Here is a 57671-nt window from a genome sequence, read left to right on the forward strand (position 1 = left end):
CGCGACGGTCGCGGTGGCGGGTCTGATTTCGTGCGTGGCGCTGCTGATCAAGCAGGCCGCGCGGCCGCATGTGGCGAATGCGGCTGGCGCGAAAACGGAGTCGTTTGGGCATTGAGTTAGGCCTTGATGCCGTCTGCCCGCGTTGCGCACGGATAAACAGGATCGTCGGCATAATGACGCTCTCCTAAGCCAACCAGGGCAACCGAAAATGACCGAGCTTTCAATGATGAAAGGACGTCGCAGTGCGTTCCGGAGGTTGGCGACCTTACTGGTATCGGGTGCTATCTTGACTCTCTCTGCTTCTACGCCAGGGTTCGCGCAAAACGGCGGCGACAACGCTTCGATGGCGAAGGTGTTCGCGCCGGGCGGCACGTTGCGCGCATCGATCAATCTCGGCAATCCGGTACTCGCCAATCTCGATCCGGCGACGGGCATACCGGTCGGTGTGTCCGTCGATCTCGCCACGGAATTCGCCAAACGGCTTGGCGTGCCACTGCAACTGGTCGCGGTGAAGTCGGCGGGCGACTCGGTTGAGAACGTCAACCAGGACAAGGCGGACATCGGCTTCTTCGCCGTCGATCCGAAGCGCGGAGAAGAGATTGCTTTCACCAGGCCCTATGTGCTCATTGAAGGCTTTTATCTCGTGCGCAATGGCTCGCCGATCACTACCAACGAGGCTGTCGATCAACCCGGCGTGACGGTCGCGGTCGGCAAGGGGAGCGCCTACGATCTGTTTCTGACACGTGAACTGCATCGCGCAACACTCGTGCGGATTCCGACTTCGCCGGCGGTGGTGCAAGGCTTTCTGGACCAACATCTCGACGTGGCCGCAGGCGTCAAGCAACAACTCGAAAAAGATGCCGCCAACGCAGGCGGATTGCGGCTACTGGATCAGCGTTTCATGGTGATCCGTCAGGCGATGGGCGTGCCCAAAGCTAAAGGCGATGGCGCGGCCGCTTATCTGGCGAGCTTTGTCGAAGACATGAAGGCGTCTGGCTTCGTCGCGGCGTCGCTGGCGCGGCATCACATTGCAGGCGCGGAAGTCGCGCACGGCAACGATTAACGCGGCCCGCCTGCGCGACATACGTGCCAATGAACGATGTGGCCTTCGACGCCAGCGCTCATGCCGACCCGTGACGCTCGACGCAGCGTCGCTCGACACCGGTGGCACGAGTGTGGCGCGAGTGAAAGATGCGGGCAAGCGCTGGCCTGCCGGCGTGCGACCAAGTGAGTAGAAATCATGACCAACAGAAACATCAACTCAACCGGCAGGGATAACGGCGCGCGCCGTGGAAACCTCGTTACGGGTCTCGTCTATGTGTTCGAACAGGTCATGCCGGACCCGTTCGTCCTTGCAATCGGCTTGACCCTGGTGGTGGCCCTGCTGGCGGTGGTCTTCGCGCCGCATGCTTCGCTGCCGGTCATCCTGGCTTCCTGGTACGGCGGCACGTTCAACATTCTCGGCTTCGCGCTGCAGATGATCCTGATTCTTGCGACGGGCTACGCGATCGCCGACGCACCGCTCGTTCAGCGCGGCTTGCGGGCAATGGCTGCCGGCGTGCACACGCCGACCCGCGCCGCGCTGCTGGTGTTCCCGATCGTCGCGGTGGCCGCGTGGCTCAACTGGGGACTTGGCCTGGTGGTCGGCGCACTGCTGTCGCGCGAAATCGCCAAGCGCGTGAAGGTGGATTTCGCATGGCTCGTCGCAGGCAGCTACTCGGCGTGGTCGGTGTGCAATAGCGGTTTGTCCAGTTCGATCGCGTTGTCGCAGGCCTCGCATGGCAACGCGTTAAACCTCGTTGAGAAAGCCACCGGCCAGGTGATTCCGCTGAGTCAGACCGTGTTCGCCCCGTTCGTCTTCATCCCGACCGTGCTGGTTGTGGTCGTCATGACGGCGATCTTCATCTGGATGCATCCGAAGCAGGAAGATGTGGTCGCTTTCAATGAAACGCAGCCCGAGCTTGCCGCAAGTGGCGAGGCCGATCCGCATGCGCGGGACGCGAAGGCTTCATCTTTCGCTGCCCGTGCAGAACGCTCGATGCTCGGCACACTGCTCGTGCTGGCGCTGGGTGTCGGCTATCTCGCGATGACGTGGTACACCAAGGGCTTCGAGCTGGACATCAACACCACGATCCTGATTTTTCTGCTGGTCGGGCTGGCGCTGCAGCGCACCCCGATCGCTTATGCCGACGCGATTCGCCGCGCCGCGCGGCAGACCGGCTCGATGCTGCTTCAATATCCGATGTACGGCGGCATCATGGGCATCATGACCGGCACTGGGTTGGCGTCGACGATCGCCAAAACGTTCGTGGCTATTGCAACACCGGTGACGCTGCCCGTTTTGAGTTACTTCAGTTCGCTTATCATTACGCTGCTCATTCCTAGCGCAGGCGGACATTGGGCCGTGCAGGGGCCTTTCGTTCTGCCCGCCGCGCTAAGTCTGCATGCTTCAGTTCCGCGCACCGCCATGGGTGTCGCCATGGCTGAAAACGTCTCGAACATGCTGCAACCTTTCTGGGCCGTACCCGTGGTTGCGATCGCGGGCATTCGTATTCAACGTGTCATGGGCTACACGGCGATTACGTTTGCTGTATCGCTGGTTATCTATGCAGCGGCGCTTTGGCTGATTCCGTGATCCGGATGGAGAGCAGGTGGTAAGCGAATCAGGTGCGCGTCGGTGACGGCGCGCATATCGACAGGATTGGATAATGAAACGTGTAGTCGTATCAGCAGTACTCGCAGTGTGCCTCGCGCAGCCGGCCGTTCAAGCCGTGGCACAAACCGTCGACGAACAATGTTTTGCGATTGGCGATATTGCCGCCCAGGTGACATCCTGGCGCGCGCACAAGAAGACCAAAGCGCAAGCACTGGCTCAAGCGGCCAAGTACTACAAAGGTGAGTCCGACCGCCAGGCAGTCGGCGTCGTCATCGAAAAGATCTACAGTCCCAACGCACCGCACATGACGCCGGATCAGGCCAGCATGGCGTTCACCTCCGACTGTGCAAACCAGCGGAAACAGCAGACGCCCGCGCAGTAGGGCCGGCTATCCGCAAGGATGTTTCGCCGCGCCGGCGGCGTTCACCCGGCCGGCAACCGGGATAACTCGCGCGCCGTGAATCTGCCGGGCGAATCCGGCGATCCGGACAGCCCGCACTATCGCGACCTTGCGCAAATGTGGCTCGACGCCCAGTACTTCCCGCTGCTTTATTCGCGCGCGGCCGTCGAGGCCGCTACGGGGAAGCGCATTCATCTCGTGCCTCGCGCACAGACGAACTGACATGCTCCACCGCTGCCACAGCAATAAAAACTGTGGCAGCCTCAAAAAACGCTTCGCGCACCGCGCGTAGACGTCAGCCCCCCTCCACGCCGTCTCCCTCCCTCGTCATGCACCTCATTCATGACGCCCATTTTTGTCCCTAATTTGACCGGGTTTTCTCGCGGCTCTATGGTTTGGCCATGCCTGCCGGACTCGTATCGCCGCTTCCGCCGATCTGCATGACTGGGACGCGGAACCCTCAACATCGTGACCTTTCACATGCCATGAACTCTGACGCGACCGCCGCTCTCACTCCCCTGCCCGCTGTTCGGCCAACCAGCAAGGTCCGTCGCGCAGTGACGACCGCGGTGCTCGGCCAGATTCTCGAGTGGTATGACTTTTTTCTCTATGGCACCGCCGCCGCGCTGGTGTTCGGCAAGCTGTTCTTTCCGGTCGGCAGCGATCCGCTGACGGGTACGATCGCGGCATTCGGCGGCTTTACGGTGGGCTTCATCGCGCGGCCCATCGGTGGCGTTCTGTGCGGCCATATCGGCGACCGCTACGGCCGCAAGACCGTCATGATGTTGACGCTGCTGGTCATGGGCACCGCAACCGTCTGCATGGGTCTTCTGCCGACCTACCAGCAGATCGGCATCGGAGCGCCCATCCTGCTGGTGCTGCTGCGCATCCTGCAAGGCCTCGCGGCAGGCGGCGAATGGAGCAGCAGCATTCTGCTGATTCACGAGAGCGCGCCCGCCTCGAAGCGCGGTGGGCTGGCGGCGTGGAGTCCGTGCGGCGCGGCGTTCGGCTTCGTACTGTCGACCGCTGCATTCCTGCTCGTGCAGACGCTCTCGCCTTCCGACTTCCACAGCTGGGGCTGGCGTGTGCCGTTCCTGTGCAGCGCCGTGCTGGTCGCGCTCGGCCTATGGATGCGCCGCTCCGTCGACGAAAGCGCGGAGTTCGCCGAAGTGAAGGCCACGCGCCGCGACAGCCGCATGCCGATCGTCGAGGTGCTGCGTCAATGTCCGCGCGAAGTGCTGACGGTGTTCGGCCTGCGCTTCGGCGAAGGCGCCGCGTCATACATCTTCTTCGCGTTCTCGATCGCCTATAGCCAGTTCATCGGTATCAAATCAAGCTGGGTGTTGGGCGGTCTGACCTTGTCGATGCTGCTGATGATCCCCGTTTCGCTGTTGATGGGACGCCTCACCGACAAAGTCGGCCGCAAACCGGTCTATCTCGCCGGCGCGATCGCGATGGTGCTGGTCGCGTATCCGTACTTCACGTTGCTCGGTTCCGGCGTGCTGTGGAAAGTCATCGCGGCGCTCGTGCTCGCCAACAGCATCACGCTCGGCATTCTCGAAGGCGCACAACCCGCTTTCATCAGCGAATTGCTGCCTGTCCATCTGCGCTTCTCGGGCCTGGGCATTGGCCGCGAGATTTCGTCGGTACTCGGCGGCGGACTCTCGCCGATGGTGGCGACCGCCTTGCTCGCCCATTACCGCAGCGCCGCGCCAGTCGCCATTTACCTCGTGGTGCTTGGCTTGATCACCGTGCTCGCGACGTGCCTCGCGCCCGAGACCTTCCCCAAAGCGCTGCGACTTCAGGCGCAACGCAAAGAGCAGGACAACGCCTGACGTCGCGCCGACGGCGCGTCATCAACCCTCATTCATTTCCCTACGTTGGCATCATGCAAAGCCTTCAAAGCAGCACTCTTTCGACGTACGCCTACGAACCTCGCGCGATCGCTCACGCGGATTCCTATCCCGAGTACGCAGGTCCGATTACGCTCGACGCGCTGATCGGCGAGATCGAGCGTCGCCGGGACGAATTCGATCAGGTGTCGCATGTTCCGCGCGACATGGTTGCGAAGATGAAACGCGCGGGGATTTTCCGCGCGAGTACGCCCCAGCGTTTCGGCGGAGACGCGCTGCCGCCGCCGCAATTCCTGCGCATCCTCGAGCGCATTGCGATCGCCGACGGCTCGACCGCCTGGGTCGCCGCGTTCGGCTCGGCGAACACGTATCTCGCCGCGCTGCCGATCGAAACGCAGCAGCACATTTACGCCACCGGCCCGGACCAGGTCTTCTCCGGCGGACTCTATCCGTTGCAACCGGCCACGAAGGTAGCGGGCGGCTTCACGGTCAGCGGCCAATGGCGCTTTGCCAGCGGCTGCAAGGGCGCGGACTGGATCGGTGTCGGGATCGGCGGCACGCCTGCCAATTCGGGCGATGCGGGCGCCGGCAAGCCGTTCACCGCGGTATTTCCCGCGCATGAGGTCGAGATTGTCGAGAACTGGAATGTGGTCGGTATGCAGGGCACCGGCAGCCACGACTTGCGATTGCACGACAAATTCGTCGATGCGCAATGGACTTTCGTACGCGGCGGACAGCCCTTGATCGATGAACCGCTCTACCGCTATCCCGCCGTCGCCTATCAGGCGCAAGTGCACGCCGCCGTCAATATCGGCCTCGCGCGCGCGGCGCTCGATCTGCTGACGGGCATGTCCGGCTCGACCAAAACCACCACCGGCGCGCCGCGTCTCGCGGATCGCGGTTATTACCGCTCGGGCCTCGCGAAAGCCGAGGCCAACTGGCGCAGCGCCCGGGCGTTCTTCTACGAGTCCGCCGAAGCAGCATGGCAGACCCTGGTGGCCGGCGATCCCGTCACACAGGAGCAGGCCAATTTGCTGCGCCTGAGTGCGACGCATGCCGCGCAGCTCGGTGCCGAGGTCGTCATGCAGGCTTACCAGATGGCAGGCGTGGCAGCGATCTATCGCGAGAACCGCTTGCAGCGTCTGGTGCGGGATTCGATCGTGGTGACCCAGCACGCGTTTCTTGGCGAAGGGACTTACGACGCATCCGGCGCGCTGTTCGCCGGCGTGCCGCCAGTCACGCCTTATCCCTGATGCCCCGGACGTCCCTGAGGCCCCTGAGGCAACTCGCACTCCCCAACCACGAGGCAGACAACGTGACGATCGAAGACACCAGAAAGCGTTTCCGCGATGCCATGGCGTGCCTGCCCGCCGCCGTCAACGTCATCACCACGGATGGACCGGGCGGCCGCTGCGGCATCACCGCGAGCGCCGTGTGCTCGGTGACGGACGCGCCGCCGACCATGCTCATCTGTATCAATCAGGCCAGCTACGTCCACGACGTACTGCATCGCAACCGCAACGTGTGCATCAATGTGCTCGCCGCCGGGTACCAGGACCTCGCGCGTGATTTTGCCGGCATGACGGCGGGTTCGATGGACGAGCGCTTCGGACGACATGCATGGGCGAGCGGACAAGCCGCGGTGCCCGTCCTGTCGGATGCGATTGCGAGCCTGGAAGGCGAAATCGTCGACATCAAGACAGTCGGCTCGCACTCCGTCATGTTCGCGCAGATCCAGCACGTTGCGCTGCGATCCGACGGTGACGGGCTCATCTATTTCGGACGGCAGTTTCATTGCCTGACGCGGCCGGCAGCGGCAACGCCGTCCGTTAACGCGCATACCGCGAGGTAAACGTGGAAGTCTGTTTCTTTCTTCTCGCCCATTGCGACGACACGTACCAGGCGCGCTCGCCCATCGACCCGTCGTTGCTCGAAGCGGCATCGTTTGAAATACCAGGGCTGACGCGTTTCGTGATCCATCTCCCCGCGGAGTTGCCGGAAAGCGATCCTCTATCGAAGACCCTTGCTTCGAGCCCCTGCTTCGCATTGCAATGGTATTTCGACGATCTCGGCTTGCTCGAAACAGCACTGCAAACCAACGGTGCGATGCACAAGATCGTGGACCGCATCACGAAAGCTGCCGAAGTCAATCTCACGTTCGCACAGCAAGCCATGGCAGTCAGGCCATTCGCCATACCGAATCCACGCAAGTCCGACCCTCGCGCTGAACGATGCACCTACCTCGTCAGCTACGAAGGCGAAGCGGAAGATTTCAACGCATGGCTCACGCACTACATCACCCATCATCCGCCGCTAATGGCGCAACTGCCCGATATTCGCGAGCTGGAAATCTACACGCGGCTCGATTTCCGATCCGGCCTGAACCTTGCGCGCGCCACCGCCATGCAGCGTAACAAGGTCGTCTTCGACACGCCCGCGGCACTCGCCGCGGCGCTGGCGTCACCGATCCGTGCCCACATGAAACAGGATTTCAACGCGTTTCCGCCGTACAGCGGACCCACCCCGCATTTCCCTATGCGCAGCATTTACGGTAATCTGAATGTGACATAAACGCCTCTTATTGCCGCGATCCGAACGTCATGACAAAGTCGCACCCCGGCATTACGGATTTGAATCTGCTGCGCGTGTTTCTGGCCATCTCCGATCTGCGCAGTCTGACCGCCGCGGGTGAGCGCCTCGGACTCACACAACCGGCGGTGAGCCACGCCCTTCGCCGGCTGCGTGCATTATTCGACGACCCGCTCTTCGTTCGAACCCCCACCGGCATGCTCCCGACCGACGCCGCCTTGCGCTTGCACGCGCCCCTCACGCAGGCGTTCGGGATCATCAACATGGCGGTCCAGCAACTCGCGAAGTTCGACCCCGCCACCGCGCAACGGGTATTCCGTGTTTCCATGTCGGACATGTCGGAGTTCTATTTTCTGCCGCCCCTTCTCGCGATGCTCGACCAGAATGCACGTGGCATCCACATCGAGATCGCGAACTTCCCAGTCGACTCGGTTAGCACCGCCATGCGCAGCGGCAAGATCGATCTGGCGCTCGGCTACGTGCCGGGCCTCGATCCGGGTTGCGTGAGCAAGACCCTCTTTGTCGACGAACATGTCTGCGTGGTGCGGGCAGGCCACCCGCTACGCAAACAGAAGCCGACCAAGGAAGACCTCGCGGGCTTGCGCTACGTCTACGCAAGCACGAATGCCACCGGGCACAGGATGGTCGAGCAATGGTTGGAAGAACTGAATCTCAGCCGGGATATCGTCTTGCGTCTGCCCCATTTCGTGGTGGCGCCCGAGATCGTTCAACATACCGATCTCGCCGTCATTTTTCCCAGGAGCATCGCGCAGCGCTTTAACCGCAACAAGGCCTTTCGCATCCTGCCGTTACCGTTCTCCCTGCCGCCCATCGAAATTCAGGTCCATTCGCACTCGCAATTTTCGGCGGACCCGGGCATTGCATGGCTCCTCGAGGCGATTTACAGCATGTTCCATCAGCCGGCGGCCCGCACAGAGACGAGGCGTACATGAACCTCAGGGCGTTACAGTGCTTCGTGATTCTTGCAGAGGAGCTCAATTTCAGCCGCGCCGCCGAGCGCTTGCATATCGCGCAGCCGGCACTCAGCCAGCAGATCCGCTCGCTCGAAGAGCGGCTCGGCACGCAACTGGTCGACCGGACACGGCGCCCATTGAGTCTGACCGAAGCCGGCCACTATCTCTGCACGGAGGCGCGTCAGATCCTGGGTTCGTTGGAACAGGCGGCGTTAGCTGCCCAGGAAATCGGCGTCGGCCGGCGCGGCTGGCTCAGCATCGGCTTCACACGCTCGGCGATGTACAGCGTCCTGCCGCCCGCGCTCAAGGCGTTTCACAACGCGTTCCCGCAGGTCGAACTCAAACTCTTCGAGATGCTCACCGAGGAACAAACCGATGGCTTGCGCGACATGCGCATTCACATCGGCATCGGGCGGCAGCCGGTGGCGATCGATGGGTGCACGTCCTATCCGCTCCTGCGCGAGCGCGTGATGGTCGCGCTTGAACCGGACCATCCGCTCGCAGCGCGCAAAACCGTGCGAATTGCCGAACTCGCCGATATCCCGTTGATTCTCTATCCGAAGCACCAGAACGCACAGTTCAAGCACTCGGTGCAAACGCTCTATCGCGATGCGGGCGTGACACCGGTCGTCGCTCACCAGGCCTATGAAATTCAGACCGCGATCGCGCTGGTGGCAGCGGGTCTCGGCGTCACGTTCATCGGCGAATCGGTGGCACGGCACGGGCGCACCGACGTCGTGTTCCGCCATCTCGCCGGTCCCGGTTCGTCGTACCGATCGACGCTCGCGGCCACCTTTCGCACCGACGACACTTCACCGCATCTGCGCGCTTTCCTCGCCTGCCTCCCCGCTCCGCTTGCTGACGCCGCACTATAAGCAAAAACCTATACAAGCATAAGCAAGCGGTCTTGGACTCTTCGTCAAAGCGTTCTTATCATTGGTTTCATGCTTCAGTCCAGCGCCCTGTCCAAGAGCGCGCATGAGTGTTTCAGCGCGTATCAGCACGCGCGCTGACATCTGAAGTCCGGCCGCCAAAACGCGCGGCCAACCGGACACTGCCGGCGTTCGATCGGCAGGCCGACCATAAACACGCTGCAACGGCGCCAGCCCTCGCAGTACGTACGGAGACAGCATGACCTCATTCGACGAAACCGCCACCATGCGCAAAGTGTACGGGCGCTTAATGCCCCTGCTCTTCGCGATGATGTTCTTCAACTATCTGGACCGGATCAATATCGGATTCGCCGCGCTGGACATGAACAAGCAGCTCGGTTTCAGTCCAGCCGTGTTCGGCTTCGCGGGCAGCATCTTCTTTTTCGGCTACATGTTGCTGGAAGTGCCGAGCAACCTGTTGCTGCATCGGGTCGGCGCACGCCGCTGGATCGCACGCATTCTGCTGACGTGGGGCGCGGTCGCGGCGGCCACCGCCTTTGTCTTCGACGATTCGAGCTTCTATGTCTTGCGCTTTCTGCTGGGTGTGATGGAAGCGGGCTTTTTGCCGGGCGTGGCGGTTTATCTGACCAAATGGTTTCCGGTGCGTTACCGGGCTCGCGCAGTGGGCGGCTACATCATCGCGGGATCGTTCTCGGCGGTGCTGGGCGGTCCGATCTCGACGACCTTGATGACCTACGCGAACGGCGTGCTCGGTTTGCAGGGATGGCAATGGATGTTCATCCTCGAAGGCGTCCCGGCGATGGCGCTCGGTTTGCTGACGCTGCGCATCATGACCGAACGTCCGGCCGACGCCAATTGGCTTTCCGACGACGAGAAGCAATGGCTCGAATCGACGCTCGCCGCCGAACGCGAGGCCGTGGGCGGGAGCACCCATTTCCCGCTGCTGCGCGTGGCGAGCGACATCCGCGTATGGAGCCTCGCGTGTCTGTTCGGCTGCGCGCTGGTGGGCATTTATGGCCTGTTCCTGTGGCTGCCGCAAATCGTCAAGAGTTTCGGCCATCTCAGCAATATCGAGGTCGGCTTTCTGTCCGCCGCGCCGCCGCTGCTGGGCGTACTGGGCACCTTCCTGATCAGCCGCAGTTCCGACCGCACCGGCGACCGCAAGAAGCACCTCGCCTTCGTGTACGGCATGAGCGCGCTGGCGATTGCCGGCAGCGCGTACGCGCCGAACCCCGTGATCGCTTACGCGCTGCTGTGTCTGACGGGGTTGTTCATCTATGCAGGCAATCCGCTGTTCTGGAGCCTCGCGTCGTCGTTCAGAACCGGCGCCGCGGGCGCCGCAACCATCGCGCTGATCAACACCATTGCGCAGTTCGGCGGGCTGGTCGGCCCCTGGAGCATCGGGCTGGTGCGTAATGCGACCGGCAGCTTCAAGCTGGCCTTGCTGACGATCGCGGCGTTTCTGGTGGTCGCGACGATCATCGCGCTCGTGATGCGCGTCACGCCGAGCGAGGACGAAGTCGCCTCGCTCGCAACCGGCGATGCCGCGCCACGAGCCTGAGCACCCCGACCGACGATTAGCGAACGTACAGCGCATGCCATGTCACCGCTTAAGCACGTCAAGCACGTCAAGCACAGGTAAGCACTCACAAGGACACCCAACGGGTTTTCACACCATGATCATCGATTGCCACGGTCACTACACCACTTCGCCACCGCAGCACGAGGCCTGGCGCACGCAGCAGATCGCCGCGCTGAAGGACGGCGGTTCAGCGCCGCCGCGCCCCGTCATTACCGACGACCAGATTCGCGAGAGTATCGAAACCGGCCAGATTCGCATCCAGCGCGAACGCGGTACCGATCTCACGATCTTCTCGCCGCGCGCCGCCGGCATGGGGCATCACCTCGCCACGGCCGAAGCCAATGCGGTCTGGTCGAGCGAATCCAACGACCTGATTCACCGCGTGGTTTCGCTGTTTCCGCGCAACTTCGTTGGTGTATGCCAGTTGCCGCAGGCGCCCGGCGTGGCGCCGGCCAATTGCATCGCCGAATTGCGGCGCTGCGTCGAGGAACTGGGCTTCATCGGCTGCAATCTGAATCCGGATCCCTCCGGCGGCCACTGGTCAGGGTTGCCGCTCACGGACCGCTCGTGGTATCCGCTCTATGAAGCGATGGTGGAACTCGACGTGCCAGCGATGATTCACGTGTCGTCGTCGTGCAATCCGAATTTCCATGCGACGGGCGCGCACTACATCAACGGCGACACCTCCGCGTTCATGCAATTGCTGGAGGGCGATCTGTTCGCCGACTTCCCGACCTTGCGCTTCATCATCCCGCACGGCGGCGGCGCCGTGCCCTATCACTGGGGACGCTACCGCGGGCTCGCACAGGACATGCAGAAGCCGCTCCTCAGCGAGTATCTGCTGAATAACGTATTCTTCGATACCTGCGTCTATCACCAGCCCGGCGCCGAACTGCTCGCCAAGGTCATTCCGGTCGAGAACATTCTGTTCGCGTCGGAAACCATCGGCGCGGTTCAGGGTATCGATCCGGAAACCGGCCACTACTACGACGACACGCGGCGCTACATCGATGCGATCGAATGGCTCAGTGCCGCTGACCGTCAGCGTATTTACGAAGACAACGCCCGCGCCGTGTACCCGCGGCTGACGCACCAACTCGAGCAACAATCCACCACCCAGGGGGCAACGCTATGAATCCCGCTTCAAATCCGATCGGCTGGCGCGAATACAAATCCGCGCCTCAGGCAAACCCGGCAACGCTCGAGGTCTTGCGTGAACTGGCGGTTTCACTGCTCAGCGACAACATGGCGCGCGCGAGCGGCATGATCGGTTTGCGCCCGTACCATCAGCCCAAGCCGATGGCCGGCACCGCGGTCACGGTGCATACCCGTCCCGGCGACAACCTCGCGATTCATCGCGCGTTCGACTTTTGCCGGCCGGGCGACGTGCTCGTGATCGACGGCGCCGGAGAGCTGACGCAAGCGCTGATGGGCGACATCATGGCCAGCTTCGCCGAAAGCCTGGGCGTGCAGGGCCTTGTGATCGACGGTGCGATCCGCGACGTCGGCACGCTGCGTCAGCGCGATTTCCCGGTGTATGCGCGTGGCGTGACGCACCGTGGACCTTACAAAAACGGACCGGGCGAGATCAACGTGCCGGTCACGGTCGGCGGGATGGTGGTTCATCCCGGCGATATCATCGTCGGCGATGAAGATGGTTTGCTCGCGATCTCACCCGCCGACGTGGAAGCAGTGATCGAAGGCGCACGGCGGCAGTATGCGAAAGAAACGGCGGCGTTGAAGTCGATCGCCGAGGGATGTTTCGACCGTTCGTGGGTCGTGCCCCAGCGCGACCGGATGATGAACAACTGACTTCACGCGCGGCGCCGGAGCGTGCATGATGCGATTGGCTCGCCGCGTACCCTGAGTCGCGGCGGCATCATCGGCTCAATCCTGCAGGAATCGTGTGCCTCATGGCGGAATATCTGAACGCAGCAACCCTCCTTGAACTCGCGCAACGTGCGGAGCAGCGCGCGGCTGCGCCGTGCATGTGTACGAAAACACCACTGGAAGGCTGGCAATCGCAGCCGCTTTCCCTCGACGAAACGCAGTTCGAAGAGGTCGGCACGCTGCTGCCGGATGACGATCCGGAACCCACGTTCAGCGAGTATCTGCCGGGCAAAACGAGCTATTGGTCTGCCGACGCGCCCATCGCGCCACGCTACTTCCCGTACAACCGCTGTTCCGTCTGGCAGTGCGCATTGTGCAACCGGCTGTATCTGCGCTACACGGAAGGCGGCGGCTACTTCGTCGATCGCAGGATTCGCTCCGTACAGTCGGCGCTGATCGAGGACGTGCCTCTTTCCGTGTGACGCCCGGCAATGGGCTCCTTAATGGTGCGGCTTCAGCGCCGCATACGTCTGCGGCGTCATCCCATAGACCGCCTTGAAAAACCGGTTGCTTCACCGGACACCGTTCAAACCAGCTCTCCAGCTGGAACGTTGAAACGCCCCGAGCGCGGCGTCCACAGCGGATCTACTAAAGCGAAACACTCGTCTGCGTCAGCAGGTTTTCGCGCATCCAGTCCTCCATACCGCGGACTGCAATGCCCCGTTGGGCATTGAACGTTTGCGCCTTGTCCCACGCCCCCCGTTCCTGCCGCGAATACGGCCCGATACCTCCTGATGGCAGCGAGGTATTTAACCGGGTGACCCGTGACGTCCAAAATTCGCCGAATACGATCGATTAGCCGCAAACGGCGTCCGGAAGCAAACCTCCGGTTGTTATAATTTTCCAGCCACACATGATCTGGCCCGCTCGTCCGGCGCAACTATTTCGCCCGTCATACGTCAATCTAACTAGAAGATTCGATGTCCCAACAAATAGCTAACACGAGTCCGCCGCCCACCCTCTCCGGGCTGTTCTTTATATTCAGCCGTATCGGGCTCACCAGTTTCGGTGGCGGGCTGAGCGGGTGGCTATTGCGGGAATTCGTCCAGGATCGCGACTGGATCAGTGAAGAAGACTTTTTGAACGGCCTCGCCATTTCGCAGGCGCTGCCGGGCATCAACGTCAAAAACATGGCGATCTGGATCGGCCACCGGCTGCTCGGCTGGCGCGGCGCTTTGCTGGCGGTTGCCGGCATCATCATCCCGCCCGCCATTTTCATCATCATTCTCGGCACCGTTCTCAGCCGTTTGATGCAATTCCCGCTCGCCCACATTCTGCTTGCAGGGGCTGCCGCTTCGGCTACCGGCCTGTCGTTGTCAATGGGCGTGACCACCGCGCGCCGCGTGCCGCGCAGACTCCTGCCGCTGTTTTTTCTCGCCGGCACCTTCGTCGCGGTCGGCATATTGCGGCTGCCGCTGGTGTGGGTCGTGATAGGCGCAGGAGGCCTGAGCGTGCTTTTCGAATACCTCAAACTGCGCAAAGCCTAGCCATGTCGAATCGCATTCTTCTACAGCTTGCGGCGGTCTTCGCGCCTCTCTCTCTCGTTACCATCGGCGGTGGCCAGGCCATCATTGCCGATATTCAACGGCAGGTCGTGGACGTGCATGGGTGGATGACGCATGCCCAGTTCGGCGTCGACTTTGCCATTTCGCGCATGGCGCCCGGTCCCGGCTCGCTGCTGGCTACCTTGATAGGCTGGCAGATCGCGGGTTTCTGGGGCGCTGTCGTGGCAACCCTGGCATTGCTCGCGCCCACCGGCATTCTGATCTACGGTGTGACGCACATCTGGACACGTTATCAGGGTGCGGCGTGGCAACTGGCGTTGGAACGCGGTTTGCGGCCCGTGGCATCCGGCATGATTCTCGCCGCGGGATGGGTCCTGCTGAAGTCGCTCGACGGCGGGCTCCCGGCCGTAGCGATTGCTCTCGTTTCGGTGGCAGTGCTGCTCAGTACGCGAATCAATCCGCTGCTTCTGTTGCTTTGCGGCGCATTGCTGTTGTTTGGCATGTCCGAGCTCGGCGGCAGCCTCCCCGCGATGCTTCAGGTGCACATGGCGAGCCAGACCTAGCGCCAGCTCAAACAAGCTTTTCGACCAAGCCGCGATAACCGCCGTCCATCGACAGAACGATCAGCGCGCTGACTAGCGGCATCACCAGCCAGCCGCGCACGAGATAGCCGCCTCATTCATCAATGAGAAGGCCGATAGATGACATAATTCTTCGTCGTTGCTTGCAACGCAACCACTCCGTTCACGCCACCAACAAGGAGATTCACATGAGCAAGGGATACTGGGTAACCTCATATCGCGCAACGAAAGACCCTTCGAAACTCGCCGCATACGCACAGCTGGCACCGTCAGCCGTGGCAGCCGCCGGCGGCAAATTCCTCGTGCGCGGAGCAGCCGAGGAGGTTCGCGAGCAGGGCTTGAAGGAACGCACTGTCGTGATCGAATTCCCAACCTACGAGCAGGCCGTTGCCGCATACGAAAGCGACGCCTACAAGAAAGCGCTTGAAGCCCTGGGCGACGGGGTCGAGCGCGATCTGCGAATCGTGCGCGGTACCGACTGAGGCAGGTCAGCCGGCCGCCGCTGCCTGCACGAGCGCGCCGATGCCATCAATCGCTTTCATCAACTCTGCAGGCGCGTCATGCCGTGCCTGCAGATAACCCGTTGCGTTATACGAGAGCCACACCTGGCCGCCGTCCTCCTGCCACACCAATACCTTTAAAGGCAGGTCGAGCGCGATGGTCGGCGCGGCTTGCATCAGTGGCGTCCCCGCCTGCGGATTACCAAATATAAACAACTGCGACGGATTCATCACAAGCCCCGCGCGCGCGGCATCCGCTGCGAAATCAATGCGGGCGAACAAGATGAGGTTTTTCGCTTCAATCAGCGACGCGAGTGTCTCTGCGGCCTGCTCGACTGTGCGCTGCGTGGACACGGCGACGATGCCGTTGACAGGGAACATGGATTTCTCCAGGAAGTGACAGGATAAGGCGGGACGAAGCAGGACAACGCGAATACGCGCGCGTGTCGCTGCCATAGTGAGTCGAAGATCACGTGAATGCGAGAAGCACTGACACGCTTTTCGGCATCCATCCATTCTGAGTCCGCAGCCCAGCTTCCGCACTGCACAAAATTTGACTCCTGCTGCCCTACGGACTTACCCGAATGCAATAAAGTATTAGTTCGCGGTCTTATTTTCAGTGGCGGGGTATCCGCGACAGGACTAACTTTCTTCCATGGCGAAGCGCGATATGGACTCCGCGAACCGCCAAAAAAAGCTGAACAGGCTCAGGAGGAAGACAGATGCCCACGACGCTGGCTGCCACGGCGCGTATCGATGCGCGCCACGCCAACATCGCCCAGCCGGATCTGGAACTGGTCGCCGTGCCGCGCGACGAGTCCTTCAAGGTCTGGGCGCATGGGTATCCCTACCGCACGGTGCGCTGGCACTTCCATCCCGAATACGAAATTCAGCTGATTACGTCGACGACGGGCAAATACTTTGTCGGCGATTACATCGGCAATTTCACGCCCGGCAATCTCGTGATGGTGGGCTCGAATCTGCCGCACAACTGGGTCAGCAATGTGCCGCATGGCGAGCATGTGGATGAACGCTGTCTGATCGTGCAATTCGATGCAGCGTTCGTTACGCACGCGATCAAGGTTTTCCCGGAGTTCAAGCGCGTCGAGTCGTTACTCGAAGCATCGCGTTGGGGTGTGCTGTTCGCACCCGAAACGGGTGTGGCTGCCGAACCGATCATGCGCGAGATGCTGGGCGCAAAAGGCATGCGGCGCATCACGCTGTTTCTTGCTTTACTCGACTTGCTCGTGCAAAGCGTCGCGCCGGTGAAGCTGGCGAGCGCTGCTTATTGCGCGGACCCGGCACGCTATGCCGAGACGCGCATCAATCACGTGCTTTCTTATATTGGCAAGAACCTGTCGCAAGAGTTGCGCGAAACCGAGTTGGCCGAACTCGTGGGACAAAGCGTGAGTGCCTTCTCGCGATACTTCCGCCGGCACACTGGCGTGCCGTTCGTGCAGTACGTGAACCGGCTGCGCATCAATCTCGCGTGTCAATTACTGATGTCGGGTGAACTGAACATCACCGATATCTGCTACCGGGTCGGCTTTAACAACCTCTCGAACTTTAATCGCCAGTTCCTTTCCTTGAAGGACATGTCGCCTTCGCGATGGCGCGCCTATCAACAACTCAATGCGGCGAGTGCCACTGAACCCCCTGACGCCGCGCGTGCCTCGGAAGCGTCCGGCGTAGCGCCAGGTGGCACGGAAAACCCACAAACCGCGATCTGAACACTGCGAACCACACTAACGAACTACTAACGAATTTCAACAAGAAGCCTCACCAGCGGCCCAACCACGGCAGCACCCGCGCCGGAATTTTTCTAAAAATGGAGACATTCGATGACCAGACGTTCGAACCCACTAATCGGCGCCAGCGCCCTGAGCCTGTTGATCAGCACCGCGGCATGGGCCGCGCCCAGCGGCACGGTCGCCTTTCTGATGCCTGATCAGGCGTCGACCCGCTACGAACAGCACGACTTCCCCGGCTTCAAAGCCGAAATGGGCAAGCTCTGTCCCGACTGCAAGGTGCTCTACCAGAACGCTAATGCCGACGTCTCGACGCAGCAGCAGCAGTTCAACTCGGTGATCGCGCAAGGCGCCAAGGTGATCGTCCTGGATCCGGTCGATTCGACGGCCGCCGCGTCGCTGGTCCACATAGCGCAGAACCAGGGCATCAAGGTGATCGCGTATGACCGGCCCGTACCATCGACGCCGGCCAACTACTACGTGTCGTTCGACAACGAAGGCATCGGCAAGGCGATCGCGCAATCGCTCGTTCAGCACCTGAAAGAAACCAACGTGCCGACCAGCAAGGGGGGCGTGCTCGAGGTCAACGGTTCGCCGACCGACGCGGCAGCGGGACTGATCAAGAAAGGGATCCACGCCGGACTGCAGGGCAGCGGCTACAAGACGCTGGCCGAGTACGACACGCCGGACTGGGCGCCGCCGAAGGCGCAGCAGTGGGTCAGCGGGCAGATCACGCGCTTCAGCTCGCAGATTGTCGGTGTCGTGGCCGCTAACGACGGCACGGGCGGCGGCGCCGTCGCGGCCTTCAAGGCAGCCGGCGTCAATCCGGTGCCGCCCGTGACCGGCAACGACGCGACGACCGCGGGGTTGCAGTTGATCATCGCCGGTGACCAGTACAACACGATTCTGAAGCCGAGCGAGATCGTCGCCGCCGCAGCGGCGAAGGTGGCCGTCGGCTTCCTGTCCGGCCAGACGCCGAAGGGTGAAACAACGCTCTTCAACACGCCGGCGCAACTCTTCAAACCGGCGGTCATCACGGCGAAGAACATTAAGGCCGAGGTCGTCGACAAGGGCTTTGCGAGCGGCAAGGAGCTGTGCACCGATCGCTATGCCGAAGGATGCAAGAAGCTGGGCATCACGTACTGATCCGGCGCAACTGTGACGCGAGGCGCTGCCAATGCGGCGCGAACGCGCCGCAAACCCCGGACGGACCCGGCGCGTGCCGGGTCTCTCTACTCTCGATGAGGTATCCGTCCCATGACTGACAACTCCACAACACGGTCCAGACGTGGCGAACTGGTACTGAGCCTGCGCGGCGTCTCGAAGCACTTCGGGGCCGTGTCGGCCCTGACCGACATCGAGCTCGACGTGCACGCCGGCGAAGTCGTCGCGCTCGTGGGCGACAACGGCGCCGGCAAATCGACTCTGGTAAAGGTTCTCGCCGGCGTCCACCAACCCAGTGCGGGCACCATCACCTTCGGCGGCAAGGAAGTCACGCTGTCCAATCCTGGCGCGGCGCTCGATCTCGGCATCGCCACGGTGTTCCAGGACCTCGCGCTGTGCGAAAACCTCGACGTCGTCGCGAACATCTACCTCGGGCGTGAGCTGAATCCCGCGCGCCTCGACGAGGTCGCCATGGAAGTGAAGGCCTGGACGCTGCTGAACGAATTGTCGGCCCGCATCCCGAGTGTGCGCGACGTGGTCGCCTCGCTATCGGGTGGACAGCGCCAGACCGTGGCGATCGCGCGCTCGCTGCTGCTGGACCCGAAGCTGATCATGCTCGACGAACCGACCGCGGCACTGGGCGTGGCCCAGACCGCCGAGGTGCTGAACCTGATCGAACGGGTGCGCGATCGCGGTCACGCGGTGATCATGATCAGCCACAACATGGAGGACGTGCGCGCCGTGGCGGACCGGATCGTGGTGCTGCGCCTCGGCCGCAACAACGGCGTCTTCTATCCCGACTCCTCGAATCAGGAACTGGTGGCCGCGATCACCGGCGCCACCGAGAACGCCGTGTCGCGCCGCGCCGGCCGCCGCCAGGCCGAACAGGGCGCCTCGACCAAGGAACCATCATGAGCAACGACCTTCAAGGCGCCCCGCAGCCTGAACCGCAAGGCGCGCCGCAGCCGTCCACGCTGCTCGACCGCAGCGATAGCCGCGTCAAGCACGCCACCGGAGTGAGCGGCACCGTGGCCGCCTTCGTCGAACGGGTGCGCTCGGGCGATCTGGGATCGCTGCCGGTCGTCGCGGGCCTCGTCATCATCTGGACCGTGTTCACCAGTCTCAACCCGGTGTTCCTCTCGGCCGACAATCTGGTGAATCTGCTGTTCGACTGTTCGACGGTTGGCGTCATCTCGCTGGGTATCGTCTGCGTGCTGATGGTGGGACAGATCGATCTGTCGGTGGGTTCGATGAGCGGCTTTGCTTCCGCGCTGCTGGGCATGCTCTGGGTCAATCACGGCTGGCCGGTGTTGCTGGCGATCGTCGCGGCGCTCATTGTCGGCGCGGTGGTCGGCGCCATCTACGCGTTTTTGCTCAACCGGCTCGGCATGCCGAGCTTCGTCGCAACGCTGGCCGGGCTGCTCGCGATTCTCGGCATGCAGCTGTATGTGCTCGGCGCGACTGGGTCGATCAACCTGCCGTACGACTCGGCGATGGTGAACCTCGGACAACTCATCATCATCCCCGCTGTCGTCGCGTATCTTCTCGCGCTGGTACCGGGTGTCGTGATGCTGGTGATCGGGCTGCGCACGCGTGAGCGCCGCCGTGCGTCCAATCTCTCGGCGTCCTCGGTGGGGAGTCTTCTCGTGCGGGCGCTGGCTATCACCATCCTGTTGGAAGTGGTGGTTGCCTACCTTAATCGGGGACGCGGCGTGCCGCTGATGTTCGGCATCTTCCTTGGCCTCGCGGTCGCGATGGACTACGCGCTCAAGAGAACGCGCTGGGGCCGGTCGATGCACGCGGTCGGCGGCAATCACGAGGCCGCGAGGCGGGCCGGTATCAATGTGAGCGCGATCTATACCAGCGCGTTCGTGTTGTGCGCCAGCCTCGCCGCGCTCGGCGGCGTGCTGACCGCGGCGCGGCTCGCTTCGGCCAGTCAGCAGGCCGGTACCGGCGACGTGAACCTGAACGCTATTGCCGCGGCCGTGATTGGGGGTACCAGCTTGTTCGGCGGGCGCGGCAGTGCGTATTCGGCGGTGCTGGGCATTATCGTGATTCAGTCGATTGCCAGTGGGCTGACATTGCTGAACCTGTCGTCGTCGCTGCGCTTCATGATCACCGGGGCAGTGCTGGCGATCGCCGTGATCGTCGACTCGCTCGCCCGGCAGTCTCGTGTTTCGCATGGTCGGGCGTAGTTTTCGTTCATATAGCAATCGTCTTGTGGGGGACCGGGGTAAGCGCTGAAGCGCTAACTCTGGTTGACCGCGAAGCATGGGACCAGAGTAAGCGCTATGGGACCGGAATAGGCGCTAAAGCGCCAACTCCGGTCGACACGCTAACTCTGGTTGACCGCAAAGCATGGGACCAGAGTAAGCGCTAAAGCGCTAACTCTGGTCGACCGCGAAGCATGGGACCAGAGTAAGCGCTAAAGCGCTAACTCTGGTCGACACGGAGAACAGTCAATGAGTGAATCCATCAAGGGAAAAGTTGCGGCCATCACAGGCGCGGCATCGGGCATCGGCCTCGCGTGCGCACGCACGCTGATCGCGGAAGGCGCGAAGGTCGTTCTGATCGATCGTGCGCAGGACAAGCTCGCGCAACTGTGCGCGGAACTGGGACCGAATGCGTTTCCGCTGGTCGTGGACCTGTTGCAGCCAGCGGAGGTATCCGCGATGCTGCCGCGAATCCTTGACCTTGCCGGTGGCCTCGACATCTTCCATGCCAACGCCGGCGCCTACGTCGGCGGCGAGGTGGTGGACGGAAAGCCGGACGACTGGGACCGCGTACTGAACCTGAACGTCAATGCCGCGTTCCGCTCTGTCCACACGGTACTGCCGCACATGGTCGCGCAGAAAGCGGGCGACATCATCTTTACGAGTTCCATTGCGGGCATCGTGCCGGTCGTGTGGGAGCCGATCTACACCGCTTCCAAATTCGCGGTACAGGCCTTTGTCCACACGACGCGGCGCCAACTCGCCAGGCATGGCGTGCGGGTCGGCGCGGTGTGCCCGGGCCCGGTCGTCACAGCCCTGCTCGACGACTGGCCGAAGGCGAAGATGGACGAGGCACTCGCCTCAGGCAGTCTGATGCAAGCCCAGGAGGTCGCCGATGCAGTGCTCTTCATGCTGACGCGGCCGCGCAATGTGACCATCCGCGATCTCGTGATTCTTCCCAACAACGTCGATCTATGACCTCAGAAAACCCGACCTCCGGTGCGATACCCAGCACGCGCGATGTGCGCTATGTCATCGGTGTGGACGTCGGCACGGGCAGCGCCCGGGCCGGCATTTTCGATCTTGCCGGCCACATGGTGGCCTCGGCAAAACATGACATCACGCTGTTCCACGCGAGTGGCTCCATCGTCGAGCAGTCGAGCGGCGAGATCTGGAACGCCGTCTGCCATGCCGTGAAAGACGCGCTCTCGCAGGCCGAGGTGTCGCCCGATCAGGTCGACGGCATCGGCTTCGATGCGACCTGCTCGCTCGTCGTGCTGGGCGAAGGTGGTCAGCCCTTGCCCGTGGGTCCCTCCGAGCAAGCCGAGCGCGACATCATCGTGTGGATGGACCATCGCGCCGTGGAGCAGGCGGAGCGCATCAACGCTGCGGGCCATGAGGTGCTGAAGTTTGTCGGCGGCAAGATCTCGCCGGAAATGGAAACGCCGAAGCTGTTGTGGCTCATCGAGAACAAGCCAGACGTGTTCGCGGCGGCATGGCAGTTTTTCGATCTGACCGACTTCCTGACCTGGCGCGCGACGGGGGATTTGTCCCGATCCACCTGCACGGTCACCTGCAAATGGACCTATCTCGCGCACGAACGGCGCTGGGACGAGAGTTACTTCCGGAGCGTCGGTCTCGGCGTGCTGGCGGACGAGGGATTTGCGCGCATCGGCCAGACCGTCGTCGACCCGGGCACGCCGTTGGGCAGCGGGCTGACGGCAAACGCTGCCGAGGCGCTCGGTCTGCGCGCCGGAACGCCGGTCGCAACCGGCGTGATCGATGCCCATGCCGGAGGGATCGGCACAGTGGGCGCCAATGACGAACCCGAGTCCTGCCTCGCCTACGTCTTCGGCACCTCATCGTGCACGATGACCACGACCCGTAGTCCGGTCTTCGTGCCCGGCGTGTGGGGGCCGTACTTTTCGGCGATGGTGCCGGATGCATGGCTCAACGAGGGCGGCCAATCGGTCGCGGGCGCGGCGATCGAACGGCTGCTTTCGATGCACCCCGCCACCCCCGAAGCCCGGCGCCGCGCCGGGCACGAGGGCCAGTCCCTGCCGGTGATGCTCGCCGCCCTCGCTGTGCAGGCGGTGCAGGCGGCGCAGGTGGCGCCGGCGGCTCGGGCAACGCACGCGGCGCCGGCGGCGCAAGCGGCACAAGCGGCTCAGGCGGCTCGGACGGCACCGACGGCGCAAGCAGCGCAAGCAGCACAGGCAACGCAGACAGCGGACACCCTGTCGGCATCGGTGACACTAGCCAACGGCCTGCATGTCGTCCCGGAGTTCCTGGGGAATCGCGCCCCCTTCGCCGACCCTCACGCAAGAGCCGTGATTGCGGGCCTCGGCATGGAAGACGACCTGAACAGCCTCATCGCCCTCTACATTGCCGGCATTTGCAGTATCGGTTACGGCCTGCGCCAGATCATCGAAGCGCAGGCGAGCGCCGGTGCGCCGATCGAGCGGGTAGTGATCAGCGGCGGCGCGGGGCAACTCGATCTCGTTCGGCAACTGCTCGCCGATGCGACGGGCAAGCCCGTACTCGCCACGCAGGCGGAAGAGCCGGTCTTGCTAGGTGCTGCGATGCTGGGCGGTGTCGCGGGCGGAAGGTTCGACAACGTTCGCTCGGCGATGGCCAGGATGTCGCGGATCAGCAAAACCTACGAGCCGGCCACCGGCGACATGGCGGCGCTGCATGAGGCGCGCTTTCGTGCCTTCAAGAAATTGCAGAATGTGGCCAGAGAAATCCGCTAGGGCGAGTCTCGCAGGTGGTGTCGCTATTCTTCTTTGTGCCGCCGGGCGCTCGCCCAAGATCCGTCGACTGGTTTCTAAATCATCGTCACGCCTCCAGCGTTTTGTCTCACGCACGGCAAGTTGACAAGGCCATCCGAACAAAGCCTGATAAAACATCCCCCGTGGTTAATGACCATTTGACCGCGGTAAAATGGCTATTAGCCCACCACGCGTAACCGCGCCAATCCATGACGATCAAGAGACGCTCGACGATAAGAGAGCTTGCCGAGCTAACCGGTGTTCATGCGTCCACCGTGTCCCGAGTGATGAACCCAGCCACGCGCCATCTGATCGGCGCCGAAGTGGTCGAACGTGTGCTCAAGATCGCCCAGAAGCTCAATTACACGCCCAACCGCATCGCGGCCACGCTGCGAACCAGCCGTTCGGGCACCATCGGCGTCATCCTGCCCGACATCACCAACCCGATCTTTCCGCCCATCTGCCGCGGGATCGAAGACGAACTGGCCAAGCGGGACATGCTGCCGCTGATCGCGAACGCAGCGGGCACGATCGAGCGCAAGCGTTTCGTCGTGGACCAGATGGTGGGACGGCGCGTCGACGGGCTGATCCTGGCTACCCTCGAACGCAACGACCCGGTGCTGATGCATTGCCTCGAGGAAGGGCTACCGGTGGTGGTCGTCAACCGGAGCGACGATAGCGGCCGCGTGTCCTGCGTGGTCGGCGACAATCAGTTGGCGATGCGTCTTGCCGTCACCCATTTGAGCCAGCTCGGGCATAGCAACATCGCGCATGTGGGCGGCCCAAGCGAGCTATCCACCGGCTTCCAGCGCAAGCAGGGCTTTTTCGATGCGATCAAGGAAAACGGTCTGAAGGCGAGCTTGTGCCCTGTCACGGAATGCGACGCGTATTCGCGCGCCGCAGGCAAGGCCGCCTGCGACGCGCTCCTGGAGAAGCGCAAGAACATCACCGCGATCGTCGCCGGCAACGATCTGATTGCGCTTGGCTGCTACGACGCCCTCCAGGCTGCGGGATTGCGCTGTCCGGAGGACGTTTCAATCATTGGCCACAACGACATGCCCCTGATGGACGCCGTCGCACCGGCAATGACCACCATTCATCTGCCTTTGTATGAAATGGGTGCGCGGGCCGCCGCGCTGATTGTCGATACGCTTCAGGGAAGCAGCAAGGGGCACGTCAGCGTCGTATTGCGGCCTGAACTGGTGATCCGCAGGTCGACCGCAGCGCCTTCGTCCGAGCGCGTGTGAGGCGCGCCGGCAGCGTCGGAAGACTACTCGCCCACGTCGTCGCCGGCTGCGCGTTGGCCTGCCGGGCACAGGCCGGCTGAATCGCCGGCCATGTCGTGTGTGCGCCCAGGCGTGACTCGTTAGTGAAGGTCCGACGCCTGAATGCCGAGCGCGCTGACAATCCGGCTGCTCGTGCGCTGTAACGCTTCCATGACGGTACCCACGTCGTCGCGCAGCAGCTTGCCGTGGCGCTTGCGCCAGCTGCCGGCCACCATCACGGAGTCGATATTCGACTGATTCGCGTGCATGATCACCGCCGAAACTGGGTCGTGTACGGGCTGCATGTTCAACGAGCGCGTCGAAATCATCACGAGGTCGGCCTGCTTGCCGGGTGCCAGTGAGCCGATCTCGTCTTCCTGCCCCAGCATCCGTGCGCCTTCGATCGTGATCCAGGCGAGCGCATCGCGGGTGCGTACGCGGCTCTTGCCCGCCAGCGTGCCCGTCTGGCGTGCGGCGATGTTATCCAGCGCGCGCTGATGCGACAGCGTAATTCGCGCCGCGGTCAGCATGTCGCCGGACAGTGCCGATTCGATATCGCTTCCCAGCGACGGCCTGACACCGAGGTCCCGCAGACGTCCGACGATCGGATGCCCGTGGCCGGAGACCATTTCGCTTTCGCCCGTCACGGTAAAGCTCACGCCGGCATGGACGAAGCGGTCCAGTTGCTCGTCCGGCAGGTCGTTACCGTGGACGATGTTGATAGACTTGCCCAATAGTCCAGCGGCTTCCAGTTTCGCCCATCCGTCCGGACTCCTGGCGGGACCGCCGCCCTGGTGCATCGAAGCGACCAGACCGAATTCATGCGCGAGCGCGAAATCTTCCAGCGCCACCTCGAGGGTCGAATAGTGCGGCCCGAGAATCGCCAGACCCAGGCTCAGCAAGCCATCGTGCGGGCCGAGTTCGCTTGCGAGCCGGATCACTTCGCTGCGCGGATGCGGCACCTCCCAGAATGGCCGCTGACCCGGCACCGGATTGGGTTTGGGAGTACCGTGCATGAAGGTCGCGCGAATCCCGGCCTGCCTCAACCCTTCGATCGCCGCGTCGCTGTGAAGCGGCGTAGGATTGTTATGGCACCAGTCCGCCAGCGTCGTCGTGCCATTCTCGAGCTGGTTCAGCGCACCCGCCAACGTGGCGATCCGGATGTCCTCCGGTTCGAATTGAGTGGCAAGACCGGCATGCACCCAACGGAAGTACTCGGGCAAGGTCCAGTTCGACGCAATCGTGCGCAAACCGGCTTGCCAGGTATGCAGATGGGCATTGACGAGTCCGGGGATGACGATGCAGTCCGTCCCGTCCACAATGGTGGCGCCATGCATCTCGAGCCCTTTTCCCAAGGCCGCGATACGTATGCCGTCGATCAGCAAGTCACCATGAAAATCTTCTTGCGTCTCGTCCATGGTGACAACAAACGCATTCTTGATCAGTATGTAAGCCATATTGTCCATTCCTCCAATCTTCTGGCAATGGCGCCGCATTAACGGGCGATCCGTCTGCGGCACCATCCATTTTCTCTGCCGATTTCTGCAATACAACGCAATCGATTGCATAAATCGTACGCCTTCGGCAAAGGGGCGGAACTCAGTGTTTACCAGAAGGCCGCATTCACTACGGAAAGCACAAGAGTCTTTTCAGCATGGAATTTCTGCCCGATTTGGCGTTCAGTCGATCTGTACCTTCTGTAAGGGTCGAAAAGCCGCGTACCGCGGAGGGCACTCTTCCTGGCTTGACAAGCGTCAATTTCCGGTCCTATTATGCAATCGATTGCAATACTCAACGGAAGAGTAAATATGAACGAGACCGCTTCGCAGGGCATCATCGAAAACGCTGATTCCGTTACCGACATCGTGACAGCGGCGATGGGCAACACGACCAATCCGCGCCTGAAACAGATCCTGCTTGCGTTGGTCAGGCACAGCCACGCGTTTCTCCGGGAGGTTCGTCTTACCGACCAGGAGTTCGAACAAGGACACGCGTTCCTGAAAGAAGTCGGCCTGGCATGCAACGACTTGCATAACGAGGTGGTACTGCTCGCCGACGTCCTCGGAATCTCGACGCTGGTCACTTTGCTGAATAACTCCAACCCGCAAGAACGGACGTCCGGCGCGCTGCTCGGGCCGTTTTTCCGTGGCGGCGCGCCTCGCTATGAAAACGGCGCGAACATCGCTGCTGGGGGTTCGCCGGGCAAGCCGCTATTCGTCCGGGCAAAAGTGTTGAACGCACGACGCGAACCGGTCGCAGGCGCACAGGTAGACGTCTGGCAGGCTTCGCCAGTCGGTCTCTACGAAAACCAGGATCCGGAGCAGCCGGAGATGAATCTGCGCGGCCAGTTTCAGACTGATGAGCACGGCGAATTCTATTTCCGTAGCGTGCGCCCGGCTGGCTACCCTGTGCCGACGCATGGCCCGGTCGGCCCCCTGCTCGCCGCGCAGCAACGGCATCCCTACCGCCCGGCACACATTCACTTCGTCGTGATCGCAGAGGGCTACGACACGCTCGTCACGCAGGTCTTCGCCGACGATTCCGATCACCTGAACTCCGACGTCGCGTTTGGCGTGACTCGCGACCTGGTCGGCCGCTATGAACTGCGCGACACCGGCGCACCGGAGCCTGTCGACGGGTCCTTCTACACGCTCGACTATGAGTTCGTGCTAGCCGAAGGCACGCCGACCTATCCCGTTCCCCCGATCAAGTAAACACCGCTATAAAGAGGCACATGATGTCCGATTCACTTGCAGGAAAAGTTGTAGTCGTGATTGGCGGCACCGGCGGGATCGGTGTTGCGACGAGCCAGCGCTTTGCCGCCGCGGGCGCGCGCGTGGTAGTGGCGGGTCAGACCGTGGAGAGTGCGCAGGCGGTGGTCGCGGCGTTGCCGGGTACCGGCCACTATGCCGCCGCCGTGTCGATCACCGAGAGCGACACGCTGAAGCAGCTCGCGCAGGAAGTCGCGGCGCACTACGGCCATGTCGATGTGCTCGTCAATGCAGCCGGATTCACCAAACCCATTCCGCACGCCGACCTCGACGCGCTAACCGATGAACTCATCGACGACATCATGCGCGTGAACTGGCGCGCCCAGTTTGCGGCGGTGCGCGTGTTCCGCGCGCTGCTGGACAAATCCGGCGCAGGCCTGATCGTGAATGTGTCGTCAATCTCGGGATCGAACGGGATTGGCAGCAACATCGCCTATTGCGCCGCGAAGGCGGGTCTCGACGTGATGACCCTGTCGCTCGCCCGCGTGCTCGCGCCCAGGACGCGCATCCTCAACGTGTCGCCCGGCGTGGTCGATACGAGCTTCGTGCCGGGACGCAGCGCCGACTTCAACGACAAGGTCGCGAATACCACCCCGCTGCGCCGCATCGGCAGCGCGGACGACATCGCGCAGGCCATCGAGGCGTGCGCGACACAGCTGACGTTCAGCACCGGCACCACCATCGTCGTCGACGGCGGACGACGCCTCGGCTAATCAGGCAGCAAACCAGTCCGATTCATGCGCGCTCACAGCGGCTTTGCCTGAGCGCGTCTGCCTGTCACAACCTGATGCAGGAGAAAATTAGCGATGCATTCCCGCAAAACGATCATTACCTGTGCAATCACGGGCAACCTGACGAAACCGGAGCAACACCCGGGACTTCCGATCACGCCGGCACAGATTGCACATTCAGCGCTTGAAGCTGCCGCCGCCGGTGCTTCGGTTGTCCATATCCACGTACGGGACCCGGCGACCGGCGCCCCTTCGATGGAGCTTGAGCTATACCGCGAGGTCATTCAGCTGATCCGCGCCGCTGACCAGCAACTCATTATCAACCTGACCACCGGTCCCGGTGGCCGCTTCGTACCGGGCGAAGACGATCCGAAGGTCGCCGCCGCCGGTACGACGCTCATGCGCCCGGAAAAGCGCGTCGAACATATCGCAGAGCTGCGGCCCGACATCTGCACCATCGACCTCAATACGATGAACTCGGGCGCACAGGTGGTGATCAACACGCCGCGCAATGTCACGCGCATGGCTCACATCATCCGTGAAGCGGGCGTGAAACCGGAACTTGAAGTATTCGACAGCGGCGACATTCATCTGGCGCGGGACCTCATCAAGGACGGCGTACTCGACGGCCCGGGATTGTGGACGCTCGTGACCGGCGTGAAGTACGGCTTTGCGCCGACGCCGGAGACACTCTTCTATGCGCGCGACCTGTTGCCGGCCGGCGCTGTCTGGTCGGCGTTCGGCATCGGCCGGGCCGAGTTCCCCATCGTGGCACAGTCGTGGCTCGCAGGCGGTCACGTTCGCGTCGGCCTCGAAGACAACATTTACATCTCCCGCGGCGTGCTGGCGGAGAGCAACGCGCAACTCGTGGCCCGGGCACGTGACATCGTGCTGGCGATGGGCGGCGAGATCGCAACGGCGAGCGAGGCGCGCGGCATCCTGGCGTTGTCGTGAATCCCCTCGACACACGGGCAAGTTCGTCGGCAAAGACATTAGATACAAGGAGAAATGACATGGCACAAGCGGTAACGGTTGAAAACAAGAGCGCGAACATCGATGCTCTGGAACTGAACTTCGTGCAGCAAATCCCACCGTCGATCAAGGCGGGCGAGTGCCTCGTCGAGGTACGCAGTTCTGGCGTCAATCCGAGCGACGTCAAAGCGGTGCTGGGCTTCATGCCTCATGCCGTGTGGCCGCGCACGCCGGGGCGTGACTATGCCGGCGTCGTGGTGGACGGTCCTACCGCACTGATCGGCAAGGAAATCTGGGGCAGCGGCGGCGAACTCGGTATTCGCAGGAACGGCGCTCACGCGAACTACGTGGTCGTCCCGGTCGCCAGTGTTCGTGAAAAGCCCGCCGCGATGTCGATGGACGAGGCAGGCGCAATCGGTGTTCCGTTCGTTACCGCAGCCGAAGGCCTGCGCCGCGCGGGCGGTGCCGCTCCTGGGAAAGTGGTGCTCGTGCTCGGCGCCAACGGCAAGGTCGGCCAGGCCGCGATCCAGCAGGCCACGCTGGCAGGCGCGCAGGTGTTCGGGGTCGAACGCAATGCCCAACCGTATGTCGGTCACGCAAGCGGCAACGTCACGATGATCGAGTCTGTCGAGAATATCGACACCGTCGTGCGCGATCTTACCGGCGGTCATGGCGCCGACATCGTCTTCAACACCGTGGGCAGCCCTTACTTCGATAAGGCAAATCGGGCGATGGCGATGCGCGGAACGCAGATCTTCATTTCAACGATCGATCGCGCGGTGCCGTTCGACATTCTCGAGTTCTATCGCGGTCAGCGCACCTACGTCGGCGTCGACACGCTCGCCCTCGACAGCGTTGAAGGCGCAGCGATTCTCGACAGTCTGGCCGGTTCGTTCGAAAGCGGCGCGCTCAAGCCGTTCCCGATCGTCAACGACCACGTTTTCTCGCTCGACAAGGCAGCAGACGCCTATCGGATCGTGTTCAACGGCGCGCAGCATCGCGTGCTGCTCAAGCCATGAACGTCACGCGCTTCGCCAAAGCACCGCCCTACTTTCCGGACAATCACTTCGGCATGCAGTGCGTGCGTCTGCAAGGACACGAGGCGGGACCGTCGGAGTCGCTCTGGCTCGGGGTGTCGACAATTGCGCCGGGCGGCCACACGACGTTGTCGGGCTCCGGCGTCGAAAAGCATTACGTCGTGCTCGAAGGCACGGTCGAGGTCGAGACCGATACTGGAACCGTTGCGCTGGAGCGCTTCGACTCGTGCCGCCTGGCACCTGGCGAGCGGCGCGCGCTGCACAACCGGACCGAACAACCGGCCTTGATCCTGCTCGCGATGCCTTACGCGTAAAGCGTGCACTACCGTGCGATAGCGTGCGATAACATCCGCCAACCTCCAAACGGCCGAAGCGCGCGTCGGTGCCCAAACGCGTAACAACGCGGCCCTGCAGTCGTCAGCCTCGGGAATGCCCGTCGCGCCGCTGCGGATAGCAACTCAATGTACTTCGGCGACTGAACACTAGCCGTGCCGCGAGGCGTTAGAAAAGCCGCGGAGGGCACTGAGCCCTCCGCGGAAATTCGCCCACTACGCGCAACGCGTTGGCCTCATTGCCTCAAGGCCCGATTTCACCGACTTCAAGACGGCTGCTGACGGACGTGACGCCAGCCACTGCCTTCGCGTGATCGACAGCCACCTCGATCTGCTCCTCCTTCGGCACCGAACCCGTCAACGTGACATTGCCGTCGCGCGCGACGATGGCGATGCGCGTCGCGTCCAACCCTTTGACGTGCTCGATGCGCTTGCGGACCGCGTAGGCGAGTTTGCGATCAGCGGCCTTCATCGCCTTGCGGCTCGCCTGTACGCCGGACGTTTGCGCGACCGATGCTGCAGTCGGCGCAACCGCGGTGTTCTGCGCGTGCGCCAGCGGCACGGCAAGCGCGCACACGACGACGGCGGCGCCATAAGACCATAGTTGCCTGTTCATAGTATTCCCCGTTGCTCCCGATCTCATTCGCATCACTCTCTTAAAACCGATGGGCCATGCCGATGACATCGACCACCTGCTGTCTGGACGCCGAGGGCGTCATCCCCGTGATAGACGCAACCGCCGGCTGCCCCAACGAATCCACGCCCGAGGCATGCTGGTAGGCCACGACCATATACACGTCCGTCCGCTTTGAAAGCGAGTAATGGGCGCCAGCGTTGACCTGGTTGTAGTGGGCCTTGTTGGCATCCGGACCGCTCGCAGACGTGTAGGAATACGATACGCCGACCGATAGAGGCGCATTGACCCGATAGGAGGCGTTTGCTTCGATCACGTTGAACGATGCGCTGCCGCTATAACCGAGCGGGTTGGGTCCCGACGACGATCCGAGTCCGATGAACCGGGTGTTTGTATAGACCAGCCCGAGGGTCGCCTGTGCGAACGTGTAGGTCGCGCCGGCACCGAAGATCTGCTCGCGATGCGCCGATGCATAGCCGGCGATGACGGGGTTCCTTTCTGGTGTCGTGGCGGATCCGAGCGACCCGAGATTGTTGGTGGTAACGCCGCCCGCATTCGGCTGCGAGCCCCACATCGAGATATTCGGATCGAACGCACTCAGGAAGCCGATCCCCACCCGCAACGGGCCGCCCGTGTATCCGGCGGCCGCCGTGATGATCTGATTTTGCGATGTACTTCCCGCCACGCCCCCGAACGAATACAGGGCGTTCGCCGAGAACCCGTTCCATACGGGCGTCGCCAGTTTAACCGCGTTGTTCTGGCGATTCGTCATGCCGAGATTGTCTACGTCATCCGGGTGTGAGGCGATGTACCCGCCCCATTGGAGAATCGAACTCGTCGGAGAAACATAATCGACCATCGATGAATACTGCCGCCCTGCGGTGACCGTACCCCAACTGTCGTTCGTCAGGCCTACGAAAGCCTGGCGTCCGAACATCAAGCCGCCCTGCCCCAAGGCACCCGAGTTCATGTTGATCCCGTTCTCCAATGTGAAGATCGCAGCGGTTCCCCCTCCCAGGTCTTCAATACCTTTCAGCCCGAAGCGGCTGCCTGCATACGCCGATGTCCATGCATCCACCAGCGCGTACTGCTGCGCGCCATGCGGCACCCCGCCCGCCTTGTTGACCTGCGCGTTATTGACGAACATCAGCGCGGGATCCACCACCCCGTAAAGCGTCACGCTACTTTGCCCATATGCCATCGACGAACAGCCAATCGCCATAAGCAGTGCGCTTACTTTCGACTTCCTCATTCCGATCTCCTCCATATGATTAGCAATGCCATCTATAAGAAAAGCTATCTCATCCCACCTTTGAATCGACGTTACCCAAAGGGCTAGTGCCTTACCACGCAGCCGTCGCACAGGTGACGACCGTTTTGCGTTCATGCACGTCGAATGTCCGCGGCTTCGGAACGAAAGAAGACTTCAGCCGGGCTGACGTCGATAGAAATTCAGGTCTGGCTGATCCGGCTTCTGATTTTCATAGTGGCCGGGCAACGCGCTGCCTTCGACGATCGCTCTACGGGGCTGTCGATTGTTCATTTTCGTCTCCTTATTATTGCAATCGTTTGCATAATAGAAGCAGGAATTTTCGATGTCAAACCTCTTGTACGATTCCGCCGCAGTGCGAGGCGGATCTAGGGCAACAGAATGTCTGCGCGTGCCTTATCCCGCTTGATAAACGGATTTTTGCCCGCTTCGGCAAGCTGGTTGCCAGGGTTTTCCATGCTTATCGACTGACGAAAGCCATGCGAGCATTCGGGCAAATCTTATGCATTCGATTGCACAGATTCTCTGTCAAATTCGCGCAGCATCAACAAACACAAGACGCATAGACTCCGGAGGCAAATATGAGCAAGTCGACACCAGTGCCGCGTCGTCGGTGGTACCTGGGACGGACTTTCCTGATCGCGGTCGCGGTCGTGGCGGGCATCCTCGCCGGCCATTTCTTTCCGTCGCTTGGAACGGCCCTCAAGCCTCTTGCCGACATCTTCGTCAGCCTGATCAGGATGGTGATCGGACCGATCGTGTTTCTGACCATCGTCACCGGCATCTCCAGCGCGGGAGACCTGAAAAGGGCTGGCCGTATCGGCGTATCCGCGCTTGTGTACTTTGAAGTGCTCACGACGTTCGCACTCGGCCTGGGTTTGCTGGTCGCGAACGTACTCAAGCCGGGCGACGGGCTTACAGTCCCCAATACAGCGGCCTCCGCCCAGTCCCTCGCAGCCGCGGGCGCGGACTCCCCCAGCGCATCCTTTGTAAAGGCGCTGGTCGACATCTTCCCTGACAATGCGCTGAAGGCGTTTGTCGGCGGCAACCTGCTGCAGATCATCGTTTTCTCGATTCTGTTCGGTTGCGCGCTATCGATGATGCGAGAGCGGGGCAAGCCAATCGAAGACTTCTTCGAGCGTCTCAGCGGCGTGATGTTCAACATCGTCCGGATCGTCATGATCTATGCGCCTGTCGCCGCGTTTGCCGCCATGGCATTCAGCGTGGGCAAGTACGGCCTCGGATCGCTGATTGCGTTGGGCAAGCTCGTCGGATACGTCTATGCCACGATGGCGTTCTTCGTTTTCGTTGTGCTCGGTGTAGTGACGCGCTGCGCGGGGCTCAATCTCTGGAAACTGCTGCGGTATTTCAAGGAAGAGATCGTGCTGGCTATCGGCACGTCGTCCAGTGAAACTGCGTTGCCGTCTGCGATGTCGAAGCTCGAACTTCTGGGCTGTTCGAAGCGCGTTGTCGGGCTGGTCATGCCGACGGGATACTCGTTCAACCAGGACGGGTCTTCCATCTATCTATCGATGTGCGTGGTATTCATCGCTCAGGTCTATGGCATCCACTTCAGCATCTCACAGCAACTCGGCATCCTGCTCCTTCTGATGCTGACCTCGAAAGGCGTTGCCGGCGTCACGGGCAGTGCATTCGTCGTTCTTTCGGCCACCATCGCGGCGACCCATATCGTGCCGGTCGAAGGCATTGCCCTGCTGCTCGCGGTAGAGCGCTTCATGTCGATGGGTCGCGCCACGCTGACGCTGATCGGCAACGTCGTGGCGACGGTCGTCATCGGGAAATCGGTTCGCGAGTTCAATTCCGCGACCGCATTGGAATGCTACCGAACCCACTTCGACGACACCACGGTAGTCAAGATCTAGCGCACTCATCCACATGGCGCGCGACGTGAGCGCCGAAGGCCCGCTGGAAGGCCCTGCCATGCGGACGCCGATGCCGGGCGAGATGCAAGGCTGCATGCCCACGCCGCACACCGTGATAACCGAAGCGCCGCGCGCGCTTCGCGGTTCATCGCGCAAAAAGAAAACAGGGGGAGACACACATGAAGCTATTCGGAGGCACGTCTTCGCGCGCCTGGCAGCATTGGTGCGGCCAGGCTTGTATACATGACGCAGGCCCCGCTGATGACGCCGTGGAACCCGCGCGTCGTCAGTTCCTGCGCACCTCGCTCGGTGCAGCGGCCTGCGGGCTCTCGGGGCTGTGGCTTCCGGGCTACGCGCTCGCCGCGCCCGCAGCGCCGGCCGACACGGTGGTGCGCAATGCCCGTATCGCGACCATGGACCCGAACGCGCCACACGCGCAGGCCATGGCAATCATCGGCGACCAGTTCGCCGCGGTCGGCAGCGACAGCGAAATTTCGCGCTGGATCGGGCCGCGCACGCGCGTCATCGACGGGCAGGGCTGCCGTATCACGCCGGGCCTGATCGACTCGCATGCGCATTTCATCCGCGGCGGCCTCACCTACACGCAGGAATTGCGCTGGGACGGCGTACCCTCGCTCGCCGACGCGCTCGCCATGCTGCGCGACCAGGCGATGCGCACGCAACCTCCGCACTGGGTGCAGGTGGTCGGCGGGTTCTCGCCCTACCAGTTCCGCGAGAAGCGGCTGCCCACGCTGGCCGAGATCAATGCGGCCACCGGCGAGGTGCCCTGTTTCATCATGAACCTGTACGACCGCGCTTTCCTCAACCGCGCGGCGCTGCGCGTGCTCGGCTGGAACGGCGATACGCCAAACCCGATCGGCAGTACGCTCGAAAAAGACGCGGCCGGCAATCCGACCGGCGTGGTGGTCAACACCACCAGCCTCGGCGGCCTGGTGGCGATCTTCGCAAGCGTGCCAAAACTTTCTGATACCGACCAGGCCCTGTCCACCCAGCTCTATATGCGCGAGATGAATCGCCTGGGTCTGACCAGCGTGGTGGATGCGGGCGGCGGCGGCCAAAACTACCCCGAGCACTATGCCGGCGTGGCCCAGCTCGCGGCGCAGCGCAAGATGAGTCTGCGCGTCTCGTACAACCTGTTTGCGCAGCATCCGGGCAAGGAGATCGACGACTACAGGCAATGGACGCAGCAGATCAAGCCCGGCCAGGGCGACGATTACCTGCGCATGGTCGGTGCCGGCGAATACATCCTGTGGGCCGCGGCCGATCCCGCGAACTTCGGCAAGGCTGTGGTGCCGCCGCCCGCCATCATGGAATCGCGCCTCACCGAGGTTGCCACCTATCTGGTCGACAAAGGCTGGCCGATCCGCATGCACGCGAGCTATGACAGCACCGCCGCGCGCATCCTCGATGTACTCGAAAAGGTCAACCGCGACGTGCCGCTGAAGAACGTGCGCTGGGCGCTCGACCATTGCGAAACGCTCTCCCCCCGCTCGATGGAGCGTGTAGCGGCTATGGGCGGCCGCATTGCGATCCAGAACCGCATGTCGCTCGACGGCGAGGTGTTCGCGCAGACCTGGGGCCGCGAAGCCGCGGCCGATGCGCCACCCATCGGCCGCATGCGGACAATGGGACTGAAGGTTGCCTGCGGCACCGATTCGAGCCGCGCCACCAGCTACAACCCGTGGGTCTCGTTGCACTGGCTGATTACCGGCAAGACGATGGGCGACACGCGCCTGAACGCTGACCGCAATCTCGTGAGCCGCGAAGACGCACTGCGCATGTGGACCATCGAAGGCGCAGCGCTGACCGGCGAGGACGCGCGCAAAGGCTCGATTGCGGTTGGCAAGCTCGCGGACTTCGCGGTTCTGTCCGACGATTTCTTCGCGGTGAAGGAGGATGACATCAGGGACATCACCGCGATGCTCACGATGGTCGGCGGCGAGGTCGTGCATGCGAGCGGGCCGTTCGCGGCGCTGGCGCCGGCGACCATCAAGCCGATGCCCGACTGGCTGCCCGTCAACATCTACGGCGGTTACCAGCAGCGCCGCTCGCGCGATACGCAGCAGGCCAGCGTTCCGCATGGCGCGGGCTGCTGCGGCACCCCGGGCGCCGCGCCGATCATCATCGGCGACAAGGGGGCTTGGCTCTACCAATGCGGCTGCGCGGCTATCTGAAGAATCGGCCAGGCACGACCCGGCGCTCCGCTCTGCGCTCAACCGTGCCTCTGGCACTGTCACGTTGCCGAGAGGGTCGAGTAAGATCGCGAAACCTCACAGGCGTGAATCCGCGATCGATGCCGACACGTTTCGCTGCCTGCTACTGACCGATACCGCGACCAGCAATGCCATGGCCGCGATAACCGCGGGCGCGGCCATCGACGTCAAAATGGCGATCATGCCAAAGCCCGCGGCCGAAAGCGCTCCACCACCCAGCGCCCCGAGAATCCCTCCCAAACGTCCGACGCCCAGCATCCACGCAACCCCCGATGCACGACCGTGAGTAGGATAGAACAGGGCTGCGAGGGCCAGCATGGACATTTGCGCGCCAGTCATGCAGACACCTGCGACAAAAGTCGCGATCCCTAGCGATTGAACATCGGCTGCACCTTGCCCCATCGCGCAGACAGCAGCACCCAGCAACAGAAATGCCAGGGCGACCACCCGCCATGGATTAAAGCGGTCCATCAACCAGCCACACCCCAATGCGCCAATCACGCCTCCCGCCGGAAACAGCGCCGACACCAACGACGCTTGACGCAGTGTGAACCCCGCGTCATGGATCATTGTCGGCATCCAGCTCGTCAGCATGTAGTAGACCAGCAAGCCCATAAAGTACGCTAGCCACAGCATCAACGTGCCGAACCTGTAACGCGTGGAAAGGATTAGAGCGAGCGGCGCACTGTCCTTCTCGCCCACTCGGTCAGACACGGAGAACCTTGAAGCAATCACCGGCTCTCCACGCGCAATTCTTCGCAGTACCCGGCGAATCTGTTCATCCGGCCAACCTTTGATCACCATGAATCGCACCGACTCCGGCAGCGCAACAAGGGCGCATGCAAGCAGCACAGGCGCAATCCCGCCCACGAGGAAGATCGAGCGCCATCCGAAGCCGGGTATTAATGCGGCAGACACCACACCACCGGCCGATGCGCCTAATGTGAACCCGCAGAACATGATGTTCAGCAGCAAGGATCGACATCTTGCAGGCACATATTCCGACAACAGCGTCGTCGAGTTGGGGAGCGCGGCGCCAAGCCCAATGCCGGTAAAGAAACGAAAGGCCGACAGTTGCCACACACCTCCGGCGAATATGCACGCGATCGTCCACACGCCGAAGAAGCAGACCGATCCCACCAGAACCTTACGGCGCCCGACCCGATCGGCAAGGGGGCCGGCGAGAAGCGCGCCAACCGCGAGACCGATGAGCGCCGCACTCAATACGGGGCCAAGCGCGAGTTTAGTGACACCCCATTCTTTGGCGATCGCCGGCGCAACGAACCCGATTGCACTGGTATCGAATCCGTCTAGCGCGACGATCAAAAAACAGAAGAACAGGATCAGCCATTGGTAAGGCGAGAATTGACGCTCATCGATAAACTGCTCGACGTTGAGTACATTCTGCTCGCCGATATCCTCTGTGCTCATGCAAACTCCGTGATGAAGCACGTGGGGCGTTCGCTGGAACACCGCCCACGTATCTGGGTTAATCATTGCTGTATGAATCGACGGAACGCGATGCCTGACGCTTTATTCGGCCGGCTCGCGCTTCTGCCATATGTCCCGTTAGAACGAATGTCGAATTCCCGCCATCACAGCGAGCTGGCCAATGCCCGCCGCCGGCGTGGTGCCCCCGCCACCGGCGCTTGCGGAAAAGTGCGCCTTGGCGCTGTTCCACAAATACGTACCGTCGACATAGACAGCTGTTGCTTTCGACAGAAGATAAGTGGCACGAACCGTTGTCATCGTCGCCCGCGCATCCTGTTCGCGCACCACCATCCGAAACCCTTCGCCATCGATAACAAAACTCGGGGTGACAAAATACTGAGCGCCTACGTAATACAGATTCGACCGTACGTCTGTCGCCGCTGTGGAGTTTGTCTCGACGTGTCTGCCCAGCCATCCCGCTCCGAGTTTCAGTCCGCCAAACCGCACGTAACCGTTGGCCTCGATACGCGAATCCTTGTCTGCGCCCGAAGCAATCGGAAAAGTGCCGACGCCGTCGAAGAAGCTCGCGGCGGCGTTGGTACCGCCTCGCTGTTCGCCGTATGCAGTCGCAACGCCAAAGCCTGGCGCGTCGTACTTGAGCATTGCGCTCCACTCCCGGCATTGGGTGAACTGACCGGGAACCTGACCCGCGCATGTACCCTGCCCGGGCGAATTTCCGGTACCGGTCGAGTCGCGTCCGAACGAGTACGAGGCACCGAGCGTGACTCCCTTATAGGTTCCCTTGTAGACGATACTGTTATCGGCTCGCGCATTGGGCAGATAATTATCCAGCGCGCCGATGCCATGAATATCGGGGCCAAGTATGTCTGCGTCAGCTAGCGCCCAAAACACCATGTTGTACTGGCGCCCAAAAGTTAGCGCGCCCCACGGCCCCTCCAGGCCGACCCATGCCTGACGCCCGAAAAGCCGTCCTCCTTGCCCGATGTCTCCGCCTCTCGTGTTGAAACCATTTTCCAGAGTAAAGATAGCTTTCCACCCGCCCCCAAGATCCTCAGCGCCGCGAATCCCCCACCGGGAAGGTAGTTCCCCGCTGATGGACGGCATCCGGATAACGTGGTCACCTGCGGAATTTGCGTGAGACACGTACTCGATACCGGTATCGATCAGACCATAGAGTGTGACGCTGCTTTGTGCGAAAGCCGAGCCACTCACCATTCCGAAACCTAACGCCGCAACCAGTCCTCGCTTCATACTTCTCCCAATGAATGTTCATTCGTTTCGGCGTACCAAATACTTTATGTGGTACGGATCATTGGTCCGGAGCTTATGGTTGCAAATAAAAAGCAACAACACGGTGAAACACGGGACAACAGAAGTTCGATCTGTCTGGTCAGCAATTCCTTAAAAATTAAATTCTACCGATTTACAAAAAATATCCGAATGCCGCTCTATTCAGCCCAATTTTCAGGGAATTTTTTCACTCGGCCTCTTTGCGGGAGAACCGCCTACCCCCACGAATGTCGCAATGAATTGTCTTCATATTCCTATTGAACAAAGCAACCCGTGCCCTCCACAGCGTTTCGATCAGCCTGTGCGCGTCACTTGAACGCCATTCAATGTGGTATTGAAAACTCGCCCCTTCATCCTTGAGCAACGATGTGGCATCGTGACCCTGGCAGTGAGCACCCTATTGTCGTGTGTCGGCAGACAGTGCCGACCCTCTCCGATGCGGCGTCGTCAATCTGGGCCGCACAGGCAACCTTTAAAAGACTAGTGAGGACGATGTGTCACAAGCTAATACCCCAAGCAGTAGAGACGAACTGATAGCGAAATGTCTGCCCTTTCTTGAAGAGGTCAAAGACCTGACTACTGGTAACGAGGTCGAACAATGGCTCAACGACAAATACAGTCCGTCGAGCGAGTTCTATAAAGATCTGAAACGGCTGATCACCATCGGCGTGGTGGAGGAAGGCTGGGCAGCCAACGTCGAAATATCCGGACGCAAGTACCGGCGCGCGCGTCTTGTGGAACCCTCTGAAGCGACCTTTGGATTCAGCATTACCGCTGTCTATATGGATAGCACCGGCAATGATCAGAACAACCCTGAGGGAAGCTTCCGGGGGGATTGCCACGCCCATCCCTACGGCGAATTCAACATGGTGGTGGCGCTAAACGAAGGTGCTGCCCTTGCCGGCCCGAACGGCTGGTGTTATGGCGGCTGGACTGCGCCGGCGCCGGGCAGTCATCACTATCCGGAAACCAAGGGCGGTGCAGTTATCGCTTTGTTTTTTCTGCCCGCGGGGCGCATCGCGTACAACATCAAAGCGCCCGACGCAAACTGATCAACAGCGTGCACCGGGCGTATAAGGTTGCGCCCGTGCACCGACAATCAGCGTGTGATCAGTTGCTTCGTCACGCCGACGAGACCAAGACCGACGCGCCGAACTTCCGCGTCCGCTTTCTCGTCGGCAAGCCTGCCACTCCCTGCAAATGCCTGGTGGGCAGAACCCAGCGAGAACACCTGCGGAATCAGGATCGCACCCAACTTCTCAAGAACACCGCGCGTCCCCAGCATTGCGCGAATTCCGCCCATTGGCCCCGGTGACGCCGAAACAACCGCTGCCACCTTGCCCGCGAAGAGCGTTAGACCCGGGTTTCCCGCTGCGGTCGGCCGGCTTACCCAGTCAAGCATGTTCTTGAGCACGGCAGTGTAGCCGCCGTTATGCTCCGGCGAAGCGACTAGCAGCGCGTCATGAGCGGCGAACAATTCCTGGAGTGCGCGAGCACGTTCAGGGACGCCGTTCTCGCGTTCGAAATCAGCATCGTAAATTGGCAGGGGATAGTCTGCGAGGGAGATAAACGTTACTTCCGCTCCATCCGCGGTCGCCCCAGAAGCGACTATTTCAAGCAGTTTTTGATTAATGGATTCACGGCGGGAACTCCCGCAAAAGGCGAGGATTTTTACAGTCATAGTCTGAACGTAGCCAGGTCAAAGAGTTGAGGTAAAAATTGACTGAACAAGCGCTAGCTGATCTGAGTCGCGTATTCAGATGATCTGCGATCAAGTCGCATAGACACTTAAGGGCGCCGGGTCGGGGCTCGCGGCTTGCGGGTTTTACGGCAGTGCGAATGCATGTGTCGCGACAGCGATGTACATGCATTCCGAAAGGGAGAACAGCTAGTCAGGCCTTCGAAAAATAACTGCCTTCCTCACTACAACGTTTCATCGAAGCCGACAAACGTTGCAAAGCTTTCGACCTTCTCGCGCGGAATAGCGAGTTTGTTGACCACGGAACCTTGATCCGCGTAACCCAGCGACATACCGCACACCACGTCAAAGCCAGGGTCGAGTGAGAGATGCTCCGCAATGATTCCCTGATAACGTGCGAACGACACCTGCGGGCACGTATCCAGACCTCGTGCGCGTGCGGCGAGCATGACCGTCTGTAGAAAGAGGCCATAGTCGAGCCAGCTGTATTTCGTCAGTCTCGCATCAACACTGAAGATCAGGCCAACGGGCGCCCCAAAAAAGCCGAAGTTCCGGCCAGTGGCCATTGCCCGGCCAGCGAGGTCCGCCTTGTCGATCCCGAGCGCACCATAGTATCGGGCGCCGAACGCCTCCTGCATGGGGCGATACTCTTCCGGCATGGGATCGGGAATATGCTGGAGCGGCGGATGCAAATCGGCCACATGAGCGCATACAAGCGCTTCACTCAGCGACTCCTTGGTTCTTCCGCTCAAGACGTGCACCCGCCATGGTTGCATGTTCGAGTTGCTTGGGGCTGTGCGAGCGACATCGAGAATGTCAGCGATGTCTTTCTGGGAGACTGCATCTGGACGAAAAACGCGAACGGCTTTCCGGGACCGAATAACCGAATCAAAAACGTGAACGTCCGAATGCATTTGATGACCGGTCTCCGCGGCTTCAAGGATATCTATATGCATAGTGTCTCCATGATGGCACAGCCCGAACACCGCGCGCGGTGAAAAGACTTCAAGACGATCTTGAAGAAAACAGGATTACCTAGCTTCGAACCTGCCTGCCGACGTCAAGTATCTGCGAGCGCAACCACTGCAAGGCCGGATCGTGCGCATTTCGCCCATGCCACACCGCTCTGACCGAAGACTCCGGACACGGATACGGCGTTGGCCGCGTTTTCAGCTCGCCGTAGCGCTCGAACTCGCGCCCCAATGGAGAAGGCACGATGGCAAACATTTCGCTGTGACGCAGCAACGCAGGGATGGCCAACGAATGGGCCACGGCGACCCGCACCCGGGGTCGCGCTGGTTCGTCTGCAAAGGCATCTTCCAGTGCTTGCCGATCGAACATTTCCGATTGCCGCGCCAAACCTCGTTCAACGATAAAGCCGCCAACGGCGCCCTCTTCCGAACCGCCGAGCGAGACAGCAGCGAGCGGATAATTCAGCAGGTCGTCGCGAGTGACGGCCCGGTCGCCGATGGGATGATCCAGACGCATTACCAGCACGTCTCTCTGTTGCCATATCATCGCCGACTGAAAACGCGACGGCACCTCCGCGAAAATTCCAACGGCGATGTCGATCCGGCCAATATCGATCTGCCCAGCCAGGTCCAACCGGGTGGAAGGCCGTATGACAAGGTTCACCATTGGCGCTTCGGCGGCGAGCCTCTGACTGAGACGGCCGAGAACAAGCATCGTGATGTAGTCGTTCGCCGCGACGACAAACTCACGTTCGGCAACCTGGGGCCGGAACGGCTCGTCGCCTAGTGCCACTTGAATTTGTTGGAGTGCGTTGCGCACCGGCGCTGCAATCGCGACTGCCCGGGCAGTTGGTTCCATTCCTTTCGCCGTACGCACGAACAGATCGTCCTCAAGTGCGTCCCGCAGCCGCCCCAGCGCATGACTAATGGCGGACTGACTAAGATTCAGCCGCTTTCCGGCGAGGACCAGATTGCGATCCTCGAACACCGCGTCGAATACTCGCAGGAGATTAAGGTCAATCCGTCCGAGGTTCATGTTATTAATAGATCAGCGTTGCGGTGAGTTTATTTTACGCGTGCTGAAGCACGCTTCGCCCCGCACCACCCGCAGGGGGTCGCGGAAAACGCACCAGGCACTACCGTACACGCGACGGCTGACGGCACCGCTCAATGGGACTCGCAATCAAAGCCAGCGGCGAACTCTGGCGCAATAAGCCGTGTAACCGGCAGGATCGAGAACACGCATGTGTGCCTCCTCGAAGCGAACCTGAATTTGCGTGAGGAAAAGACCGGCGTGAAAGAGAGGAATAAAGCGCCACAGAAGCTCATGCTTCAGATGCATGCTCAGGAATCGAAACCCAGGAAGCTGGAGAAATTCTCAACCGGTTCCCGAGTCATATCGAGGCTATTCAGTATCGACCCCTCGCCGGGGAAACCAAGGCTCATTCCACACACCACCTCAAAACCCGACGGAAAGTGGAGGTGCTCCGCGATGATGTCCTGATAGCGCACAAAAGATACCTGCGGGCACGTAGCCAAACCGACGGCCCTCGCGGCGATCATTACCGTCTGGATAAACAGCCCGTAGTCGAGCCAACTGAACTTCGTCAGAGTGTGATCAATAGCGAAGATCAGCCCGACCGGCGCGCCGAAGAAATCAAAGTTCCTTCCCGTGACCTTCGCGCGCTGCTGCGGGTCGCACTTTGGCACGCCGAGCGCCCCGTAGTACACCGCACCAAAGGCCTCCTGCCTAAGCCGCATTGCTTCAGGTAACGGGTCCGGCAGGTGCCGCAAGGGAGGATGCCGGTCCTCAACGTGAGCGCGTCCCAGCAGCTCGCTTAGCGCTGCTTTTTCCTCCCCGGCCAGCACATAAACATGCCAGGGCTGAATATTCGAATTGCTGGGTGCGAACTTCGCGACATCCAGTATCTCTTCAATAACTTGCCATGGAACGGGATCCGGTCTGAAACACCTGACCGCTCGACGTGAGCGAATTACCGCATCAACGACGGATGCCTCTGGATGGGAGTTGCGGTCGATTACCATAAGTTAATAGCGCCTGGCGAGGTTTCCTTATGATGACATAGCGCAAAAATGCGTTGCGATGAAACTTGTTCAAGAGCGAAATGAACGAATCGGAAGCAGACGGGTTACGCATAGGACCCCCACACGTCGTCTTTCATGCGACCTCCGTGAAGAGCCGCTCCCCACACACGCGCGAGACGGGTCGGTGCTCGCCCTGGATAACAAATCCGTAATTCCTTCGACGCTCGCCGGTAAGAACCATTCCAGCAGAATCGTCTCATAGCGTCGCTTTCCGGACGCTCGTCCTAAGGATATCGGGAAGACAAGGATGATCAGTTCACGCTCTACCAGCATGCTGCGTAACGGCTTGCGTTCGCTTTCGATTGTGGCGCTCGCCGGTTTCACAGGCGTCTGCCTTGCACAGGCGCAAGGCACAGCCGAAGAGGCAAAGGCGCCGTCTATCGCAACATGTGTCGCGTGCCACGGCGCATTGGGCGCCGGCACCGTAACCGGTGGGCCGCGGCTTGCTGGCAAGGATCCGGATTATCTCGCACATGCATTGTCGATGTTCAAGGCGCGCACCCGCGCAAGCGCTGTCATGCAGACGGTCGCATTCAATCTTTCCGATAGCGAGATACACGAGCTCGCAACCTTCTTTTCCAGGCAGGACCCGCCCCTTGCCGAAGGTGCACCGCCGCAGCAGAGTCTGGTGATCGCCGGAAAGCAGCTCGCCGAGATGGGTGCCGGATCCGCCGTGCCCGCCTGTTTCAGCTGTCACGGGGCCGGCGGCAAAGGCAATGGCGCGCGCTTTCCGGGCATCGCAGGTGAACCGGCGGCATTTGTCATTTCCCGGCTACACGAATTTCAGGCGCGCGCGAAGGGGAAACCGCCGGCGCCGGGAACGATGACAGCCGTCGCGGCGACACTGAATGACGCGCAGATCGAAGAGGCAGCGGCTTACCTTTCGGTGACCAGACCTTGAAGACCGACAAGTGCTTATAGCGTTTGCGAAGCAAATCCCCGCACCGCAACCCGTTCCTTTTGTGTGGAGTACATATGCGATCTATTGTGTTGAGCCACGTCGCGGTCATGTCGGGTCTGGTCATGATGCTGGCCGGCTGCGCCGCGACCGGCGGCGATTCAAATTTGAGTGCGGCGCACAGCCCGCAGCTAGCTGAATCGTACCCCTGCCAGAGCATGCATGTTAAGGCGATGAACTGCCCACCCGGATAAGGAGGCAGCCACCGCGCGCCACGTCTTCGGCAGCGACGCGCGCGGTTTTCTCAAAGCTGCCCAAAGGGCATTTCCAGTTGTCACCGAATACAGTGGGTTGCGGCATTTGATTGCGCTAGAAATTACGACTTCCTTTCTGAAACCCATAAACTAACTTTCTACCACGTTAAGTATATAAAAAAACACGCCGGAAAGGGTACAAACGAGAGCAATCTCAAGGAGCACAGTTGCAGCAGGCAGATCGAATCGTCGACTTTTGCAAGTTTCCTGGCGAATATCACGGCTTCGAAAACTGGCATATGCGTCAGTTTGTCTCAACACCTCCCGAGCAGCGGAGGTGCATCTTTATGTGGAGCAGTGATGTACGCAGAAAGTATCGACAAGTTCGCAAAGGTGGGTGCTCATAAAGCATCGACTGTGCGGCGATCGCCGCTGGCATTTCTGATTGGTGCGGCAATGGCGGGAGCCTATATTGGCTTCGGCGACATTCTCATGTTTTCGGTTGGCGCTCACGTCGGGCCGGCCTACGTGCACCTCGTGATGGGTGCCGTATTTGCGTGTGCCCTCACAATAGTTGTGTTTGCCGGGTCCGATCTATTCACGGGAACGGCAATGTACATGCCGTTTGCTGTATTCAAAGGTGAGACGGGGATCGGCAGCATGTTGCTAGTGTGGGTGACATGCTGGATCGGAAACCTGATAGGCGCCATTGTCCTCGCGGCCATTCTGCACGCAGCAGGCGGCGGGGTGCTATTGACCGACGGCTCAGATGCGTTCTTCAAGGCCGTGGAAGCAAAGATGTCTGCCCCAGATCTCCCTCTGTTCGCCAAGGGCCTTCTTTGCAACTGGCTGGTTTGCCTCGCGATCTGGATGGCCGCCCGTACGACGAACGACGGAGCGAAGCTCGGCCTGATCTTCTGGCCTATTTTCGCATTCGTTGCAAGCGGCTTCGAGCACAGCGTCGCGAACATGTTTGCGTTTGCGCTTGCATTGATGGCTGATCATCCTGCCTCAATCACGCTTGCAGGGGCTATCCATAACGAGTTCTTCGTGACCGCGGGGAATCTGGCCGGGGGTGCTATCTTCATGGCCCTTGGCTACTGGCTGCAGGAAGGCGGTATCGGCCATGCATCTCAGGCCCGCGTGCCGGCATCGGAGCGGGCTCGAACCAATTGACCGGGCAACGCCTGCCGCGTCATTGATGACGGATGCTTTTGTGCGAGGGCGGCGCTTGCGCCCGCCCCGCTCAAACCCCAATCCGGAACAGCACCGACTTCTCCTGCGTATATTCATCCAGCCAGTTTGCGCCGAATTCGCGCCCAAGCCCGGATCGCTTATCTCCGCCGAACGGCGCGTCCATCAATAAATACAGGCCGCCGTTGATCACCACGCCTGGTTCGTCGAGGCTGACAAGGTCAAGCGCATGGTGACGCTGCGGAAGGAGACGACCGCTAGCGGCGGCCCCGCGTATCGATGACGGATCACAGAACTTACGATCATAAATTTCGTCAGCGGCACGTGGCGCAGTACCGCACACAGCAATTTCATTTAAAAGTTCACGTAAGCATATGAACTATAAGAAGTTGCGTCCCAAAATCCACTGTGTGAAAAGCCGCCAGAGCGGCGTTATTGACGCGTTACCTTTGTTGCCAGCCGCGAAGCTCCGTTGCCAACCGGCCTTACGGCCGGTACTTGCCGGCCATCGCGGGTGCGTACAGCGCACGCCAACACCATGCTAAGCAATTAAGAGGAAAGCGAAATTGGATCAGCGTAAGTTAGGTCATACAGGTATCAGCGTCGCGCCATTTGCTTTGGGCGGAAATGTTTTTGGGTGGACTGCCGACGAAGCCACCTCGTTCAGCATTCTGGACGCCTTCTCGTCGTCGGGTTTCAACCTCATCGATACAGCCGACGTCTATGCGAACTGGATTCCAGGGCTAAAGGGCGGCGAGTCCGAGACGATCCTGGGCAAATGGCTAGCCCGCAGCGGCAAGCGGGACAAGGTCGTGCTTGCTACCAAGGTGGGCATGGAGATGGGACCGGGCCAAAAGGGGTTGTCGAAGCAATACATCACCGCGGCCGTTGAGGCGTCATTGCGGCGGCTGAACACGGACTACATCGATCTGTACCAGTCGCATGAGGACGATCCCGGGACACCGCTCGAGGAGACCCTCGACACCTACGATCGCCTGATCAAGCAAGGAAAGGTGCGAGCCATCGGTGCTTCGAACTATACGGCGCCCCGACTCGAAGAAAGTCTCCAGGTCAGCAGCAGCAAAGAACTACCTGCCTATCAGACGCTCCAGCCGCACTACAACCTTTACGACCGGGCCGAGTTCGAAAGTGCTGCTCGAGGTGTTTGCGAGAAGTACAACATCGGCGTGCTCTCGTACTTTTCATTGGCAAACGGCTTCCTGACGGGCAAGTACCGCACGGCCGGGGACCTGGCCAACAGTGCGCGCAGCGATGCGGTCAAGCCCTACATGAACCCGCGAGGCATGCGCATTCTCGCGGCACTCGACGAAGTTGGACAGGGTCTGGGCAAGACACCCGCACAGATCGCACTGGCCTGGTTGATCGCGCAGCCAACCGTTGCCGCACCGATTGCCAGCGCCACCTCGCTCACTCAACTGAACGACCTGATGGCAGCCGCACAGGTGCGCCTGCCTTCCGAGGCGATTGCGATGCTCAATAAGGCGAGTGACTAGTACGCTGAACGGTCGGAATGGATTCGGAAATCGAGCACACGACGTGGAACGTCAGTCAACCCGGACGTACGATCGTCGGCCGGCCTACCGGTTCCACGCAAGCGTCGTCAGCTTGATGTGCTGGTTGGCGCGTCGGATCTCGCGATAAACCGTCCGCCGGGTCCGTCCGACCGCTTTACCCCCGCCGAAATGCTCCTCGATACGCTTGCGGATGATCTGGTTGATCCGGTAGCGTTCGTGCCGTGAAGTGCGGCCGTCGATCGCGCGGCCATCGGAGCGCTCATCGTTGCGCAAGACATGCGGCGTCACGTTACGATCCCGACAATCGTTCATGAAATCGCGGGTGTCGTAAGCCTCGCTGGCACCAACTGTCTTCGCATGGCCGCCTGGCACGCAGCGGAGCAGCCGCAACGCGCTGGCCCGCTCGGCGAAACCATCCGCGTGACCCACCGCAGCTCGCTCGCTGCGAGGCTCGCTGCGTATATTCCACCTCAGCGACGCTCCGCATCACGAGCACCGGTCGCACCGTAAGCTTCGGGTCCCGTAGATGTTGAGCCGGATACACCGCCGGCCAGCGCGCAGCATGTTGCGACTGGTTACGGTGCACTCATCGATTGAAAATGGTGAAGTGCGCCGAAACTGTGCATCCTCGCCATGCCATATCAGGAGCGATCCGTCACGGCTGGCGCTCGCCGGCCGTCTGAAGGCGGGCAAACCATTGGCACATAACTTGCAATCGCTTCACAGACACCCGACGTATGGACATCATCGCGAGAGAGCACGCGCTCCCTTCAGCGCAAAGGAGGTCTCAAGAAATGCAACGCGGAACACAGACTCGACGTAAAAGTGAGGCGAACGTACATAGCATCGTTCGTGAGGATAAGAGCTCCGTCCAGGTCTTGCTGCGCGCGCTTTCGCTGCTTGAAATCCTCGCCGAAGATGATCAGGGTTACAGATTAATTGACCTGTCCGAACGAACCGGTCTGCCGGCATCGACCGTACACCGATTGTTGACCACCCTGGAGCAGAGGCGCTTTGTCTGCTTTCAACGCGACAGGGCGTTATGGTTTGTCGGTGCGCAGTGTTTCTCGGTCGGCGCTGTGTTCGGAGGGCGCCGCCAATTGACCGAACTGGCTACGCCAGCCATGCGCCGCCTGCGCGACGCCAGTGGCGAAACCGTCCAGCTAGGCTGTGTCGACGAACACGACATGCTGTTACTGCTGCAAATGCAAAGTCGTGAAATGATGCACGCGTCGTCCAGACCCGGAAATCGGACGCCATTAGCATGCACGGCTATGGGCAAAGCCGTTCTCGCTGCGATGTCAGACGCGGAAATTGCCTCGTTCGTCCAGCGCGGTGGTTTGCAACGGCTCACCAATCAATCGATTGCCCGCCCGACAGCATTGCATAGCGAATTGCAGGAAGTACGCCGCGTGGGCTATGCGATAGACAATGAAGAAACCTCTCTCGGGGTACGCTGCGTAGCCGCGCCCATTTTTGATGAATTGTCGATGCCGGTCGCTGCCCTTAGCGTGGTGGGTTCGACGCTGCGTGTAACGATGCAGCGCCTGGAAGAACTTGGCCACAGCACGATACTCGCGGCGCGAGAAATCACGGTCGCCTTCGGTGGCAGGCAGCCAGCCGACGTGTTGTCTTCGCCGGGGCTGCCCGCCGCTGCACGCTAAAACACGTGCTGTAGACCCGCGCGCAGGGCGACCTGCCGATTCGTGCCGGAGGCGTTGAAGCCCGTGATCTGCGCCTGCTGCGCATCACCCACCGCGAGCTGATACACCGCCAGCGCATAGACCACGGTCCGCTTCGAAAGCGCATAGCTCGAAAAGAGATTGAACTGATGGTAGCGAGGATGCTGACCCGTGGCGTCCACCTTGCCCGTCACATAGCCATAGTCGGCAGCAACTAGCGTCGCGGGCGTGATCTGCCAGCCTGCGCCGGCTTCGGCCGTACCGAAGCTGACGTCCTGGCCGCCGCTGCCGTCCTTGAACACCACACCCGACACATTGCCAAGTACCTTGAGCTTGCCGATCGTGTAAGCGGCACCGAGTGCCGCAATCTTCTGGCTGGTCGCCGCCGCAACATAGTTGCCGTAGATCACGTTGGTGAAGGTGGGGGTGTTCTGGTTGCCCTGCACTGCGGTCTCGGGATTGTGAATGTCGAGATAGGCCCCCCCGACATGCAGCGGACCGCTGTCGTAGCCCGCAGCCACGCTCCAGACCTGATCCTCGCCATACTGTCCCGGTACCCCGCCCAGGCTGTACATGCCGGAGAAGCGGAAGCCGCCGTAGTCGGTGCTGGCGAACTTGATGCTACGGTCGACCACGAAGCTATTGTTGATGTTGTCGACGTCCTCCGCGTGCGAGAAATACGCGCCGCCCCAAGTCCCGTTGGCGGCCAGCGGCTGCACATAGTCGACGACCAGGTCATATTGGCGGCCGAAAGTCAGCGTGCCGAATTTGCCGGCGAGGCCCATGAATGCTTGCCGCCCAAACAATCTGCCGCCTTGACCCAGCTCGCCCGTGTTCAGGTCGAAGCCATTTTCCAGCGTGAAGATCGTCTGCAGACCTCCGCCGAGATCTTCCACACCGGTGAGCCCCCAGCGGCTACCGGTGGGCATACCGCTGACGGCCTGCAGACTGCTTTTGCCGCCCTGATTGTTGGCGTAGGACAGTCCATCGTCCGCCGCCCCGTATAAGGTCACACTGCTTTGCGCGTGCGCAATGCCGGTGCTCAATCCCAGCAATGCGATCATGTGAAACGATGCTTTCGACAACAGATGCTTCATGAGTTAGGCTCCAGGATAGAAGTTTGTGACGACTTTGAAGTCATCCTAAGTTATCCCGCTAAAACCGGAGCAATAGCGCAATTCTGCGCCGTGGAACAATATCCATAAGCCATTTAAAAACAGTGACATAGAACAACAATCCAGCGAAATTTCGGGCTTTGGCGGCAAGGTTTTTGTCGAGTGTTCCACCTGGTGTGCTTCGTGTTCTTCCCGATCGATAAATTCACCCAGTAGACCAAAATATAAAAAGCCGGGGCATAACCCCGGCTCTTCATTTTTATTCGCACGCCATGCTCATTTAGTCAAAGGTCTTCGCTCTTCAAGACCTTTTGGTCGATGGCACCGAAAATCGACTGCCCTGCACTGTCCAGCATCTCAATGCGAATCGTCTCGCCAAACTGCAAGTAAGGCGTCTGCGGTGTGCCGGCATCCGCGGTTTCGAGTGCGCGCCGCTCGATGATCGTGGCCGAACCCACGTCTCGCTGCGCGTTGGAGAACGTGCCGGAACCAACGATCGTACCCGCTCTCAGGTTGCGCCGGCGCGCCGCATGCTCGATCAGCATCGGAAAAGTGAAGTGCATGGCTTCACCGCCAGGATGGCCGAACCACTCGCCATTGCGCGACACTCGCATGGGCAATTCGATGCGGCCGTCGCGCCATGCGTTACCGAGTTCGTCGGGCGTGACCGCAACCGGCGCGAAACTGGTCTCGCCCTTCGCATTGATGAAGCCGAACCCGCCCGCGGTTTCGCGAGGCGCATAAGCACGCAAGCTGATGTCGTTGAGCAGCATCACCAGCTTGATATGCTTGAGCGCGTCCTGCGCGAGGACCCCCATTGGCACATCGTCGAGCACCACGGCGGCCTCGCCCTCGAAGTCGATATCGTCGCTCTCGGCAGGCAGGCGCACCGGGTCATGCGCGCCGATGAAGTCATCCGAGGCACCTTGATACATCAACGGAAATGCCGGCAGTGCGACTGGCGCCGACGCGTTAGCAGCGCCATTGATAACACGCATATGATTCGGAAAACCCGAGCCATCCAGCCATTGATAGGCGCGCGGCAGCGGCGCGGCGCAAGCGCGGACGTCGAAAGCAAAGGCATCTTCCAACTGCCCGTCGTTGAGCTGCCGGTACAGCGCATCAAGGCCAGGGGCCACCTCATTCCATCGATCCAGTGCAAACTGCAGCGTCGGCGCGGCCGGCCCGGCCACCACCGCGCGTTGCAGATCGCGCGACACGACAAGGAGCGTGCCGTCCCGGCCGCCGGACTTTAGCGAAGCGAGTTTCATACTGATCCCGGGAAGAGTCGGACATTCTCGAAGCTGACCATCACGCAGCCCGTCATTTGGCGTCGCCCGAACTAGTCGCAGCACCGGCGGCTCGGGAGAAGCGACCAAGGACGTCAAAGCCCGCGGTGAACGCCGGCCGCTTCAGGTAACGCCCTGCCCCGGCCCTGGCTCGTAAGTCGCCTTGCTTGAAGACAAGTTCTCCGCCGGATATCGTGTGGGTCGGAATGCCCGTTACCGTGCGCCCCTCGAATACGTTGAAGTCGCTTTTGCTGAACTGCGTTTTCGCCGAGAGCGTTTTGGTGCCCAGCGGATCCCATACCACCAGATCCGCGTCGGCGCCCACGGCAATCAGTCCCTTGCGCGGGTAAAGATTGAACATCTGTGCGGCATTGGTCGAAGTGATCTTAACGAACTCGCTCGGGCTTAGGCCGCGTTGGTTCACACCCTCGTCCCACACCGCCAGCATGCGCTCTTCCACGCCGCCGCAGCCGTTCGGTATTTTCGTAAAATCGCCAAGGCCGGCAGCCTTTTGCGCTGTGCAAAAGGAGCAATGGTCGGTGGCGGTGGTTTGCAGCGTCCCGCTTTGCAATGCTTTCCAAAGTGCCGTCTGGTGCTCCGGCGCACGAAACGGCGGGCTCATCACATGGCCCGCGGCAAATGTGAAGTCGGAACTACGATAGGCCGAATCGTCCACGCATAAATGACCCGCCAACGCTTCACCAAAGACTTTCTGCCCGCGAGCTCGAGCCCGCGCGATTGCGTCCACACCGTCGCTGCTCGACACGTGCACGATATACACCGGCACATCGAACACTTTGGCGATGGCGATGGCGCGCTCCGCGGCCTCCCCTTCGAGCACAGGCGGCCGTGACAAAGGATGACCCTCAGGGCCGGTAATGCCGCTTGCCAGCAGCTTTTGCTGCAGCACGAACACCATCTCGCCGAATTCCGCGTGTACGGTAGGCATTGCACCGAGTTCAAGGCAGCGCTGGAAGCTGTTGGCGAGCACCCCATCGTCGGCCATGATGCTGTCCTTGTAGGCCATGAAGTGCTTGAAACTGTTGACGCCCTCGTCGCGCACGAGCGTGCCCATATCGTCATGCACGCTCTGATCCCACCAGGTCACCGCCACGTGAAACGTGTAATCAGTCGCGGCCTTGGTGGCCCAATCGCGCCAGGTGCGGTAAGCCTCCATCAGGGGCTGCTGCTGACTGGGTATGACGAAATCGATGATGGTGGTGGTGCCTCCCGCAAGGCCCGCTGCGGTCCCCGTGTAGAAGTCGTCCATGGTAACGAAGCCCATGAACGGCATCTGCATGTGGGTGTGCGGGTCGATGCCGCCTGGCATCACGTACTGCCCGCCTGCGTCGACGATCTCCGCGCCGGCGGGCGCTTCGAGGTCGGGCCCGACGGCGGCGATGACCCCGTCGACACACAGCACGTCGGACTTGAACGCGCGATCATGATTGATAACCGTGCCGCCACGGATGACTGTTGCTTGCATGACGCTCTCCAGTAGTGATTGCTGCCGCACCGAGCCTGCCAATGGCAAGTTCATCGGGCGGAACTCTCTTGAACCGGCAACGGCAGGGCGTTTAGCGCCAACCGTTCTCCGGCATGTGCCAGAGGTCAAAAATAGCCGTTCATATGGGCGGCGCGAAGGAAATCCCGGGCGTCGGAATGGACATAAAAAATCGTTTTAGAACCACGCGTTAGCGCTGCTAACAGGTGGAATCTCAAGCACGCCGCGTGGCGCGTTTGAAAGACGGACGGCAGCGATAGAAAAGCAAAAAGGGGCGACGTGGCCCCTTTGACTCCTGTGATGCATACGCAGGCTTGCCGCAACACGCGGCTGCGATCACCGCGAAGGTCAGTCGACAACCGCCGTGGCCATGATCTCCACGAGCGTCCCTTCTATCGCCAGCCGTGATTCCACCGTCGCACGCGCCGGTGGACATTGCGGATCGATCCAACTCTCATAGACCTCGTTCATGGCGTCGAAATCGCGCATGTCGTCGAGCCAGATGTTGATGCGAACCACTTTCGATTTTGACGTACCGGCTTTGGCCAGCAACTCGTCGATTTGCGCCAGCACGTCGGCGGTCTGCGCCTGGACGTCGCCCGGGGTGACTACATTGGCAGTAAAGCCCGAGAGGAAAGCAAATCCGTTGGCGATCACGACCTTGCTCAAGCGTTTGCCGGAATCGATGCGTTCAATCATGTCGTACCTTGAAGTAGCTGGGGGTTGAAAACGACCGCGTTAAGCGGCACGTCGGCGTGGCTGGGCTCCCGGGGTCCACACGAGCAACCTCGACGCCAGCCAGTTGAACAGCGCATAGCTGATCGATGCGTACACAACGATCACGAGCGCGATCAGGAACATGCGATCCACATAACCGAACTGGCTCGCATACTCGATGACGTAACCGATGCCGGACTGGGCACCGAGATACTCGGCCCCCAGCACGGCAGCCCAGGCGGTGCCCAGGCTGAGCAGGATCGAAGAACGCAGTTCGGGCAGGATCGCGGGAATGATCACCGTCCGGTACAGGCGTAAGCGGGAGGCGCCGAGCGTGCGTGCATAGTCGATATACAACTGCGGTACATTGCTCACAGCGTTGACCACCCCGGCAAAGAAGATCACGCCGACTCCATAGGCGACGAAGAGAACTTTGCCAGCGAAGTTAGTACCGAACCACAATTCGAACAGCGGCACCATGGCGAGCAGAGGCAAGGTGCGCAAGAACTGCAAGGGCAGGTTCACCAGCCGTCGCGACCAGTTCGACCACGACACCGCGAGTCCGAGGGCCGCTCCACCCAACGCACCGCACACGAACCCGGTATAGAGGCGCAGCATGGTGTCCCAGGAATGCAGCAGGACTGCGAGCGCAGCGGCCGTGTAGCTGCGCGGTGCGCCTTCGGCCACCGAAGGCACACCAAGACCGCCGGGCCAGTAATCGGACAGCGATTGGAACGTCTGCGTGAATAACACCTGCCAGCCGGGCACCAACGGTTCACCCGGTGCGGCTTCGGCCGTATAGATCAGTGACAACACCTGCCATCCGCCCGCCATGGCAAGCAGCACAAGTACGGAGACAACCAGTTGGCCGCCACGCGAAAGTTGACGGTTCATGCATGGCTCCGCTCGAGGCCGAGGTGATTCAGCAAGGTATGTTTGGCTTGTACGAGATCGGCACGCAACAGGCTGTCGGTATTGCGCGGACGCGGCGCGGCAACCGCGAGGTCGTCCACCAGCCGGCCGCCACGCAACACCAGTATGCGGTCGGCCAGCAGCAATGCCTCATCGACGTCGTGGGTGACGAAAATAACCGTGCGGCGATGGCCGCTTCCGGTCGTCTCGCCCCACAACGTGAGCAGCACCTCCTGCAACTGCCGACGCGTCACGTAGTCGAGGGCGCCGAATGGTTCGTCGAGCATCAGCACATTCGCCCCGTTGGCGAAGACCGTCGCGATCGCCACCCGCTTGAGCATGCCGCCCGACAGCTCGCGTGGCCACGCACGGCTGACGTGGCTCAAGCCCACTCGTTCGAGATAATGTTCGGCGATCTCGCGGCGCTTTCCCTTGGCAACGCCAGCGCACTTCAGGCCGTACTCCACGTTGTCGATCACGCGCAGCCACGGAAATACGCTGTCCTTCTGAAACACCACGCCGCGCTCGGGGGCGGGCTGGGTCACGCGTTTATTGTCGACCTCCAACGTGCCGTCGGTGGCGGCGAGCAAGCCCGACATGACTTGCAGCAAGGTGCTTTTGCCGCAGCCCGACGGGCCCACCAGGCATACGAACTGGCCCTCCGGGATGGTGAAGCTGACCGAAGCGAGCGCATTCACCAGTTGCCCGTCGGCGCGCCTGAAGCGCTGCGACAGGTTGCTGGCCGTGATCGTCGAGCCATCAATAAGCGAAGCCATTTCACTACTCCTTATGCCGGGCTGCAGCGGGGCTCCACGGGGCCAGGCGCTCGATTACCCAAGCGGTCAATACATCACATGCGATCGCCACAATAGCTAACATCACCAACGCGGCAAAAATGCCTTCTATGTCGATCGACTGGGCGAGTACTGAAACTATCTTGCCGATTCCTTGTTGCGCCCCCAGCAGTTCCACGATCGCTTCAATGCCCCACGCGCCCGCCAGCGCGATGCGGATGCCACCGAGAATCTGTGGCACCGTACCTGGGATCAGCACATCGCGAATCGCACGCCGTGGGCTCGCGCCGAGCGTGCGTGCGTAATCCTCGAATACCGGATCCAGGTTATCGGCAGCGCGCTGGGCAAACACATAGAGGATCACGGCGCAATACACGAGGACCAGCAGGATCGAGCTACCCCGCCCCACGCCGAACCAGATCAGGAAGAATGGCGCGACAACCAGCGTCGGTACGGTGCCAACGGTCATCATCACCGGCTGCACCAGCGGCCCCAGCCATTTCGAGCGGGCCGCCAGCAAGCCTATCGTGATGCCGATTAGCGAGCCGGCGAAGACGGCAACGAGCACATTGACACCGGTAAACACCAGACTGCCGAACAGCCCGGTGTTACCCAGCCCATAGTAGGTCAGCTCCCGCGCCACCCAGAAGTCCGCAGCGATGCGTCTGGCGACGTTCAATGGCGAGGGCAAAATCGACCCCGCCACGAAGCAACTGGCGATATGCCAGGCCACCACCACGAGGACGATCCCGAGAAGCGCCAGCGGGTCGAAGCGTCGCCAGAAAGCGGAATTCGAGAGTCGCGGACGCGGGAGTCGCGTCCGGTTGCCTGCCCTTGTCACTTCTGATGCCGTACTACGAAACATCGCAATACTCCTTATGCCTTGCTGCTTGCGGCACTTGCGAAACGATAGGCATCCAGGAAATCGAACCATGTGTAGTACTGATGTGCCTGCTTGAGAAGATTGGCCTTGTCAGCCGGGAGACTCTCGCCATCGAGCGTCTTCAAAAGGGCATCGGTTTTGGTTTGATAATCCTTCATCTGCTGCCAGATCGGCGCGGCCCAGACGATATCTTCCGGCGTGACTGAGCCCTTGCTGATGATCCCGCTGGTGGCAATGTCGTCGATGATGGCTGACCACGCGTTCTTGTAGAAGTACACATTTTTTTCGTCAGTGAAATACGTGGCGTTATAGTCATACGTCGAGAACGGATCGAGCCGCTCCACCGCATTCTGTACGTCCTTCGCATTCAACGAGGTACCCGCCACGCTGTTCAGATACGGCGCCTGCAACGCGAACAGCGACGGATCCTTCTTGACCGCGTCGAGGGTACGCCACACCACCGACATGAAGCGCAGCATCGCGTTCGGGTGGCTATTGACAAAGTTGCCGTTGGCGCCAACGCCGACCACCGTCACCAGATGCTCGACCGGCGAGCCCGCTCCGGCAGGGGCGTACTTGTTCATGTCGCCCACGTCAAGAACATCGGTCCATCCTGCCTGCTCGAGCGAGTAGACGATCGGCGCGCCGTCGGGGTTGACGAAGTCTTCGCGACCGGCACGGGCCAGTACCACCGATTTCGAATCATCGAGCACCTGCAGGTTCCAGTTCACCTTGGCCATGCTGGAGGCGAGGATTTCGAACGGCCGGTCGGTCACTTGCGGCGGACCTACTAGCGTCTTGCCCTCGAGCGGAGCCAATGCGGCGTGGAGCGCGGCATCAAAGCTCATGCCCTGCGCGATATAGTCCTTGAACGATTTGAGGTGCAAGCGCGGGTTGGCCAGGATCGCGTTGCCGAGAAAGTTGTCCG

Annotated in this window: 55 protein-coding genes and 2 pseudogenes (2 of these 57 only partly in view); 37 read left to right on the forward strand and 20 right to left on the reverse strand. The window is 61.2% G+C overall.

The features are described from left to right. From P0D84_RS34500 to P0D84_RS34585, 18 genes and pseudogenes are all read left to right on the forward strand, one after another. A protein-coding gene (locus P0D84_RS34500) for an MFS transporter (protein ID WP_408344312.1) crosses the window boundary here: on the forward strand, window positions 1-115 show its end. The gene continues 1244 nt to the left of window position 1, outside the view; only the last 115 of its 1359 coding nucleotides appear in the window; the start codon falls outside the window, past its left edge; the stop codon is at window positions 113-115. 228 nt (window positions 116-343) lie between these two features. Further along, a complete protein-coding gene (locus P0D84_RS34505; protein WP_408346266.1) occupies window positions 344-1063 on the forward strand; it encodes an ABC transporter substrate-binding protein in 720 nt (239 codons plus the stop codon). A gap of 177 nt (window positions 1064-1240) precedes the next feature. Then, window positions 1241-2635 (forward strand): short-chain fatty acid transporter, encoded by a 1395-nt coding sequence (locus tag P0D84_RS34510; protein WP_408344316.1) that lies wholly within the window; start codon window positions 1241-1243, stop codon window positions 2633-2635. Window positions 2636-2708: 73 nt separating this feature from the next. Beyond that, window positions 2709-3038, forward strand: coding sequence for a hypothetical protein (locus tag P0D84_RS34515; protein WP_408344319.1), 330 nt, complete (start codon window positions 2709-2711; stop codon window positions 3036-3038). Window positions 3039-3089: 51 nt separating this feature from the next. Then, window positions 3090-3278 (forward strand): annotated as a pseudogene (locus P0D84_RS34520) (penicillin acylase family protein); the annotation flags it as partial. A 263-nt stretch (window positions 3279-3541) separates the two neighbouring features. Then, window positions 3542-4891: an MFS transporter gene (locus P0D84_RS34525; RefSeq protein ID WP_408344322.1), complete on the forward strand. Its 1350-nt coding sequence runs from the start codon at window positions 3542-3544 to the stop codon at window positions 4889-4891. Between the two features lie 53 nt (window positions 4892-4944). Further along, complete coding sequence (locus P0D84_RS34530) at window positions 4945-6162, forward strand: acyl-CoA dehydrogenase family protein (protein ID WP_408344325.1); 1218 nt, start codon at window positions 4945-4947, stop codon at window positions 6160-6162. A 101-nt stretch (window positions 6163-6263) separates the two neighbouring features. Further along, window positions 6264-6761, forward strand: a complete 498-nt coding sequence (locus tag P0D84_RS34535) for a flavin reductase (RefSeq protein ID WP_408346269.1) — start codon at window positions 6264-6266, stop codon at window positions 6759-6761. A 2-nt stretch (window positions 6762-6763) separates the two neighbouring features. Beyond that, a complete protein-coding gene (locus P0D84_RS34540) occupies window positions 6764-7480 on the forward strand; it encodes an ethyl tert-butyl ether degradation protein EthD (RefSeq protein WP_408344329.1) in 717 nt (238 codons plus the stop codon). A gap of 29 nt (window positions 7481-7509) precedes the next feature. Next, complete coding sequence (locus P0D84_RS34545; RefSeq protein ID WP_408344332.1) at window positions 7510-8451, forward strand: LysR family transcriptional regulator; 942 nt, start codon at window positions 7510-7512, stop codon at window positions 8449-8451. Continuing rightward, entirely contained in the window at window positions 8448-9347 is a 900-nt protein-coding gene (locus tag P0D84_RS34550) for a LysR family transcriptional regulator (RefSeq protein WP_408344335.1), read from the forward strand. Before P0D84_RS34545 ends, P0D84_RS34550 begins: the two co-directional genes overlap by 4 nt. A 256-nt stretch (window positions 9348-9603) precedes the next feature. Next, on the forward strand, window positions 9604-10926 hold the full coding sequence (locus P0D84_RS34555; protein ID WP_408344338.1) for an MFS transporter: 1323 nt from the start codon (window positions 9604-9606) through the stop codon (window positions 10924-10926). A 115-nt stretch (window positions 10927-11041) separates the two neighbouring features. After that, complete coding sequence (locus P0D84_RS34560; RefSeq protein WP_408344340.1) at window positions 11042-12082, forward strand: amidohydrolase family protein; 1041 nt, start codon at window positions 11042-11044, stop codon at window positions 12080-12082. Next, window positions 12079-12759 (forward strand): RraA family protein, encoded by a 681-nt coding sequence (locus P0D84_RS34565; protein ID WP_408344342.1) that lies wholly within the window; start codon window positions 12079-12081, stop codon window positions 12757-12759. The genes P0D84_RS34560 and P0D84_RS34565 overlap by 4 nt, the downstream gene beginning before the upstream one ends. A gap of 101 nt (window positions 12760-12860) precedes the next feature. Then, window positions 12861-13259, forward strand: a complete 399-nt coding sequence (locus P0D84_RS34570) for a hypothetical protein (RefSeq protein WP_408344345.1) — start codon at window positions 12861-12863, stop codon at window positions 13257-13259. 498 nt (window positions 13260-13757) lie between these two features. After that, complete coding sequence (locus P0D84_RS34575; RefSeq protein ID WP_408344348.1) at window positions 13758-14324, forward strand: chromate transporter; 567 nt, start codon at window positions 13758-13760, stop codon at window positions 14322-14324. A gap of 2 nt (window positions 14325-14326) precedes the next feature. Next, on the forward strand, window positions 14327-14905 hold the full coding sequence (locus P0D84_RS34580; protein ID WP_408344351.1) for a chromate transporter: 579 nt from the start codon (window positions 14327-14329) through the stop codon (window positions 14903-14905). A gap of 206 nt (window positions 14906-15111) precedes the next feature. Further along, window positions 15112-15405: a DUF1330 domain-containing protein gene (locus P0D84_RS34585; protein ID WP_408344354.1), complete on the forward strand. Its 294-nt coding sequence runs from the start codon at window positions 15112-15114 to the stop codon at window positions 15403-15405. 6 nt (window positions 15406-15411) lie between these two features. Here the strand turns inward: P0D84_RS34585 and P0D84_RS34590 are convergent, their stop codons facing one another. After that, window positions 15412-15804: a DUF302 domain-containing protein gene (locus P0D84_RS34590; RefSeq protein WP_408344357.1), complete on the reverse strand. Its 393-nt coding sequence runs from the start codon at window positions 15802-15804 to the stop codon at window positions 15412-15414. 341 nt (window positions 15805-16145) lie between these two features. Here P0D84_RS34590 and P0D84_RS34595 point away from each other — a divergent pair, with 341 nt between their 5' ends. The 7 genes from P0D84_RS34595 to P0D84_RS34625 all read left to right on the forward strand — a co-directional run bounded on the left by P0D84_RS34595 (window position 16146) and on the right by P0D84_RS34625 (window position 24566). Continuing rightward, on the forward strand, window positions 16146-17153 hold the full coding sequence (locus tag P0D84_RS34595) for a helix-turn-helix domain-containing protein (protein ID WP_408344360.1): 1008 nt from the start codon (window positions 16146-16148) through the stop codon (window positions 17151-17153). A gap of 111 nt (window positions 17154-17264) precedes the next feature. After that, window positions 17265-18317, forward strand: coding sequence for an ABC transporter substrate-binding protein (locus tag P0D84_RS34600; RefSeq protein ID WP_408344363.1), 1053 nt, complete (start codon window positions 17265-17267; stop codon window positions 18315-18317). A 111-nt stretch (window positions 18318-18428) separates the two neighbouring features. Beyond that, window positions 18429-19250, forward strand: coding sequence for an ATP-binding cassette domain-containing protein (locus tag P0D84_RS34605; RefSeq protein ID WP_408344366.1), 822 nt, complete (start codon window positions 18429-18431; stop codon window positions 19248-19250). Beyond that, window positions 19247-20530 carry a sugar ABC transporter permease gene (locus P0D84_RS34610; protein WP_408344369.1) on the forward strand — a complete coding sequence of 428 codons (1284 nt, stop codon included), beginning with the start codon at window positions 19247-19249 and terminating at the stop codon, window positions 20528-20530. Before P0D84_RS34605 ends, P0D84_RS34610 begins: the two co-directional genes overlap by 4 nt. 267 nt (window positions 20531-20797) lie before the next feature. Then, window positions 20798-21526, forward strand: coding sequence for an SDR family oxidoreductase (locus tag P0D84_RS34615; protein ID WP_408344372.1), 729 nt, complete (start codon window positions 20798-20800; stop codon window positions 21524-21526). Beyond that, window positions 21523-23301 (forward strand): FGGY-family carbohydrate kinase, encoded by a 1779-nt coding sequence (locus P0D84_RS34620; RefSeq protein ID WP_408344375.1) that lies wholly within the window; start codon window positions 21523-21525, stop codon window positions 23299-23301. Before P0D84_RS34615 ends, P0D84_RS34620 begins: the two co-directional genes overlap by 4 nt. Window positions 23302-23528: 227 nt before the next feature. Next, window positions 23529-24566 (forward strand): LacI family DNA-binding transcriptional regulator, encoded by a 1038-nt coding sequence (locus P0D84_RS34625; RefSeq protein ID WP_408344378.1) that lies wholly within the window; start codon window positions 23529-23531, stop codon window positions 24564-24566. A gap of 119 nt (window positions 24567-24685) precedes the next feature. Here P0D84_RS34625 and P0D84_RS34630 read toward each other — a convergent pair whose 3' ends face one another. Beyond that, window positions 24686-26041, reverse strand: a complete 1356-nt coding sequence (locus tag P0D84_RS34630) for an amidohydrolase family protein (RefSeq protein ID WP_408344381.1) — start codon at window positions 26039-26041, stop codon at window positions 24686-24688. Between the two features lie 351 nt (window positions 26042-26392). Between P0D84_RS34630 and P0D84_RS34635 the strand changes: the two genes are divergently transcribed. The 5 genes from P0D84_RS34635 (at window position 26393) to P0D84_RS34655 (ending at window position 30409) form a co-directional block, all read left to right on the forward strand. Beyond that, window positions 26393-27298, forward strand: a complete 906-nt coding sequence (locus P0D84_RS34635; RefSeq protein ID WP_408344384.1) for a dioxygenase family protein — start codon at window positions 26393-26395, stop codon at window positions 27296-27298. Between the two features lie 20 nt (window positions 27299-27318). Then, window positions 27319-28068, forward strand: coding sequence for an SDR family NAD(P)-dependent oxidoreductase (locus P0D84_RS34640; RefSeq protein WP_408344387.1), 750 nt, complete (start codon window positions 27319-27321; stop codon window positions 28066-28068). Window positions 28069-28161: 93 nt separating this feature from the next. Then, the gene (locus P0D84_RS34645; RefSeq protein WP_408344390.1) at window positions 28162-29040 is read left to right on the forward strand and encodes a beta-keto acid cleavage family enzyme; all 879 of its coding nucleotides are present in this window, start codon (window positions 28162-28164) and stop codon (window positions 29038-29040) included. Window positions 29041-29099: 59 nt separating this feature from the next. Further along, the gene (locus tag P0D84_RS34650) at window positions 29100-30077 is read left to right on the forward strand and encodes a quinone oxidoreductase family protein (protein ID WP_408344393.1); all 978 of its coding nucleotides are present in this window, start codon (window positions 29100-29102) and stop codon (window positions 30075-30077) included. Then, window positions 30074-30409, forward strand: a complete 336-nt coding sequence (locus P0D84_RS34655; RefSeq protein WP_408344396.1) for a cupin domain-containing protein — start codon at window positions 30074-30076, stop codon at window positions 30407-30409. The genes P0D84_RS34650 and P0D84_RS34655 overlap by 4 nt, the downstream gene beginning before the upstream one ends. Before the next feature lie 262 nt (window positions 30410-30671). Here the strand turns inward: P0D84_RS34655 and P0D84_RS34660 are convergent, their stop codons facing one another. Beyond that, entirely contained in the window at window positions 30672-31043 is a 372-nt protein-coding gene (locus P0D84_RS34660) for a BON domain-containing protein (protein ID WP_408344399.1), read from the reverse strand. A 40-nt stretch (window positions 31044-31083) separates the two neighbouring features. After that, on the reverse strand, window positions 31084-32313 hold the full coding sequence (locus P0D84_RS34665) for a porin (protein WP_408344402.1): 1230 nt from the start codon (window positions 32311-32313) through the stop codon (window positions 31084-31086). 599 nt (window positions 32314-32912) lie between these two features. Here P0D84_RS34665 and P0D84_RS34670 point away from each other — a divergent pair. Beyond that, window positions 32913-34214: a cation:dicarboxylate symporter family transporter gene (locus P0D84_RS34670; RefSeq protein ID WP_408344405.1), complete on the forward strand. Its 1302-nt coding sequence runs from the start codon at window positions 32913-32915 to the stop codon at window positions 34212-34214. A 179-nt stretch (window positions 34215-34393) separates the two neighbouring features. Then, a complete protein-coding gene (locus tag P0D84_RS34675) occupies window positions 34394-36409 on the forward strand; it encodes an amidohydrolase (protein ID WP_408344408.1) in 2016 nt (671 codons plus the stop codon). Window positions 36410-36505: 96 nt separating this feature from the next. Here the strand turns inward: P0D84_RS34675 and P0D84_RS34680 are convergent, their stop codons facing one another. Continuing rightward, window positions 36506-37879: an MFS transporter gene (locus P0D84_RS34680; RefSeq protein WP_408344411.1), complete on the reverse strand. Its 1374-nt coding sequence runs from the start codon at window positions 37877-37879 to the stop codon at window positions 36506-36508. Between the two features lie 138 nt (window positions 37880-38017). Further along, window positions 38018-39151, reverse strand: a complete 1134-nt coding sequence (locus P0D84_RS34685) for a porin (protein WP_408344414.1) — start codon at window positions 39149-39151, stop codon at window positions 38018-38020. A gap of 533 nt (window positions 39152-39684) precedes the next feature. Here P0D84_RS34685 and P0D84_RS34690 point away from each other — a divergent pair. Further along, complete coding sequence (locus P0D84_RS34690; protein ID WP_408344417.1) at window positions 39685-40242, forward strand: 4-hydroxylaminobenzoate lyase; 558 nt, start codon at window positions 39685-39687, stop codon at window positions 40240-40242. A gap of 47 nt (window positions 40243-40289) precedes the next feature. On the opposite strand, the gene P0D84_RS34695 is transcribed toward P0D84_RS34690, so the two are convergent. The 4 genes from P0D84_RS34695 to P0D84_RS34710 form a co-directional block, all read right to left on the reverse strand. Further along, complete coding sequence (locus P0D84_RS34695) at window positions 40290-40871, reverse strand: NADPH-dependent FMN reductase (protein ID WP_408344420.1); 582 nt, start codon at window positions 40869-40871, stop codon at window positions 40290-40292. Between the two features lie 242 nt (window positions 40872-41113). Next, window positions 41114-41803, reverse strand: coding sequence for a nitroreductase (locus tag P0D84_RS34700; RefSeq protein ID WP_408344423.1), 690 nt, complete (start codon window positions 41801-41803; stop codon window positions 41114-41116). 121 nt (window positions 41804-41924) lie between these two features. Continuing rightward, window positions 41925-42896 (reverse strand): LysR family transcriptional regulator, encoded by a 972-nt coding sequence (locus tag P0D84_RS34705; RefSeq protein WP_408344426.1) that lies wholly within the window; start codon window positions 42894-42896, stop codon window positions 41925-41927. Between the two features lie 308 nt (window positions 42897-43204). Then, window positions 43205-43906 carry a nitroreductase gene (locus P0D84_RS34710; protein WP_408344429.1) on the reverse strand — a complete coding sequence of 234 codons (702 nt, stop codon included), beginning with the start codon at window positions 43904-43906 and terminating at the stop codon, window positions 43205-43207. A 307-nt stretch (window positions 43907-44213) separates the two neighbouring features. Here P0D84_RS34710 and P0D84_RS34715 point away from each other — a divergent pair, with 307 nt between their 5' ends. Next, window positions 44214-44867 (forward strand): c-type cytochrome, encoded by a 654-nt coding sequence (locus tag P0D84_RS34715; RefSeq protein WP_408344432.1) that lies wholly within the window; start codon window positions 44214-44216, stop codon window positions 44865-44867. Between the two features lie 611 nt (window positions 44868-45478). Continuing rightward, complete coding sequence (locus P0D84_RS34720; protein WP_408344435.1) at window positions 45479-46294, forward strand: formate/nitrite transporter family protein; 816 nt, start codon at window positions 45479-45481, stop codon at window positions 46292-46294. A 70-nt stretch (window positions 46295-46364) separates the two neighbouring features. Here the strand turns inward: P0D84_RS34720 and P0D84_RS34725 are convergent, their stop codons facing one another. Beyond that, the gene (locus tag P0D84_RS34725; protein WP_408344438.1) at window positions 46365-46508 is read right to left on the reverse strand and encodes an aldehyde dehydrogenase family protein; all 144 of its coding nucleotides are present in this window, start codon (window positions 46506-46508) and stop codon (window positions 46365-46367) included. A gap of 370 nt (window positions 46509-46878) precedes the next feature. On the opposite strand from P0D84_RS34725, the gene P0D84_RS34730 reads away from it, so the two are divergent. Further along, window positions 46879-47826, forward strand: a complete 948-nt coding sequence (locus P0D84_RS34730) for an aldo/keto reductase (RefSeq protein WP_408344441.1) — start codon at window positions 46879-46881, stop codon at window positions 47824-47826. Between the two features lie 84 nt (window positions 47827-47910). On the opposite strand, the pseudogene P0D84_RS34735 reads toward P0D84_RS34730, so the two are convergent. Continuing rightward, window positions 47911-48282 (reverse strand): annotated as a pseudogene (locus P0D84_RS34735) (transposase); the annotation flags it as partial. 359 nt (window positions 48283-48641) lie between these two features. Here P0D84_RS34735 and P0D84_RS34740 point away from each other — a divergent pair. Further along, window positions 48642-49511 carry an IclR family transcriptional regulator gene (locus P0D84_RS34740; RefSeq protein WP_408344444.1) on the forward strand — a complete coding sequence of 290 codons (870 nt, stop codon included), beginning with the start codon at window positions 48642-48644 and terminating at the stop codon, window positions 49509-49511. On the opposite strand, the gene P0D84_RS34745 is transcribed toward P0D84_RS34740, so the two are convergent. From P0D84_RS34745 to P0D84_RS34780, 8 genes are all read right to left on the reverse strand, one after another. Continuing rightward, window positions 49508-50626, reverse strand: a complete 1119-nt coding sequence (locus P0D84_RS34745) for a porin (RefSeq protein WP_408344447.1) — start codon at window positions 50624-50626, stop codon at window positions 49508-49510. The two genes, P0D84_RS34740 and P0D84_RS34745, sit on opposite strands and share 4 nt — an antisense overlap. 302 nt (window positions 50627-50928) lie before the next feature. Then, the gene (locus tag P0D84_RS34750; RefSeq protein WP_408344450.1) at window positions 50929-51915 is read right to left on the reverse strand and encodes a fumarylacetoacetate hydrolase family protein; all 987 of its coding nucleotides are present in this window, start codon (window positions 51913-51915) and stop codon (window positions 50929-50931) included. A gap of 52 nt (window positions 51916-51967) precedes the next feature. Next, window positions 51968-53419, reverse strand: a complete 1452-nt coding sequence (hydA, locus tag P0D84_RS34755; protein ID WP_408344453.1) for a dihydropyrimidinase — start codon at window positions 53417-53419, stop codon at window positions 51968-51970. Window positions 53420-53785: 366 nt separating this feature from the next. Further along, window positions 53786-54136, reverse strand: coding sequence for a RidA family protein (locus P0D84_RS34760; RefSeq protein WP_408344456.1), 351 nt, complete (start codon window positions 54134-54136; stop codon window positions 53786-53788). Between the two features lie 39 nt (window positions 54137-54175). Beyond that, a complete protein-coding gene (locus P0D84_RS34765) occupies window positions 54176-55048 on the reverse strand; it encodes an ABC transporter permease (RefSeq protein ID WP_408344460.1) in 873 nt (290 codons plus the stop codon). Beyond that, window positions 55045-55842 carry an ABC transporter ATP-binding protein gene (locus P0D84_RS34770; RefSeq protein ID WP_408344463.1) on the reverse strand — a complete coding sequence of 266 codons (798 nt, stop codon included), beginning with the start codon at window positions 55840-55842 and terminating at the stop codon, window positions 55045-55047. The genes P0D84_RS34765 and P0D84_RS34770 overlap by 4 nt, the downstream gene beginning before the upstream one ends. Window positions 55843-55846: 4 nt before the next feature. Continuing rightward, window positions 55847-56599 carry an ABC transporter permease gene (locus P0D84_RS34775; RefSeq protein WP_408344466.1) on the reverse strand — a complete coding sequence of 251 codons (753 nt, stop codon included), beginning with the start codon at window positions 56597-56599 and terminating at the stop codon, window positions 55847-55849. A 137-nt stretch (window positions 56600-56736) separates the two neighbouring features. Then, on the reverse strand, window positions 56737-57671 hold the 3' portion of the coding sequence (locus P0D84_RS34780) for a substrate-binding domain-containing protein (protein ID WP_408344469.1). Its footprint extends 388 nt past the window's final position; 935 of the gene's 1323 nt are visible here — the last part of the coding sequence; its start codon lies beyond the right edge, outside the window; it ends in the stop codon at window positions 56737-56739.

This window comes from Paraburkholderia sp. RL17-337-BIB-A, from assembly GCF_046025895.1.
Lineage (GTDB): Bacteria > Pseudomonadota > Gammaproteobacteria > Burkholderiales > Burkholderiaceae > Paraburkholderia > Paraburkholderia fungorum_C.

Bases quoted from the DNA above. Each gene is read 5' to 3' on its own strand.
- P0D84_RS34505 (WP_408346266.1), top strand. From the start codon at position 344: ATGGCGAAGGTGTTCGCGCCGGGCGGCACGTTGCGCGCATCGATCAAT.
- P0D84_RS34510 (WP_408344316.1), top strand. From the start codon at position 1,241: ATGACCAACAGAAACATCAACTCAACCGGCAGGGATAACGGCGCGCGC.
- P0D84_RS34515 (WP_408344319.1), top strand. From the start codon at position 2,709: ATGAAACGTGTAGTCGTATCAGCAGTACTCGCAGTGTGCCTCGCGCAG.
- P0D84_RS34525 (WP_408344322.1), top strand. From the start codon at position 3,542: ATGAACTCTGACGCGACCGCCGCTCTCACTCCCCTGCCCGCTGTTCGG.
- P0D84_RS34530 (WP_408344325.1), top strand. From the start codon at position 4,945: ATGCAAAGCCTTCAAAGCAGCACTCTTTCGACGTACGCCTACGAACCT.
- P0D84_RS34535 (WP_408346269.1), top strand. From the start codon at position 6,264: ATGGCGTGCCTGCCCGCCGCCGTCAACGTCATCACCACGGATGGACCG.
- P0D84_RS34545 (WP_408344332.1), top strand. From the start codon at position 7,510: ATGACAAAGTCGCACCCCGGCATTACGGATTTGAATCTGCTGCGCGTG.
- P0D84_RS34550 (WP_408344335.1), top strand. From the start codon at position 8,448: ATGAACCTCAGGGCGTTACAGTGCTTCGTGATTCTTGCAGAGGAGCTC.
- P0D84_RS34555 (WP_408344338.1), top strand. From the start codon at position 9,604: ATGACCTCATTCGACGAAACCGCCACCATGCGCAAAGTGTACGGGCGC.
- P0D84_RS34560 (WP_408344340.1), top strand. From the start codon at position 11,042: ATGATCATCGATTGCCACGGTCACTACACCACTTCGCCACCGCAGCAC.
- P0D84_RS34565 (WP_408344342.1), top strand. From the start codon at position 12,079: ATGAATCCCGCTTCAAATCCGATCGGCTGGCGCGAATACAAATCCGCG.
- P0D84_RS34570 (WP_408344345.1), top strand. From the start codon at position 12,861: ATGGCGGAATATCTGAACGCAGCAACCCTCCTTGAACTCGCGCAACGT.
- P0D84_RS34575 (WP_408344348.1), top strand. From the start codon at position 13,758: ATGTCCCAACAAATAGCTAACACGAGTCCGCCGCCCACCCTCTCCGGG.
- P0D84_RS34580 (WP_408344351.1), top strand. From the start codon at position 14,327: ATGTCGAATCGCATTCTTCTACAGCTTGCGGCGGTCTTCGCGCCTCTC.
- P0D84_RS34585 (WP_408344354.1), top strand. From the start codon at position 15,112: ATGAGCAAGGGATACTGGGTAACCTCATATCGCGCAACGAAAGACCCT.
- P0D84_RS34590 (WP_408344357.1), bottom strand. From the start codon at position 15,804: ATGTTCCCTGTCAACGGCATCGTCGCCGTGTCCACGCAGCGCACAGTC.
- P0D84_RS34595 (WP_408344360.1), top strand. From the start codon at position 16,146: ATGCCCACGACGCTGGCTGCCACGGCGCGTATCGATGCGCGCCACGCC.
- P0D84_RS34600 (WP_408344363.1), top strand. From the start codon at position 17,265: ATGACCAGACGTTCGAACCCACTAATCGGCGCCAGCGCCCTGAGCCTG.
- P0D84_RS34605 (WP_408344366.1), top strand. From the start codon at position 18,429: ATGACTGACAACTCCACAACACGGTCCAGACGTGGCGAACTGGTACTG.
- P0D84_RS34610 (WP_408344369.1), top strand. From the start codon at position 19,247: ATGAGCAACGACCTTCAAGGCGCCCCGCAGCCTGAACCGCAAGGCGCG.
- P0D84_RS34615 (WP_408344372.1), top strand. From the start codon at position 20,798: ATGAGTGAATCCATCAAGGGAAAAGTTGCGGCCATCACAGGCGCGGCA.
- P0D84_RS34620 (WP_408344375.1), top strand. From the start codon at position 21,523: ATGACCTCAGAAAACCCGACCTCCGGTGCGATACCCAGCACGCGCGAT.
- P0D84_RS34625 (WP_408344378.1), top strand. From the start codon at position 23,529: ATGACGATCAAGAGACGCTCGACGATAAGAGAGCTTGCCGAGCTAACC.
- P0D84_RS34630 (WP_408344381.1), bottom strand. From the start codon at position 26,041: ATGGCTTACATACTGATCAAGAATGCGTTTGTTGTCACCATGGACGAG.
- P0D84_RS34635 (WP_408344384.1), top strand. From the start codon at position 26,393: ATGAACGAGACCGCTTCGCAGGGCATCATCGAAAACGCTGATTCCGTT.
- P0D84_RS34640 (WP_408344387.1), top strand. From the start codon at position 27,319: ATGATGTCCGATTCACTTGCAGGAAAAGTTGTAGTCGTGATTGGCGGC.
- P0D84_RS34645 (WP_408344390.1), top strand. From the start codon at position 28,162: ATGCATTCCCGCAAAACGATCATTACCTGTGCAATCACGGGCAACCTG.
- P0D84_RS34650 (WP_408344393.1), top strand. From the start codon at position 29,100: ATGGCACAAGCGGTAACGGTTGAAAACAAGAGCGCGAACATCGATGCT.
- P0D84_RS34655 (WP_408344396.1), top strand. From the start codon at position 30,074: ATGAACGTCACGCGCTTCGCCAAAGCACCGCCCTACTTTCCGGACAAT.
- P0D84_RS34660 (WP_408344399.1), bottom strand. From the start codon at position 31,043: ATGAACAGGCAACTATGGTCTTATGGCGCCGCCGTCGTCGTGTGCGCG.
- P0D84_RS34665 (WP_408344402.1), bottom strand. From the start codon at position 32,313: ATGAGGAAGTCGAAAGTAAGCGCACTGCTTATGGCGATTGGCTGTTCG.
- P0D84_RS34670 (WP_408344405.1), top strand. From the start codon at position 32,913: ATGAGCAAGTCGACACCAGTGCCGCGTCGTCGGTGGTACCTGGGACGG.
- P0D84_RS34675 (WP_408344408.1), top strand. From the start codon at position 34,394: ATGAAGCTATTCGGAGGCACGTCTTCGCGCGCCTGGCAGCATTGGTGC.
- P0D84_RS34680 (WP_408344411.1), bottom strand. From the start codon at position 37,879: ATGAGCACAGAGGATATCGGCGAGCAGAATGTACTCAACGTCGAGCAG.
- P0D84_RS34685 (WP_408344414.1), bottom strand. From the start codon at position 39,151: ATGAAGCGAGGACTGGTTGCGGCGTTAGGTTTCGGAATGGTGAGTGGC.
- P0D84_RS34695 (WP_408344420.1), bottom strand. From the start codon at position 40,871: ATGACTGTAAAAATCCTCGCCTTTTGCGGGAGTTCCCGCCGTGAATCC.
- P0D84_RS34700 (WP_408344423.1), bottom strand. From the start codon at position 41,803: ATGCATTCGGACGTTCACGTTTTTGATTCGGTTATTCGGTCCCGGAAA.
- P0D84_RS34705 (WP_408344426.1), bottom strand. From the start codon at position 42,896: ATGAACCTCGGACGGATTGACCTTAATCTCCTGCGAGTATTCGACGCG.
- P0D84_RS34710 (WP_408344429.1), bottom strand. From the start codon at position 43,906: ATGGTAATCGACCGCAACTCCCATCCAGAGGCATCCGTCGTTGATGCG.
- P0D84_RS34715 (WP_408344432.1), top strand. From the start codon at position 44,214: ATGATCAGTTCACGCTCTACCAGCATGCTGCGTAACGGCTTGCGTTCG.
- P0D84_RS34720 (WP_408344435.1), top strand. From the start codon at position 45,479: ATGTACGCAGAAAGTATCGACAAGTTCGCAAAGGTGGGTGCTCATAAA.
- P0D84_RS34740 (WP_408344444.1), top strand. From the start codon at position 48,642: ATGCAACGCGGAACACAGACTCGACGTAAAAGTGAGGCGAACGTACAT.
- P0D84_RS34745 (WP_408344447.1), bottom strand. From the start codon at position 50,626: ATGAAGCATCTGTTGTCGAAAGCATCGTTTCACATGATCGCATTGCTG.
- P0D84_RS34750 (WP_408344450.1), bottom strand. From the start codon at position 51,915: ATGAAACTCGCTTCGCTAAAGTCCGGCGGCCGGGACGGCACGCTCCTT.
- hydA (WP_408344453.1), bottom strand. From the start codon at position 53,419: ATGCAAGCAACAGTCATCCGTGGCGGCACGGTTATCAATCATGATCGC.
- P0D84_RS34760 (WP_408344456.1), bottom strand. From the start codon at position 54,136: ATGATTGAACGCATCGATTCCGGCAAACGCTTGAGCAAGGTCGTGATC.
- P0D84_RS34765 (WP_408344460.1), bottom strand. From the start codon at position 55,048: ATGAACCGTCAACTTTCGCGTGGCGGCCAACTGGTTGTCTCCGTACTT.
- P0D84_RS34770 (WP_408344463.1), bottom strand. From the start codon at position 55,842: ATGGCTTCGCTTATTGATGGCTCGACGATCACGGCCAGCAACCTGTCG.